Source organism: Kitasatospora sp. NPDC093679 (assembly GCF_040683455.1).
Taxonomy (GTDB): domain Bacteria; phylum Actinomycetota; class Actinomycetes; order Streptomycetales; family Streptomycetaceae; genus Kitasatospora; species Kitasatospora arboriphila.
In genome coordinates this window covers 1-57219 of the sequence record NZ_JBFBDW010000015.1, presented here as the reverse complement: position 1 = coordinate 57219, position 57219 = coordinate 1, and the positions used below count along the sequence as shown (strand labels likewise).

Below are 57219 nucleotides of genomic sequence, written 5' to 3'. Positions count from 1 at the left end.
TGCTGTCCGGTGCCTGCCCGCTGGGCGGCCGTGTCGAGGAGCTGTACGCGGCCTTCGACCGGGTGCCCGCCGAGTGGCGGCCGCTGATGCTGACACCGGTCTGCCGGAAGGGATTCCCCGCGGCGGCCCTGGCCCACGGGCTGGGCCCCGAGCGCTTCGCCCGGTTGCCCGGCTGGTTCGGTGACTTCTTCCTCGACGCCGGGCGGGTGCGGGCGGCCCTGCCGGAGGTGCTCGCCGCGCTGGACCTGCCGGAGAGCGAGCGTCCGGCCGTCGAGCGCCGCACCGTGCAATGGCTGTCGGACCACGGCGGCGGCCGGCCGGAGGAGGCGGCCGCACTGCTGGACGGCATCGGCCCGCTGTGGCAGACCGCCGCCGACGCGGGCGCGGGCCTGCTGGGGTGCATGTTCGTGCCGGGCTGAGCCCGGCCGCGGCCGAGGCCAGTGCCCACGGCGTGCCGGGCAGGGGCGCGGCGGACGCCCTGGTGCCGTCGAGGTCGCCGTACACGCACCGGACGTGCTCCGTCAGGGTGCGATGCCCGGCGGGCGGCCTACCTGCCGGTGGCTTCCCGGCTGCGGGAGCGGGTGTTGCCGGCGGGGCCCGGTCGGGCGGGGCCGACCGGGCCGGGGCCGGTCAGAGGGCCCGGGTGACCGGTCGGAGCAGGGCACGCGCAGGTCCGGAGGGGTCCTCGTCGCCCGGCAGGGCGTCCTCCGCGGTGCGCTGGCAGGCCGAGCAGAGCTCGTGCCGGCCGGAATCGGTGATGACGCTGCCCCATCCACGGCATTCCGTACAGCCTCGGGCGAGGGCGACGTCGGCACGGGGGGCAGGAGCGGGAGCGGGGTGGGCTCCGTGATGCATGGGTGATGTCCTCGGTAGAGCGGTATCACTTCGACCCAGCTTGTCATGATTTTCGACCGAACGACTGTGACTCATCTCTCCCGGTGTTCGAGATGCGCACGGACGGCCGGTGTGGCAGCCCGGCGTGGGCGGACGCGTCCGGCGCGGGGTGCCGCTCCCGATGGTCCTACCGGCGGCTCCGCCCCGCCGGAAGTTGACGACACATCGGATCCGCCGCCGAGGGCCCGGGCCGGCACCGGTCGGCGGGCCGTGTCCGGCCCTGCGGTGCGTGACAGAATCGCCGCGAAGCGGACCGGCGAGCAGGACAGGCGAGGGGCCATGGCGGTGGAGGTACTGCGGGCGGCGGACCGGGCGGCGGTGCCGTGGCTCAACGGGGGCGGCGTGACCCGCGAGGTCGCGGCCGGGCCGGCCGGTGCGGGGATGACCGACTTCGCCTGGCGGGTCAGCCTGGCGGACGTCGCCCGGGGCGGGCCGTTCTCCGTCTTCGCGGACACCGACCGGGTGATCACCCTGGTCGAGGGCGCCGGGATGACGCTGACGGTTGCCGGTGCCGAGCAGGCGCTCACCGAGCCGTTCCGGCCCTTCGTCTTCCCCGGGGACGCGGCCACCGACTGCCGGCTGGAGGGCGGGCCGGTGGTCGACTTCAACGTGATGACCCGGCGCGGCCGCGCGAGCGCGCAGGTCGAGATCGCGGACGCCCCGCGCCCCGTCCGGGCCCCCGAGGGCGGCGTCCTGCTGGTCGTCTGCCTCGCCGGCACCGCCGCCCTGGCCTCGGCCGGGTACGACCTCGACCGGTACGACGCGGTGCTGCTGCACCACGGCGGAGACCTGCTCCAGGTCGACGGCGCCGCCGCCGTCGTGACGATCCGCCAGTAGCGGTTCGGCCCGGGAGGGGGACGGCGGGCGTGCGAATGCGGATCGAGGACGTGGTGGCCGGTACCGGGCCGCGGCGTCGCCGTCACCGGCCGGCTCGCCGCCGGGACGGCCGTTCCGGACCGGGCCCTGCTGCTCGGCCCGGACGGGCAGGCAGCAGGACGGGCGGGCGGCGGCCGGTGACGGTCACGGTCGCGGGCGTGGAGCGGTTCCGCAGCTGCTTCGCCGGGGACGGGGCGGCGGACGAGGCCGTGGGCCTGCTGCTGACCGGTGCGGCCGCGGACGAGGTCGGTCGCGGCATGCTGCTCTGCACGGAGGACCGACCGTCCCGGCCCGGGCGTGGGAGGCCGCCGGGCCCCCCCGGCCGCGCCTACGCTCGCCGCAGGCGCGGCCGGGTTCCCGTACCCGGCCGGCGAACCGGAGAGGGGCCATGCCGTGCCGCGTGAGATCGCGCTGCTGGGAGTGCCGTCCTGCGCAGGGACGCACGGACCCGGTCAGGAGAAGGCGCCCGCCGCCGTCCGGGCGGCCGGGCTGGCCGAGGGGCTGCGCAGCGCGGGTCTCGCCGTCCGGGACCACGGCGACCTACCGGCGGTGCCCTTCCGCACCGACCCGGAGCACCGCAACCGGCAGAACCTCGCCCTGGTCACCGACGTCGCCCGGTCCGTCGCCGACCGGGTCGGCGCCCTCCTCGACGACGGCGCGCTGCCGCTGGTGATCGGCGGGGACTGCACCATCACCCTCGGCGTCACCGCCGCCCTGGTCGCGCGGCGGCCCGACACCGGCCTGATCTACTTCGACGGCGACGTGGACCTGTCGGTGCCCGACAGCACCGTCTCCGGCGTCCTCGACACCATGGTCCTCGCCCATCTGCTCGGCGAGGGCGCCCCCGAGCTCGCCGGCCTCGGACCGCGGACCCCGCTGCTGACCGCCGACGCCGTCACCGCCTTCGGCCACGACCCGGTGGAGGTGAACGCGGCCGAGCGGGACCGGCTCGCCCGGTACGGCCTGCGGACCCACCCGTGCACCGGGCTGACCGCCCCCGGGGCCGACCCCGTCGCCGCGGCCCGCGCCGTCCGCGGCGACCTCGCCGAGCGGTACGCGCACCTGCTGCTGCACTTCGACGTCGACGTGATCGACTCGACCGAGCTGCCGCTGGCGGACTTCCCGCACTTCAACCAGGGCCTGCCGCTGGCCGTCGCACTGGACTGCCTCGCCGAGTTCGCCCGCGCCCCGCAGCTGGCCGCCGTGGTCGTCACGGAGATCAACCCCCTCCGCGACCAGGACGGCAGCCTGGTGCGGACCCTCACCGACGGCCTGGTCCGGGCCCTCGCCGGAGCAGCGGAGTAGCAGGCGGTTTCCGGTGCCCTTCGGCGGTCAGCCCGCGGTGAGGGCCCGGTCGCAGTCGAGGCAGTGGCGGGTGGTCTGGGACGGCGGGTACCAGCTGTCGCCGGGGGCGGCGCGACGGTAGGGCTCGGGTTCGAGGTCGCCGGTGGGCAGGCCGCAGAACGTGGCGGCGGCGGGCCGCTCCGGGTCCTGCGGGTCGGCGGGGGCGGCATGGACCCAGCGGATGCGCGCGCCGACGTCGACCTCGCCGCTGTCCAGGACCTCCGTGGAGGGTTCCAGTTCGAGGAGTACGAGGACATCGGTCATGCCTCGACCTTGCCCCGTTCGGCCCAGCGCCGCATCCCGGCCCGCACCGCGCCCGAGGTACCCGTCGTCGTCCCGCGCCGGTCGCGCCGCGCCCCGGCGTCCGGTGCTCCGCGGATCTGTCGTACCCCGGGGATAGATTCGGTCGGAACGGGTGCGGCGGGGCCGCGCCGGATTGCCGACTGCCGGAGGTCCTCGCGTGTCGCTGGTACGGGTCCACAACTTCTCGGTCTCGCTCGACGGTTTCGGCACCGGAGAGGGGCAGACCCTCGACGCGCCGTTCGGCCACGCCGGCCACCGGCTGCACGGCTGGTTCTTCAACACCAGGGCGTTCCGGTCGATGCAGAGCAAGCAGGGCGGCGACTTCGGCGTGGACGACGCCATGGCCGCGACCTGGGCCGACGGGATCGGCGCGGAGATCATGGGCCGCAACAAGTTCGGTCCGCAGCGCGGCCCCTGGGAGGACCACGACTGGAACGGCTGGTGGGGCGAGGAGCCGCCGTTCCACACGCCGGTCTTCGTGATGACCCACCACCCCCGCCCCTCGGTGGAGATGAAGGGCGGCACCACCTTCCACTTCGTGGACGGGGCGCCGCAGGAGGTGCTGAAGCAGGCCAAGGAGGCCGCGGGCGGCCTCGACGTCCGGCTCGGCGGCGGGCCGAGCACCGTGCGGGCCTTCCTCGCCGAGGACCTGGTCGACCACCTGCACGTCGTCGTGGTGCCGATCCTGCTCGGCCGCGGCGAGCGCCTCTGGGACGGGCTCGAAGGGATCGAGGAGCGCTTCCGCATCGAGACGGTGGCGAGCCCCAGCGGGGTCACCCATGTGACGTTCAACCGTGCCTGACCGGGTGTCACCGATCGGCGCACGGGGCGCCCTCTAGGCTGACCGGGTGACCGCACCGGACCTCGCACACTCCGCCCGCCCCTCCGCCCGCCCTTCCACCGACCCTGCCGCCGAACCCTCCACCGGTTCTTCCGCCGGCCCGGCCGCCGCGCTGATCGCCGACCCGTACGCCGGGTACGCCCGACTGCGGGCGGCCGGCCCCGTGCACCGGATCACCGGCCCGGACGGGCTGCCCGTCTGGCTGGTCACCCGGTACGCGGACGTGCGCCGGGCGCTCGCCGACCCCCGGCTCGCCCTGGACAAGCAGCACGCCGCGCCCGGCAACTACCGCGGCTTCGCCCTGCCGCCCGCCCTGGACGCCAACCTGCTCAACATGGACCCGCCGGACCATACCCGGATCCGGCGGCTCGTCTCCCAGGCGTTCACCCCGCGGCGGATCGCCGCACTGCGCGGATCGGTCGAGCAGGTCGCCGACGCCCTGCTCGACGCGATGGCCCCGCACGGCCGGGCCGACCTGATCACCGCCTACGCCGCACCCCTGCCGATCACCGTGATCTGCGACCTGCTCGGCGTGCCCACCGAGGACCGCCACGACTTCCGGGCCTGGACGGACGCCCTGGTCACCCCCGACCCGGCCCGCCCGCAGGACGCCCGGGCGGCCGTCGCCGCGATGCTCGCCTTCTTCACCGCGCTGATCGACCGCAAGCGCGCCGTACCCGGCGACGACCTGCTCTCCGACCTGATCGCCGTCCGCGACGAGGGGGACCGGCTCGGCGAGGACGAGCTCACCTCGCTCGCCTTCCTGATCCTCTTCGCCGGGTACGAGAACACCGTCCACCTGATCGGCAACGCCGTCCTCGCGCTGCTGCGCCACCCCGGCCAACTGGCCGCGCTGCGCGCCGACGAGAGCCTCGTCCCGGCCGCCGTGGAGGAGTTCGCCCGCTACGACGGGCCGGCGCCGCTGGCGATCCGCCGCTTCCCGCGGGAGGACGTCGTCATCGGCGGCGTCACCGTCCCGGCGGGGGAGACGGTGCTGTGCGTCCTCGCCTCGGCCAACCGCGACCCGGAGCAGTTCCCGGAGCCGGACCGGCTCGACGTGCACCGGCGGGAGACCGGTCACCTCGCCCTCGGCCACGGCATCCACTACTGCCTGGGTGCCCCGCTCGCCCGGCTGGAGACCTCGGTCGCGCTGACCGCCCTGCTGCGCCGCTTCCCCGAACTGGCGCTGGACGTGCCGGAGTCGGAGCTGCGGCACCGTCCCTCGTTGCGGGCCCGCGGCCTGCTGGAGCTGCCGGTGCGGTTCTGAGCGCCTCTGGGCATCTCTGAGCACCTCTGAGCACCGAGGAGGCTGACGGCCGGGGCCGGCGCGGATCGTCCGCGCCGGCCCCGGCCGTCGTGCGAGGTCCTGCCCCGTCCGGTGGCGGCTCCGGCCCCTGCGTGCACACGGCTCGCGCGTGCATGCGCGAAACTGCGCGAACATCGGCCGGTTCGAGCAATTGACGTCACATCAGGGCTCTGCTCTGATGTGAAGCGCCCTGACGGCCCCGACCGCCGGGACAGCCCCGACTGCCCCTGCCCGCGGCCGAGTCGAGCGTGCCGCGGCGCCGTTTCCGGGTCACCGGACCCCCGCAGACCTCCGAGGAGGCACCCTCGTGCGATCCGCTCCGCCCACCGTCCGACCGCGGCCGGGAAGTCCCGGCGCCAGGCCCGTCGCGCTCCCGCTCGCCCTGCTGCTCGTCGCCGTCCTCGCCGCCGTCCTCGGCCCGGCCCACCCCGCCGGTGCCGCAACTCCCGGAAACGCCACCGGGATCACCCGCTCGGGCAACACCTTCACGGTGACCGCCTCCGGCGGCGCCGCCGCCCGGATCGTCCTCGCCCGGGCCGACATCCTGCGGATCTGGCTCTCCCCGGACGGCAGCTTCACCGACGACCCGGCCGGCCACGACCTCGCGACCACCACCGACTTCGGCGCCGTCGACGCCACCCAGACCGACGCCGGCGCCTACTGGCGGATCGCCACCCCGGCCGTCTCGCTGCGGATCAACAAGTCGCCGCTCACCTTCGCCCTGTACCGGGCCGACAACACCACCCTGCTCTGGGCCGAGTCCCAGCCCACCAGCTGGACCGCCGACCGGACGACCCAGTACCTCACCCGCGGCGCCGACGAGCAGTTCTACGGCACCGGCCTGCGCCTCGGCGAGTGGGCGCTGCGCGACAGGACCGTGCCCGTCGCCGTCAGCAACTCCTGGACAGAGAACAGCAACGCCAGCCCCGCGCCGTTCTACATGTCCACCAACGGCTACGGCGTGATGCGCAACACCTGGGCCCCCGGCTCCTACGGCTTCGGCTCGCCGACCACGCTCGCGCACGACGAGAAGCGCTTCGACGCCTGGTACTTCGCCGGCGACTCGCTCAAGGACGTGCTCGGCGGCTACACCGACGTCACCGGCAAGCCCTTCCTCGCCCCGGTCTGGGGCCTCGAACTCGGCAACGCCGACTGCTTCAACGCCTCCAACCCCGCCTACCAGGGCGACCACGGCAGGCTCCGCCACCAGACCACCCCGGACGCGGTCGGCTACGCCGCCGACGCCCGCGCCGCCGACATGCCCTCCGGCTGGTTCCTGCCCAACGACGGCTACGGCTGCGGCTACACCGACCTGCCGAGCACCGTCTCCGGTCTCGCCGCCAAGGGCGTGCACACCGGACTGTGGACCTCCACCGGACTGTCGAACATCGACTGGGAGGTCGGTACGGCCGGCTCCCGGGCGGTGAAGACGGACGTGGCCTGGATCGGCGGCGGCTACAAGACCGCCTTCACCGGCGTGCAGCAGGCCGTCGCCGGGATCGAGGACCACTCCGACGCCCGCCGCTTCGTCTGGACGGTCGACGGCTGGGCCGGCACCCAGCGCAACGCCGTCGTCTGGACGGGCGACACCAGCGGCACCTGGGACGCCATGCGCTGGCACGTCCCGGCGATCGCCGGTGCGGGTCTGTCCGGCCTCAACTACGCCTCCGGCGACGTCGACGGCATCTTCGGCGGCAGCCCGAAGACCTACGTCCGCGACCTGCAGTGGAAGGCCTTCACCCCGGCCTTCATGACGATGTCCGGCTGGGGCGCGACCAACCCGTCCGCGGGTTACCAGGACAAGCAGCCCTGGCGGTTCGCCGAGCCCTACCTGTCGATCAACCGCAAGTACCTGCAGCTGAAGATGCGGCTCACCCCCTACCTCTACACGATGAGCCGCAACGCCACCGACACCGGCGTCCCGTCCACCCGGGCGATGGTGCTGGAGTACCCGGACGACCCGGTGGCGCGCGGCAACGCGACCAGCGGCCAGTTCATGGCCGGCGACTCCTTCCTGGTCGCCCCGGTCGTCTCCGACACCGCCGTCCGCGACGGCATCTACCTGCCCGCCGGCACCTGGACGGACTACTGGACGGGCAAGGCGTACACCGGGCCCGGCTGGCTCAACGGCTACAGCGCGCCGCTCGACATCCTGCCGCTCTTCGTCAAGTCCGGTGCCGTCGTGCCGATGTGGCCGCAGATGAACTACGCCGGCGAGAAGCCCGTCTCCCGGCTGACCTACGACGTCTACCCGCGCGGCAGCTCCACCTTCAGCCTGTACGAGGACGACGGCACCACCCGCGCCTACCGGTCCGGGGCGTACGCCCGTCAGCGGGTCGACGTCACCGCACCGCAGTCCGGCACCGGCGACGTCAGCATCGCCGTCGGGGCGGCCACCGGCAGCTACACCGGCAAACCCGCCTCCCGCGACTACGAGTTCACCGTGCACGCCGCCGCCGCACCCGGCAGCGTCACCGTCGCCGGCACCGCGCTGCCCGCACTGGCCAGCCGCAGCGCCTACGACGCGGCCGCCAGCGGCTGGTACTTCGACCCGGCGGACCGCTCCGGCGTGCTCCTGGTCAAGACCGGCTCCCGATCCGCCGCCTTCACCGTGACGGCCACCGGCCTCACCCTGCCCACCGGCAGCGCGATCCCCGGCGCCACCCCCATCCCCACCGGCGGCTGGACGGTCGCCTACGCCGACAGCCAGGAGACCTCGGCCGAGAACGGCGCGGCCGCGAACGCCATCGACGGCAACAGCGCCACCCTCTGGCACAGCAAGTGGTCGGGCACCGCCGCACCACTGCCGCACGAGCTGCAGATCGACCTCGGCGCCCGCTACGCCGTCGACGGCCTGAGCTACCTGCCCCGGCAGGACGGCGGCGTCAACGGCCGGATCGGCGGCTACGAGGTGTACGTCTCCGACACCACCGCCGACTGGGGCAGCCCCGTCGCCACCGGAAGCCTCCCGGACGGCGCGGCGCAGCAACGGATCTCCTTCGGCGCCAAGAACGGCCGCTACCTGCGACTGAAGGCCCTGAGCGAGGCGGGCGACCGCGGCCCGTGGACGAGTGCCGCCGAGATCGGCGCGACCGGACGCGCCCTGCCGCCACCGACCGACACCACCCTGGTCAACGGCGCCTCCGGCAGCTGCGTCGACCTGCCCGGCTCGGCGACCTCCCCCGGCACCCGGCCGACCCTCTACACCTGCCACGGCGGCGGCAACCAGCGCTGGACCCTGCACGCCGACGGGTCGCTCACCGGACTCGCCGGGGTCTGCCTCGACGGCACGGCCGGCACCGTCGCCGTGCAGCCCTGCAACGGCTCCACCGGACAGCGCTGGCAACAAGGGCCGCAACTCGCCCTGGTCAGCGGCGGGAAGTGCCTCGCACCGGAGAAGTCCGGCACTGCGAACGGCACCGGACTGCTGCTCGCCGCCTGCACCGGCAGCGCCGCGCAGCGCTGGGCGACCACCCCCTGACCGGTCGGCCGCGGGGGCCCCGGGCAGCGCGCCCCGGGACCCCCGCGGCCCCGGGGTGCCGGGTCACCGCGCGCTCGCGGCGATCTGCGCGTACTCCTGGGCGGCGGCCCACAGCTCACCGGCGGTTGGCCGCATCCCGGGCGCGGTGTTCATCGCGGCCTCGGCGTTCATCGCGGCGAAGCCCCACAGCTCGCGCAGTTCGCCGTGCGCCGTCCGCTCGGCCTCGCGGAGCGCCGAGAGCAGCGCCCGACCGGTGAGCGGCGGTGGTACGGGCAGGAACGACCAGGGCCCCGGCGGGTCCTGGTCGAGCAAAACGGTCGGCTGTGCTCCGCCACGCGGAGTGGTGTCGTTCATGCGGCACACGATCGCACCTGGAACTGACACGCCGTCGGTGGCCCGTGGACGGCGGCTGCGGTTCCGTCCCGCTCGGCCCGCTCGGCCCGCTCGGCCCGCCCAGCCCGGTCAGTTCGCTCGGCCCGCGAGACGGTCCACGGCGGCGAGCACCGGGGCCACGCCGTCCTCGTCCCGCAGACGGGCGGCCAGGGCTCGGGCGCGGCGGGCGTGCTCCGGGTCGGCGGTGGCCGCGCGCAGCGCCGCGGCGAGGGCGCCGGCCGTCAGACGGCGCAGCGGCACGGCCGCCGGGGCCACCCCCAGACCGGTCAGGCGGCCGGCCCAGAACGCGGCGTCGAACTGGATCGGGACGGGGACGGCCGGGACCCCGGCCCGCAGGCCCGCCGCGGTGGTGCCGGCCCCGGCGTGGTGCACGACCGCGGCCGTCCGCGGGAAGAGCAGGTGGTGCGGGACGTCGTCGACGGTGATCACGTCCGGGCCCTCGGCGTGCAGCTCGCTCCAGCCGCGCTGGACCACGCCGCGCAGCCCGGCCGCGCGCAGCGCCGCCACGACCGTGCGGGAGACCCCCTCAGGGTCGGGCACCGCCGCGCTGCCCAGGCCGACGAAGACCGGGGGGTCGCCCGCGTCCAGGAAGTCGCGGAGCTCCGGCGGGAGCTCGGCCTCGGGTGGGTCCCCGGGCCACCAGTAGCCGGCCACCCGCAGACCCGGACGCCAGTCGCGGGGGCGTGGCACCACCAGTTCGCTGAAGCCGTGGAAGACCGGCCAGTCGGCCTGCTCACGCGCCCGGCGGGCGGAGCGGAGGCTGCGCCGGGGCAGCCCGAGGCGCGAGCGGGTACGGCGGACGGCCTCGGTGAAGATGCCGTCCACGGCCGCGTTCACGGCATGCCCGGCCAGCCGGTTCGGGCCCGCGCCCCAGGACCTCGCGCCGATCACCGGCGGGGCGAACTCGGCGGTCGAGGCGAGCGGTTGCAGATGGAGGCCGATGCTCGGCAGGGCCATCCCCTCCGCGATCGCGTGCCCCAGCGGCGCCAGGGCGGCCGACAGCAGCAGGACGTCCTGACCGTGGGCGGCGACCAGCAGCTCGTCCGCCATCCTGCCCACCAGCGAGCGCGCCATCGCGACCAGCCGGGTCAGCTTGCCGATCCCGCTGGAACTGCGGTGCAGGCCCTGCCCGGCGGCGGACTCAAGAGCCTCGCGCGGGTCCACCGGCAGCGGGTGGAAGCCGATCCCGGCGCCCTGTGCGAGCGGTGCGAACCGTGCGTGGGTGACCAGGGTGACCTGGTGGCCGGCCCGGGCCAGCCCGGACCCGAGTCCGGTGAACGGGGCGACGTCGCCGCGGGAACCGGCCGTCATGAGCGCGACACGCATGGTCAGCAGTATCGCGCCGGATCCCCTACCGGCGTCCCCGCGGCGCGCCGTTTCGGCCACCGCGGGGAGCGGTCGTCAGCGGTCGGATCCGGCGGGCGGACAGCGCCCGCTCCAGGGGCGCTCGGCGGCGAGGCCGGCTCCGGCCACGTGGATCCGCCGGTGCCGCAGGTCCATGGAGGTGACTCACGACCCGTCCGGCATTGCGTCGTGGTGACCGGCCGATCGGGGCCTACGCTGCGGAAGGACGGAGAAGGGACCGGAGAGCAGCCGCCCGGCGCGCGGGCGGGCCCCGGCGCGGACCAGGAGAGCGCTCATGCCCGAGCCACCGTTGCCCGAGAAGGCCGTCGCGCTGCTGCGCAGGGCGAACCCGGCCGTCATCGCCACCCTCCGCCCGGACGGCCAGCCCGTCTCCACCGCCACCTGGTACCTCTGGGAGGAGGACGGCCGCGTCCTGGTCAACATGGACGAGGGCCGCACCCGCCTGCACCACCTGCGCGCCGACCCCCGGGTCAGCCTCACCGTGCTCGACGAGCACTCCTGGTACACCCACATCACCCTGATCGGCCGGGTCGCCGAGCTGTACGAGGACCGGCGGCTCGCCGACATCGACCGGCTCTCCCGGCACTACCGGGGCCGCGACTACCCCGTGCGGGACCGCGGCCGGGTCACCGCCCTGATCGAGGTCGACCGCTGGCACGGCTGGGGCACCGTCACCGGCCGGTTCCGCTGACCGGACCGGCCGGCCGCGCCGACGTGTCCGGCCCGTCCGACGCGTCCGGCGCCTGAAGGAGTGACAGGCGCTCGGCGGACGGGCCGCCCGGCACGGCCCGGTACACCACCGGCTGCCGGCCGGGGGCGCTGTTCGGTCGTGTGCGTCTCGTATGCCGGTTCCAGGTCGCCGGCCCGCGGGTGGTGCAGCAGCTCGGCACCGGCGGACTTGCCGTGCACCTCGTGGCGGACCCACAGGACGCGGAACCCGTGGCTCTGCAGCGAGAGTTCGCCGACCAGAGCGGCCAGCCGCGGATCGCGGCCGTCCCGGTCGGCGGCGAGGCGCGCGCAGAGGGCGGCGGGCCAGGGGAGCATCGTCGTCCCGCCTGCGAGCAGGACGGGTGGCACGTTGTGGTCACCGAACGACTCGATGCCCAGGGCGATCCCGTTGGCGTCGACCGTGGTCATCGGATCACCGGAGGTCGTCCTGCCCGAGATCGCGGTCGGGCGCGCTCATGTCGCCCGTCCCGGGCGTGCCGTCGGGCGAGCTCGTAGTGCAGGTACACGGTGCCCTGTGGACCGGCCACCGGCGGCCGGACTCCACATCGCGGGCGTCTTCCTCCGGTCAGCCCGATGATCCAAACCCAATTGCCTAGTCACCGTGGTCGTCGTGCAGCGCTCTGCGACGTTCCTGTTCGCGCTTGGAGTAGGCGGCTGCCCGGATCGCCTCATCGCTCTCCAAGCCCGATCCAAGGGCGCCGCCCACGGTGGCGACCGAAGCGACGAACCAGGACAACGTCCAGTACTCCGCGCCGTCAAGAGGGGTTCCTGTCACGGAAGCGAACACAGGGCCGTTGAGGATGAACAGCGCCCACACCCAGTTGATGACCATCAAACCCACGTAGCAGACGAGCACCCCGATCCCCACGGTCACGACGGTCGAGGCGTTGTAGAGAGTCGCCCTCTGCCTCGCCTCCGGCGAGCTCTCCGGTGGTCGATGCCACAGGTTCGCATCCACGATCAGCCAGCCGATCATGATCGCGACAGACCCGACCGTGGCGATCACGAGGCGTGGCGTGCTCAGGGACGCGGCCAGGCTCCAGACGGTGGAGTTCACGGTGGCGACTGCTCCCGTGGCGAGTGCGGCCGCCAGGGCTTTCGACAAGCCCGGCACCAACCGCCACGGCCGGTTGGCGCGGACCATACCGGCGAGCACTCGAAGGTAACCGCGCGGCCCGCTGACGACGTACCGAACATCGTCGGTCTCCTTCTCACCGGATCGGCCCGGATGAACAGGCGCCGGACGATCGACGAAGGGGCCCGGAAGCGGCTGACTCCGCAGAGGTCCTTCAGCCCCGGTGGTTTGCGGACCCGCCAAGCCGAGCACGGCTTCTTCAACGGCCCGCCGGGCCCTCGTCTGCAGCCGCAGGCCCCCCAGTGAAGGAAGGGAGAGCAGCACCAAGCCGTCTTCGTGATTCAGGTACACGGCGAGCTTGCGTCCGTGCGAGTGCAGCGGAAGGTCGGTGAGGGCCACGACGATGTCCCAGTCCTCCGCATTCCCGCGGTCCATGATCCGGCGCATCAAGGTGGGCGGGTCCTCGGTCCCCGAGGTGAAGGGCTCACTGACCACCTCGACGTCGAACCGTCGCCCCTGGCCTGACTTGTCGGCGAGCCGGTCAGGAAGTGTCAGGGCCATGCGCTGAGCGATCTCCGTCGGCGTGTACGGGTCCGCGAGGAGCGCCACGACCGTTACGTCCTGCGACGACACCGGCATCGCTGGACCTTTCTCGTCGGCTGTTCCCGCGATCGCAAGTACCCACAGGATGGCCCCGGGGTGGCGTCGGCGCCATGTGACACGCTGGCTCCCGCAGGCCGGTGCAGGCGGTACGGGTTGAAAGTCCAGCACGGGAATCACTGGTCCGAACCTGACCTGCCTGGTCCTGATCGTTCCATCAGGCTACGAGCCGGGCCCACCCAGCACGATCTTCCACACCCGGGTGGCCACTTGCAGGTTCAGCCGGTCCTCGACGTTCGCGAGGTCGTTCCCGCTGATGTCGCGGATCCGCTGGAGCCGATAGCGCAGCGTGCTGCGGTGGATCGCGAGCGATTCGGCGGTCTCGTCGTAGTTGCCGCCGCAGTCGAAGTACCGGGACAGGGTCTCCACCATGGCCGCGTGGTGCCGGGAGTCGTAGTCGATGAGCTGCCCGAGCCACTCGTGGACGAACGTCTCCAGTTCCCGGTAGTCGTTGCCGGGTCCCAGGATGCGGTAGAGGCCGAGCTCGTCGAAGAACGTCGTGCCGTAGGGCTCGCGGGAGTGACGGCGCACTTCCAGGGCGCGCTGCGCCTCCTGGTAGCGGTGGGGGATGTCGTCCGGGGAGCCGCAACGGGCGCTCACCCCGATCGTCGCGGACCGTGTCCCGGTCTCCCGGGCGAGCGCCTCGTACAGCGCGCGGGCGTGCGGCCTGTCGTCGGCGATAAGGACGATGTGGTCGGACCGTCGGGCCAGCAGCGAGCGCATGCCCACGCCGGAGGCCGCCCGGCCCACGGTCTGCGCGAAGGACTCGTCCGCAGTCCGGTCCGACCGCTGCACCACGACGACGTAGTGAGCGCGGTGCAGGTCGTGTCCGACTGCCTCGGCCCGGGCGTAGGCGCTCGCCTCGTCCGCTCCTGCCAGGAGGTCCTCGACCAGCTCGCGGTGCAGCCTCAGCTCCACTTCTGCCAGAGTGCGTAGGTGCGCCAGCTCCAGGGCGAGTGACGTGGCGGCGTGCTCCAGCGCGAGCACGGTGTGCTCGTCGGCCTCGCTCCGGGCATCGACCAGGGCCAGCACGCCCAGGATCTCGCCGTGCGGGCGGATCAGGGTGATCAGCCGGTCCTTTATCCGCACCGGCCCGACCTCCCGGGCGACGGCGTGCAGCATTTCGTCCTGGCGTACGGGGTCCGGTTCGGGATAGGGATCGGGGCGGCTGGGGCCGGTCCAGGACCTCAGTCGACCGAAGCGGTCCTCGACCAGCGCAGGGAGCCCGGTGAGCCCGTGCAGTGCGCGGGTGATGGCTTCCTCGCCGCCGCCCGAGGCGGCGACGTCGGCCATGAGTGCGTGAACGGCCCGCTGGTACCCCAGCTCAGCCGCGACGGAGATCAGCTGCTGCTGGAGGACCGTGCGTTCCTCCCGTAGCCGGTGCAGTTCCAGCGCGTCCTCGCGTTGGCGGCGGTGTGCGAAGGCGACCGACAGTGCAGCGGCAGTGTGCCGGACGAGCGTGTCGAGCAGGGAGTACTCGGTCTCGGTGGGCCGGGAGCGGGACGTCACCACGAGGTAGCCGTGGAGTCTCTCGAGCCCGCGCAGCCCCAGGGCCCGGCCCCAGGGGCTGCCGGGTACGGTCACGGGGCCGTCCTGCCCGGCCAGCTCCCGCACCCTCCGGTCCACGGCCGAGGCGTGGATCCGCCCGCTCGGGCTGGGAGCCAGGTCGCCGTCCACCTTGAGGTATCCCGCCTCGGCGCTGTACGGCCCTGCAGCGGCCACGTGGTCCATGGCCAGGCGCAGGATCTCGCCTTCGTCCGGGGTGTCGAACAGGGTGCTGGCGAACGCAACCAGTTCGTGGAGGGCACGGTCGGCCGGCGACGGAGCAGGTGGGCGGGGTCGTTCCCGCACAGCCGTGGAGCGCCGCCCGCCGCCCCGCGGAAGGCCGCCCTCCCGGTCGGAGTCGCGGCCGTGCGCCCGGCTGGTGGCCATGCGAACACTCCGTTCTTGGAGCCTTCGGCGGCGTCTACCCGCTCGCAGGTCGGCTTATCCAAGATGTCCGGACCTTTCCTTTCGTACTCGCGGGGTAACCGGACCCGTGCATTTCTGACTCGCGGGGCGCAGGCGTGGAGCCACTCGGCTCGCCACCCTGAGAGTGTTCGAGCCCCCCGTGCGCAACGGGAAGAAGGGCCCCCGTCGTCTCCGCCCTGCTCCTCGCCCCGTGCGGGGCGATCTTCGGAGCGGGGGCGGTCGCCGACGAGGCTGTACGGCTGAGCGGCGCGCCGCAGACCACCGGCAGAGGCCCGATTCGTACTAGAAGCGTGATCCGGAAAGTCGGCGCAGGCGCCGGACCGGGAGGAGTTCCTCATGGCGAAGGCAGTGGGCATCGACCTGGGCACCACCAACTCGGTGATCGCCGTGTGGGAGGGCGGCGAGCCGTCCGTCGTGCCCAACAGCGAGGGCAACCGCACGACACCGTCCGTGGTGGCCTTCACCGACACGGGCGAGCGCCTGGTGGGCCAGTTGGCCCGGCGCCAGGCGATCCTCAACCCGAAGGGCACCATCTACTCGGCCAAGCGGTTCATCGGCCGGCACTTCGACGAGATCTCCGACGAGGCCAGGGCGGTGGCGTACGACGTCGTCGAGGGCGACGGCGGGGCGGCCCGCTTCAAGGTGCGCGACAAGCTGTACGCGCCCGAGGAGATCAGCGCCCAGGTGCTGAGGAAACTCGCCGACGACGCCTCCAAGCAGCTGGGGGAGCGGGTCACGGAGGCGGTCATCACGGTGCCCGCCTACTTCAACGACGCCCAGCGCACCGCCACCAAGGACGCCGGACGGATCGCCGGACTGGAGGTGCTGCGGATCATCAACGAGCCGACCGCGGCCGCCCTCGCGTACGGCATGGACAAGAAGCAGCACGAGACGATCCTCGTCTTCGACCTGGGCGGCGGCACCTTCGACGTGAGCATCCTCGACGTCGGCGACGGCGTGGTGGAGGTGCGCTCCACCGCCGGCGACAGCCACCTGGGCGGCGACGACTTCGACCGGCGTCTGGTGGATCACCTCGCGGACGACTTCCAGAAGGAGAACGGCATCGACCTGCGGCAGGACCCGCAGGCGCTGCAACGGCTGTTCGAGGCGGCGGAGAAGGCGAAGACCGAGCTCAGTTCGGTGACGCAGACGCAGGTGAGCCTGCCGTTCATCACCGCCGACGCCTCGGGCCCCAAGCATCTCACCGACTCGATCATGCGGTCCACGTTCGAGCAGATCACCGGCGACCTGGTGGAGCGGTGCCTGGGGCCGGTCCAGCAGGCCATGGCCGACGCCAAGGTCGGCGAGAGCGACATCGACGAGGTCATCCTCGTCGGCGGTTCCACCCGTATCCCGGCGGTTCAGGCGCTGGTGCGTCGGCTGACCGGCGGCAAGGACCCCAACATGAGCGTCAACCCCGACGAGGTCGTGGCGATGGGGGCCGCGATCCAGGCCGGGGTGCTCAAGGGCGAGGTCAAGGACGTCCTGCTGCTCGACGTCACACCCCTGTCGCTGGGTGTCGAGACACGCGGCGGCGTGATGACGAAGATCATCGAGCGGAACACCACCATCCCCGTCCGCCGCGCCGAGACCTTCTCCACCGCCGAGGACAACCAGCCCGCCGTCGACATCGTCGTCCTCCAGGGCGAGCGTGAACGGGCCGCCGACAACCGGGTCCTCGGCCGGTTCCAGCTCACCGACATCCGCCCGGCGCCACGGGGCGAACCGCAGATCGAGGTCACCTTCGACATCGACGCCAACGGCATCCTCAACGTCAAGGCACGTGACCGGGACACCGGCAAGGAACAGGGCATCACCATCAGCGAGAGCTCCAACCTGGACCGCAGCGAGGTCGAACGCATGGTCCAGGAGGCCGAGCGCAACCAGGGCCAGGACCGGGCACTCCGCGAGGCCGTCGACGCCCGCAACGAGCTCGACGCCGTCGCCTACCAGGTCGAGAAGCGCCTCGCCGAACTGGGCGACGCAGCGCCCGCCCACGAGAAGGCGCGCGCCGAGATGCTCGTGTCCGACGCCCGGGCGGCGGTCAAGGAAGAGGCGGGTGCGGAGCGCGTGCGGCCCCTGACCTCCGAACTCCAGCAGGTGCTCGCCGGGCTGGCGGCCCACCAGGGCGCCGCCACCACGGGCGGTCCCGGCCAGGACACCGCCGGGGGCGGCGCGACCGGTGGCCCGGGCAGTGGTGGCGGGGACGACGACGTCATCGATGCCGAGTTCGACAAGGATTGAGGCGCGCCATGCCCGCCCGTCCCCAGGAACCCGACCGGGCCGCGTCGGAGCCGGTCCCGGGTGCCGTACGCCCTCCTCGTGGGGATCCGCCGCAACCGGGCCCGCCGCCCCGTCCGGAAGCAGCGAACGACGAACCGGGACCCGACGCCGCCGGCCCCACGGCTGCCGAGGACGAGTACACGACCGCCATCCATGAACTGGAGGACCGCTGGCGGCGCGCGCTCGCCGACCTCGACAACCTTCGCAAGCGCCACGCCAGGGAACTGGAGCGGGAGCGGACGGTCGAGCGGTCCCGCACGGCGGCCGCCTTCCTGCCCGTCCTGGACAACCTCGAGCTCGCCCTGACCCATGCCGGCGCCGATCCGGGCGCGATCGTGGAAGGCGTCCGGGCCGTACGCGACCAGGCGGTGAACGTCCTCGAACTGCTCGGCTACCCGCGGCACGCGGAGACCGGCGTCGCCTTCGACCCGGCCCGGCACGAGGTGGTCGGCGTCGTCCAGGACCCCGACGCCCCACCGGGAACCGTCGTCGAGGTGCTGCGCCCCGGATACGGGGACGGCGAACGGCAGATCAGGCCCGCCGCCGTGACGGTCGCGAAGCGGGAGTGACCGGTCATGGCACGGAGCTTCTACGAGGTGCTGGGCGTGCCGCGGACCGCGAGCCAGGACGAGATCCAGCAGGCGTATCGCAAGCTCGCCCGCAAGTACCACCCCGACGTCAACAAGGACCCGCAGGCGGAGGAACGCTTCAAGGACCTCAACGAGGCCTACGGCGTCCTGTCGGACCCGAAGACCCGGGCCCGTTACGACCGCTTCGGCGACGACTTCCGCAAGATCCCCGAGGACTTCGACGAACGGGTCGCGGCCGGAGCGGGCGACGGCTTCCGCACACGGGGGACCGCCGGCGCGGGCGGCCCCCGTGTCCGGTACACCACCGGCTTCGGCGACGACTTCGGAGCGGAGGGCATCGACATCGAGGACCTGCTCGGCTCCATGTTCGGAGCCGGCGCCACCCGGGGCGGCGTTCCCGGAGCGGACCAGGAGGCCGAACTGCCGCTCACCGTCGAGGAGGCCTACCGAGGCGGCCGTCGCACCGTCACGCTCGCCGGTCCCACCGGGCAGCCGCGGCGGTACGAGGTCGACGTGCCACCGGGTGTCACCGACGGGCAGCGCATCCGGCTGTCGGGCGAGGGCGGCCGGAGCAGCGGCGACGCCCCCGCGGGCGACCTGTACCTGCGGGTACGCATCCGGCCCCACCCCCGGTTCCGGCTGGACGGCCGCGACGTGCACGTCCAGGTCCCGGTCGCCCCCTGGGAAGCGGCTCTGGGCGCGATCGTGCCGGTGCCCACCCCCGGCGGCGGCACGGCCAAGGTCACGGTGCCCGCGGGCTCGTCCAGCGGTCGGCGGCTGCGGCTGCGCGGCGAGGGCATGCCGAACCCGCGAGGCGCGAACGGCGACCTGTACGTCGAACTCCGCGTCATGGTGCCGCCCGTCCTCGGCGACCGGGAGCGCGAACTGTTCGAGGAGCTCGCCGCCACATCCTCGTTCGATCCCAGGAGGACGCGATGAACGACCGACCCGCGGGAGCGACGGGCATCGGCCGGGCCGGCACGGGCGCCCGTCCGGTCCGGACGGGCGCCGACCTCACCGCCTCGGCGGCTGTCCGGTACGCGCTCGTGCCCGTCCCCAAGCTCTCGCTGGACGCCGTGGCCCGTCGCTCGGGCCTCCACCCCGATCTGATCCGCCGGTTCGTCGCCCTCGGCCTGGTCGACGCCGAGCGCGATGCCGCGAAGCACCTGGTGTTCGACCCCACGGCCCCGGCGGTCCTCGCCCGCATCCAGCGGCTGCGCTCCGGACTCTGCCTCAACTACGCGTCCATCGGCCTGGTGCTGGACCTGCTGGACCGCATCAGCCTGCTCGAAGCCGCCCTGCGCCGCGCCGGTACAAGGAGTGAAACACCCCCATGGACATGAACAGTCTCACCCAGAAATCCCAGGATGCGCTGCAGGAGGCCCAGGCCACGGCCGTCCGCATGGGGCAGACCGAGGTCGACGGGGAACACCTGCTGCTCGCGCTCCTCGATCAGGAGGACGGTCTGATCCCGCGGTTGCTGCAACAGGCCGGCGCCGAGCCGGAGGATCTGCGTGCTGCCGTGCGCGAGGAACTCTCCCGCCGTCCGAAGGTCACCGGCCCCGGCGCGGCACCCGGCCAGGTCTTCGTCACCCAGCGCCTCGCCCGCCTGCTCGATGCCGCCGAACGGGAGGCCAAACGCCTCAAGGACGAGTACGTGTCCGTGGAGCACCTCCTGCTCGCCCTGGTCGAGGAGGGCTCGTCAACCGCCTCCGGGCGCCTGCTCAAACAGGCCGGCATCACCAAGGACTCGTTCCTGAGCGCGCTCACCCGGGTCCGCGGCAACCAGCGCGTCACCTCCGCCAACCCCGAAGCGGCCTACGAGGCCCTGGAGAAGTACGGCCGGGATCTCGTCGCCGAGGCCAGGGCCGGCAGGCTCGACCCGGTCATCGGCCGGGACGCCGAGATCCGCCGCGTCACCCAGATCCTCAGCCGCAAGACCAAGAACAACCCCGTTCTCATCGGTGACCCCGGCGTCGGCAAGACCGCCATCGTCGAGGGCCTCGCCCAGCGCGTCGTGCGCGGCGACGTGCCCGAAGGACTCCGCGACAAGACGGTGTTCGCCCTCGACATGGGCTCCCTGGTCGCCGGCGCCAAGTACCGCGGCGAGTTCGAGGAACGCCTCAAGGCCGTACTCGGCGAGGTCAAGGCCGCCCAAGGGCGCATCCTGCTCTTCGTCGACGAACTGCACACCGTCGTCGGCGCGGGCGCCGCCGAAGGAGCCATGGACGCGGGCAACATGCTCAAGCCGATGCTCGCCCGCGGCGAACTCCACATGATCGGCGCCACCACCCTCGACGAGTACCGCAAGCACATCGAGAAGGACGCCGCCCTGGAACGCCGCTTCCAGCAGGTCCTGGTCGACGAGCCGAACGTGGAGGACACCATCTCCATCCTGCGCGGACTGCGCGAACGCCTGGAGGTCTTCCACGGCGTGAAGATCCAGGACACCGCCCTGGTCTCCGCGGCCACCCTCAGCCACCGCTACATCACCGACCGGTTCCTGCCCGACAAGGCCATCGACCTCGTCGACGAGGCGTGCGCCCGGCTGCGCACCGAGATCGACTCGATGCCCGCCGAACTCGACGAGATCACCCGCCGCGTCACCCGCCTGGAGATCGAGGAGGCGGCCCTGTCCAAGGAGACCGACCCCGCCAGCAGAGCCCGCCTGGAGGAACTGCGCAGGGAACTGGCCGACCTGCGCGGCGAGGCCGACGCCAAACACGCCCAGTGGGAGGCCGAACGGCAGGCCATCCGCCGCGTGCAGGAACTGCGCCAGGAACTGGAGCAGGTCCGCCACGAAGCCGAGGAGGCCGAGCGCACCTACGACCTCAACCGGGCCGCCGAACTCCGCTACGGCAAACTCCGGGAACTGGAGCGCCGGCTGAAGGCCGAGGAGGAGCAACTGGCCGCGAAGCAGGGCAAGAACCGGCTGCTGCGGGAGGTCGTCACCGAGGAGGAGATCGCCGAGATCGTCGCCGCCTGGACCGGCGTCCCCGTCGCCCGCCTCCAGGAGGGCGAACGCGAGAAGCTGCTGCGCCTCGACGAGATCCTGCGCGAGCGGGTCATCGGCCAGGACGAGGCCGTCAAGCTCGTCGCCGACGCCATCATCCGCGCCCGCTCCGGCATCCGCGACCCACGCCGCCCCATCGGCTCGTTCATCTTCCTCGGCCCCACCGGCGTCGGGAAGACCGAGCTGGCCAAGACCCTCGCCCGGGCCCTGTTCGACTCCGAGGAGAACATGGTCCGCCTCGACATGAGCGAGTACCAGGAGCGTCACACCGTCAGCCGGCTCATGGGCGCACCGCCCGGATACGTCGGCTACGAGGAAGGCGGCCAGCTCACCGAGGCCGTACGCCGCAAGCCGTACTCGGTCGTGCTGTTCGACGAGATCGAGAAGGCGCACACCGACGTCTTCAACACCCTGCTCCAGGTCCTCGACGACGGCCGCATCACCGATGCTCAGGGCCGCACGGTCGACTTCCGCAACACCGTGATCATCATGACGTCCAACATCGGCTCCGAGCACCTCCTCGACGGCGCCACCGCAGAGGGTGAGATCAAGCCCGACGCCCGCGCCCTGGTGATGGGCGAGCTGCGCGGGCACTTCCGCCCGGAGTTCCTCAACCGCGTCGACGACATCGTGCTGTTCAAGCCGCTCGGCGAGCGGCAGATCGAGCGCATCGTGGAGCTGCAGTTCGACGAACTGCGCCGCCGCCTCGCCGAACGCCGCATCACCGTCGAACTCACCGACGAGGCCAGGCAGGTGATCGCCCACCAGGGCTACGACCCGGTGTACGGCGCGCGACCGCTGCGCCGCTACATCTCCCACGAGGTCGAAACCCTCGTCGGACGGGCCCTGCTGCGCGGCGACGTCCAGGACGGCGCCACGATCCGGGTCGACGCCCGGGCGGGAGAACTGGTGGTCACCTACGACCGGCCCGAGGACGTGAAGGGAACGAGGACGGCATGAGCACCGTGCAAGCCACCAACGTCACCTGCCCGCACTGCGGGCGCACCAACCGGGTGCCGGCGGCCGCCGAGGGCCGCCCGAGGTGCGGCAACTGCAAGCAGTGGCTGCCGTGGACGGCCGACGCGGGCGACGACGACTTCACCGACGTCGTCGAGCAGGCCACCGTGCCCGTCGTCGTGGACCTGTGGGCCACCTGGTGCGGCCCCTGCCGCATGGTGAGCCCCGCGCTGGAGGAAGTCGCCGCCGATCTCGCAGGAACGATCAAGCTGGTCAAGGTCGACATCGACAAGAACCCGCGCCTGGCGCGGCGGTTCGAGGTCCAGGCGGTACCGACGCTGCTGGTCCTCGACAAAGGACGGACCATCGCCCGGCAGGCGGGTGCCGCACCGGCCCCTGCCTTGCGGCGGTGGGTGGAGCAGTCGATCGCGGGCCACGCATCGGCTGGGAAAGGATGATCGACCGTGACCGTAAGGACCGACCCCCACCTCGCCCTCGTACGCCCGGTCACCCCGCTCACCCCGGGGTGCGAGGAGTGCCTGGCCACGCACTCCCCCTGGGTCCACCTCAGGCTCTGCCTGACCTGCGGCCACGTCGGCTGCTGCGATTCGTCGCCGAACCGGCACGCCCGCCGTCACGCCGTCGCCGACGGCCATCCGATCGTGGCGTCGCTGGAGCCCGGCGAGGACTGGCGCTGGTGCTTCGTCGATGAGGCGTTCGTGTGATGCCCGGCGACGAGACCCGACCCGGCGCAACGCCCCTGCCGGACGAGGCGCAGGAGCGCGTCCCCTTCGAGACCCCTGACATCTACGGCGCCTACCCCCGCCTGTCGGACGACCAGACGGCCCGCCTGGCCCAGCACGGCCGGCGGCACGCGGTTGACGCCGGTGACGTGCTGATCCGGGAGGGGGACCGGTGCGAGACGTTCTACGTCGTCCTCAGTGGTTCGGTCGCCATCGTCGAGGGCTACGGCACCTCCGACGAACACCTGCTGCGCGTGCACGGCCCCGGCCGCTTCATCGGCGAACTCGGCCTCCTGAACGGACAGGTGGCCTTCTACACCGCCGTGATCAGGGACCCCGGCGAGATTCTCGCCCTGTCCATGGACCAGCTGCGCGACCTGGTGACCCGGGACTCCGTCCTTGGCGACGTGGTGCTGCGCGCCTGCCTGGGCCGCCGTGCTCTGCTCGTCCGGCAGGGCGCCGGTTTCCGCATCATCGGCTCACGGTATTCGCCCGACACCCGGCGGCTGCGCGAGTTCGCCGCCCGCAACCGGCTGCCGCACCGCTGGATCGACCTGGAGACGGACGAGGAGGCCGAGGCACTGCTGCGCCGCTTCGGGGTCGGTCCGGAGCAGACGCCGCTGGTGATCTGGCGGGACACGACCTTGCTGCGCAATCCGAGCAACGCCGAACTGGCCCGGTTCATCGGCCTGTCGCCCCTGCCGTCGAGCGACGGCCGCGGCGATCTCCTGATCGTCGGCTCCGGCCCGGCCGGTCTCGCCGCCGCGGTGAACGCCGCCTCGGAGGGCCTCGGCACGACCGTGGTCGAGGTGATGGCCACCGGTGGCCAGGCCGGGACGTCCTCCCGCATCGACAACTGCTTCGGCTTCCCCTCCGGCATCTCCGGGGCCGAACTCACCGAGCGCGCTGTGCTCCAGGCGGAGAAGTTCGGCGCCCGGATCAGCGTCCCGGCGGAGGCGGCCCGGCTCGAACCGCGGGGCGACCACTACGCCGTCGGGTTCGCCGACGGCAGCGAGATCACCGCCCGTGCCGTCGTCCTGGCCACCGGCGCCCGCTACCGCCGTCTCCATGTGCCCGGCATCGAACCGTTGGAAGGTGCGAGCGTCCACTACTCGGCGACCGTCTACGAGGCCCAGCAGTGCCGTACCGACCCGGTGGCGGTGGTCGGCGGCGGCAACTCCGCCGGCCAGGCCGTGCTCTTCCTGGCCGGGTACGCACCGCAGGTGTATCTGCTCGTCCGCGGACCGAGCCTCGAGGCGCACATGTCCCGCTACCTGATCGATCAGGTCGAGCGCCACCCGCGGGTGCGCGTGCTGCTGCGCACCGAGGTGACCGAGGTGCTCGGCGACAGGACACTGGAGGCGGTCGCCGTGGTCGACCACCGTACGGGCGAGCACCGCCACCTCGCGGTGCGGGCCCTGTTCGTCTTCACCGGCGCAGACCCCCACACCGAGTGGCTGTCCGGCGCGCTCGCCCTCGACGCGCGCGGCTACGTGCTCACCGGCGCCGAGGCGCAGGCGAGCTCCCTTCCCGAACTGTGGCAGAGCCAGGGCCGCGACTGCCTGACGTTGGAGACCAGCCTGCCTGGCGTCTTCGCCGCCGGCGACGTCCGCAGCGGCTCGGTGAAGCGTGTGGCCTCCGCGGTCGGCGAAGGCGCGATGAGCATCCACTTCGTGCACCGCTACCTGGGCCGCACGGCCGCGCCCGGCGGCACCGACAGCTCCCCGGACACCCGTCCGAAGGAGTCCGCCTGGCTCGCGTGACGCCCAGCCCGCGGCCGGCCGTCGGCCCGGCAACCTTCCGACGGCGCGCCGTGGTTGGCTTCGTGACACCGCCCGGTGGTGGGTGAGGTGTCGAGCAGCCGGGGCGCGCAGCCGGGACCGAGCGGCTCCGGTGCAGCCTTGCCGTCCTCCCGGCGCGGTTGCGCCCCGGCGCACAGGCGCAGCAGGTCGTGGAGGGCCCGGGAGCGGACACTCAGAAGTGTTCCCACCGCACCTGGTCCGTCCAGGCCGGTCCGCCCCGGCGGCGCACCGGGGGAGGCTGCTGCGGCGACGGGTGGCCGAGGCAGACGATCAGCTCGGGCCGCACCCCGTCCGGCGCCCCGAGCAGCACGGCAACCGCCGCCCGGCTGAACGAGGTCACCGGCCCGGCGCCCAGCCCCAGGCCGTGCGCCGCCAGCAGCATGGTCGCCGCCGCCGTCCCCACGTCGACGTACGGGCCGGGGTTGCTCTCCGGGAAGCCGTACGCGCGCACCCCGGCCCAGTCGACGCAGACGACGATCGCGGCCGCCGGGCGCTGGAGCATCCCGGGGGAGACCATCCGGATCGCCCGCAGCATTCCGGGCCGGGTGACGACCACGTACCGGTGGAGGCGCCGGTTGCCGGCGTGCGGCGCGTACCGGGCGCCGTCCAGGACGGCCCGTAGCTGCTCGGGCTCGACCGGCGCGTCGGCGAGCGCCCGGACCACGCGGCGGGTACGGATCGCCCGCAGGACGGCGTCCCCGCCGGCGGTGTCGCCAGCTGTGCGCTCCTCGCCGCTCACGACGCCCCGCCGGTTGCCGTTCCGTCGTTCGCCGCCTCGCCGGGGTCGAGCGAATCGAGAAGGTACGCGGCCAGGGTCCGGGAGAGCGCGTCCAGCCGGTCGACGTAGCCCTGCGGATCGCCGGCCCGGACCGAGGTCTCGGCGTGCCCGCGGCGCACCTCGTGCAGGAGGGCCCGCAGGCGGTCGCCCGCCTGCGGCTCGATCATCTCCGCAAGCCGTCCCGCCGCGGTGAGCAGCCGCAGCGGGGCGTACTCGGCGGCCTCGTCCACCTGGGTGCGGGCGGAGCAGAGCAGGTAGGCCAGGAGTTCGACCGCGTCGTCCTCGTCCAGCACCCGTCCGGTCCGGTCCGCGATGTCGGGGCCGCCCATGGGCTCACTCCGTCCGTCGTCGCCGCGCGACGGCGGACGGCCCGCAGTCGCGCGGACCGGCCGGCCGTCCCTGCCCCAAGCCTCCGCCGCGCGCGGACGATCCGCACACCGGTCGGGCCTCCGCCCGGGGACCGCGGACGGCTCCGCGGTGCCGCGGACGCGCCCGGTTCGAAGGCGTCACGGTCGCCCGGGGTCAGGACCGCGGCCACGGTGGAGCGGGTCGCGGGATGCGGCTGATGACCGAGCCGATCAGTGTGCCGATGGAGACGCCGAACACCGCGGACACGGCGGTGAGGACGGCCTGCGCGCCGTTGCCGACCTCGATCTGGGCGGTGTTGAGCAGGCCGAACGAGCCGGGTACCACGACCCAGAACGCGGGGAGGTAGAGCACCTGCCAGGACGAGCCGCGACGCAGCCAGTGCGCGACGGTGGCGGCGGTGGCGGCGGTGACCGCGCCGGCCAGACCGCCGATCGCCGGGCCGTTGGTGGTGGTGACCGTGATCTGGACGGCGGCGGTCACCGCGATCACCGCGACGATCCACGGGATCGCGGGCGGCGGGGTGTTGACGTTGATCACGACTCCGGCCACGGCAAGTGCCAAGCCCAGGCAGACGACCCACCAACTCGGCGCGGCGACCTGGGTGTTGGCCAGCACGGAGGTGGGCACGCCGGTGGCGGTGGCGGCGGCCACCACACCGGCGAGGAAGAGTGACAGCTGCACGGAGCCGGACACCAGCCTGGCCGTCCCGGCGCTGGCCGCACCCGCGGCGATCTCCGACAGCCCGGTCACCAGGAGGCCGCCGGGCAGCAGGATCGCCAGGGTGGCGACGATCGTGCGCAGCGGTCCGTCGAGCAGGGAGGCCCGGGCGGCCCCGAGCACGAGGACGGAGACGAGGAAGCCCGCGGTGACCGGCAGCAGCGGCCGCAGCAGCGGCAGTCGGCGGGCCGTCATGGTCAGGCCCACCACGATGAGCGAGCCGAGCGCGGCGGCGAGGACGTTCGCCGCCACCGGCTGCAGGTAGAGGCAGAGCCCGACCCCGACCGGCAGCACCCCGAGATCCGCGACCCAGACCGGCCAGCGGGCCGGGGCCCGGCGGACCGCGTCCAGGTCGCGCAGCGCCTGGTGCCCGTCGAGGGCGCCCGCGCGTAGCCGGTGCACCACGTCGAGGACGTCGGCGGTCTGCTCGAACCGCAGGGCGGGGCCGACGGGCTCGAACACGGCGGGGTCGTCCGCGTGGAGCGCCACGAACAGGCCGGTGGTCAGGGCGGCGACCCGCACGTCGGGTGCATCGAGCGTCCGCCCGAGCCCGCGCAGTTCCTCCTCCACGTCGTGGACGGGCAGGCCGCCGCCCAACATGCCCGCACCGAGTTCGAGCAGGAGACGGCGCCGGGGGTCGGCCGGTGCACCGGGGCCCCGGTCCGGAGGAAACGTGCTGGACATGGCGCGTATGGTCGCATACCTGCCGATTTCCCCGGTGCTCGGGCATCGGGCCCGTGTCGGGTGGTGCGCGGGGATCCCGCCGGCACGGCGTGGGCCGCCCGTGCTCCGGCGGCGAGGGCGGTGCTCGGCTCTCCCGCCGTTCGGCCCGGGGCTCTCCGGCCGGTGCGGCTCCGCGGGGGATCAGTGACGGTGGTGGTTGTCGGGCTGCGCCGGGTCGCCGGGATGTTCGAGACCGGGGACGAGGGTGAGGCGGTGGGCGCGGGCGTGGTCGAGCCAGCGGACGAAGGCGAGGCGGCGGGCCGGGGGGAGCGGGTCGGGGGCCGCGTCCGGGCCGGGGACGGTACGGGTGCGGGTCGACACGAGCGCCGCCGTCCAGCCGGCCGCGGTCACCCGGTGGCCGGGCGGGGCGGCGCGCAGGGCGGTGGCGAGCGCGACGGGGAGGGTCTCCGGGTCAGCCTCGAAGTCGCCGTCAGGGGTGGCGAGTTCCCACACGGTGGCGAGCACGGGCACGGGCCGGTGGAGGCCGGGCTGCGGTACGGCGACGTCGGCGGTGACGGCGGCGAAGACCGCGCGGACAGCCGCGCAGCCCTCGAACGCCGCGGCGGTGATCGAGCCCAACTCGACGGCGGCCCGCTGGTCGAGGCGGACCGGCGGGGCGGCCGCGCGGTCGAGGCCGCGGGCGGCGGCCTCGGCGGTGCAGAGCGCCTCGGTGAGCAGGACCTGGGCGACCCAGCGGGTGAGCTGGCGGTCCTCCGCGCTGCCGGGGGCGGGCAGTGCGGAGGACCTCGGGCCGGCACGGAGCGCGGCCAGCCGTCGGTCCAGCTCGGCGCGGGGGAGCGGGTGGCCGTCGAGCAGTCCGAGCAGGGCGGGTCCGGCGGTCACGGCTCGATCACCAGCTCCACCGTCGGCGCGTACTGGCAGCGGCCGAACCACATCACCTTCGCCAGCGCCCAGTAGGCGCCGGGCTCGGCGTCGGCCGGGACGGCGACGTCGAAGGTGACGGTGTGCCGGGCGCCGGCCGGCACGGTGAAGCCGCGGACGGGGTCGGGGAGCGCGTCCCAGCAGCCGAAGGGGGCGACCACCTGCAGCTCGCCGCGGATCTCGCCACGGGTGCGGTTGCCGAGGACGACGCCGAGCGTGCCGCGCCGGCCCGGCGACAGCCGGACCGAGGGGGTGGTGACGGAGACGGACAGGCCGGTGTCGCGTCCGTCGGCGGCCCGGGTGCCCTGGGCGGCCGTCCAGTCCTCGGGCGCCCCGCCGTCGGCGGGCAGCAGCGCGGGCAGGTCGCCGACGGCGACGGTGGCGACGTCCTCGACGAGCTGGCCGCCGTACTCGGTGCGGACGGCGACGAAGTACAGGCCGGGCCCGGTGCCGGCCGGCGGGTCGAGCGTCAGCGGGAAGCGCACGTGCCCGGAGGGGACGAGCCGGTACGGGCGGCGGCGGACGGAGACCTGCCAGCCGTCGGGGGCGAGGACCTCGGCGGCGCCCTCCACCTCGGCGTCCACCAGGTGCGAGGCGAGGACGGCGGACAGCTCGACCGGACCGCCGGCCGTGCGGACCAGGCCGGGGGAGAGACCGACCGACACCGGCAGGTACCCCATCGGCGCGGGGCCCCGGTTGTGCAGCCAGTACCGGGCGTGGACGGGCTGCGCAGCCTCGGCCGTCGGCCCCAGTGCGGCGGTCACCGGACCGGGGGCCGTGGCCTTCGGTACCGCCGTCACCGTGACCACCTCCGATCCGGCCAGCACCAGATCGGCCGGCACCGGATCGGCCGGCACCGGATCGGCCGGTGTCCCGCCCGGCTGCTCCAGCAGGTCGGCGACGCGCAGCGCGGAGAGCCGCAGCGAGCCGTCCAGCCGGGCCGTCCGCCCGAGACCGGTGGACTCGATCAGTCGCAGGGTGACCGACGACCCGGGGGAGACGGCCGCCGCGGAACCGTGCGCGATCGGGTTGCCGGTCGGCTTCAGCGCGGACAGCAGCACCTCCCGCTCCGGTTCGACCCGCAGCCAGGAGCAGGTCCGGGGTACTCCGCCGGCCCGGCCGGGCGGGAGCAGCCGGGCGTGCAGCGGGTGGTTGAACTCCTGGCCCTGCGCCGGCAGGTGCCGGGCCCGCCAGTCGCCGTCGCCGCCGGCCAGGGCGTACCGGAACTCGTGCGTCCAGTGCTGGAGTTGGAACGACGCACCGTCCGGCAGCGTGCGCCTCGGCGGGTCGATCCAGACGCCGGACGGCCAGCCGGTGCAGGAGCGCATCAGCGACAGGTGGAGGGCGCCGGACGGGTCGACGGCGAACCCGGGCAGTCCGCGGGTGAGCAGGGCCACGGTGCGGTCGGCGAGCCGTTCACCGTCGGGGAGGCGGCCCGGGCAGACGGCGCGGATCACGGCGTCGGCGAGGTCGGCGGCGAGCGCGGCCGGGTCGGTGGCGATCAGTGCGGGCAGGGCCCCCAGGTCGCGCAGGTCGGCGTTGGGCTGCCAGACCTCGTGCAGCGGCTTGTCGGCGGGCACCCAGACCGCGCCGTGCTCGGCGAGGACGGCCGCGTGCTCGGCGCCGGCCCGTTCAAGCAGCGCCGCCGCAGCCGGATTGGTGCCGGGACCGCCGAGGACGATCCGGACATCGGGCAGGTTGGAGTCCACGTCGAGCCAGCCGTACCGGGCCCGGTCGGCACCTGTGGTGGTCGCGGTCACCCCGACCCGGGCCAGGGCGACCACCAGCTCCCGTGCGCCGTGGGCATCGTCGGCGCTGGGAACGATCACCTCGGCCACGCCGATCGCCCGTTCCCCGAGCGGGGCGCCGTCCGGGTCGGTGAGCGAGACGCGGGCGGTCGATCCCAGGCCGAACCAGGTGTTGGCCGGGTTGTCGAGCGTCCAGGGCGCCTCGGCGGCGTCCACGTCCGGCAGCGCGAAGCCGCGCCCGACCACCGCTCCCGCCACCTCGCTCACCGGGAGGCCGCCCGGCAGATCGGCCGGGAAGCGCACCCGCAGCAGCCGGTCGGCGCCGGCGAAGTCGGCCAGCGCCGTCCGGAAGTCGACGTGGTCCAGGCCGTCCCAGAGGGTCACCGTCTGCCGGTAGGCGATGCCGTCGACGGTGCCGTCGACCACCAGCCGTTCGCCCAGCGGGCCGCTCTCGCGCCGCACGGTGGCGGCCCCGGCGGACGAACCGACGACCGGGCCCTTCGGGACCAGGTGCCACGGCCCCTCGCCGAAGTCCGGGTGCTGCGGGTACTCCTCGTACACCCGCAGCTCGTTGCCGACCTCGCCCTCGCGCAGCAACTCCCTTCCGCGCAGCAGGTCGTGGACGGAGCCGAGCGCGCCGCCGCGTGCCGGGTCCGCGGTCACCCGGTAGCGGGCGTTGGCGGCGGTGAGGCCCTCCGCGGCCTGCCACAGGGGGGCGGCCGGGCCGTCGGCCAGCGTGTAGGTGCGCCAGCCGAGTGCCGGAACCGCGTCGGCACGGAAGTGCAGCGTGCCCCGGTCGACCGCGCAGGGCATCGGCAGTCCGTCCTGGTCGAGCACCCGCACGCCGTCGAGGCCGTCCGGCAGCCGGAGCGACACCACGCCGGAGCGCCGGAAGGACAGGGAGTTGGCGACCACCACCGCTCGGTCGTCGCCGGTGCCGATCCCGCCGGTCAGCGCTTCGAGGGAGGAGTCCCGGACGGCGGCGGCCAGGTCGTGGGCCTCGCGCCAGCCGCCCAGCAGGTCCAGGTAGACCTGGTCGGACTCGGAGCCGGTGATCGCGTCGTGGTGCGCGCCGTAGGCGAGGTGGCGCCACACCTTGTCGAGCGCCTCCTCCGGGTACCGGCCGAGACCCTGCACCGCGGCCAGGGTGGCGAACCGCTCCGCGTCCAGCGCCGCCGTCTCGGCCGCCCGCTGGGCCTGCTTGGTGTCGATGTAGGAGACGTCCTTGCCGGTGTACACCGGGTTCATGTCCCGGGTCTGAGGGCTCAACCTGCGCCCCGAAAGATCGAGTTCGGCCCGGACGGCGGTCAGGAAGTCCCGCGGGGTGCCGCAGACGAACCGCGGCCACACGTACTTGGCCGCCCACGACCGGTGGATCTCGGTGACCCACTTGTTCGGCGGGGTGTAGTCGGTGCCGACCGGCAGCAGCAGGTTCCTCGTCGCGCCGACCGGCTTCAGCTTGCGGTACAGCTCGTACACCGCCTGCTCGGCGGCGGCCAGGTCGGGGGAGGAGTCCATCCACCAGCCCGCCGAGTAGTGGTGCGGCATGTAGTGGGTGAGCACCCCGCGCCCGGACGGCGAGATCCACTCGAACTCGCTCGGGAACTGCATCACCGTCGCGTCGTCCTTGGCCTCCCGGAAGTTCTTCTGGATCGGCCCCCACTGGTGGAACGGCCCGCGCGCCCAGGCACTGCCGGTCAGCCCGGCGGCGGCCAGATGGCCCGGGAACTGGGGATCGTGGCCGAAGACGTCCAACTGCCAGGCGGTCCGCGGATCCCCGCCGAGGATGTCGCGCTGGTAGCCGATGCCGTACAGCAGGTTGCGGATGGTGGTCTCGGCGCCGGTCAGGTTGGTGTTCGGCTCGTTGTAGGTGCCGCCCACCAGCTCCACCCGCCCGCTCGCCAGCAGCTCCCGCAGCTGCGCCCGGCGCTCGGGGTGCTGGTCGAAGTACGGCTTGAGGTAGTCGACCTCGGCGAGCACGAACGTGTAGACCGGGTCGCGCTGCGCCAGTTCCAGGTGCGCGTCGACCAGGGCGAAGCCGTTGCGCTCCCAGAGCGGGCGGGTGGTGGCGTCGCCGGACAGCAGCTCCCAGGGCGAGGTGTACGCGGCCTGGGTGTTCCACCAGACCGGGTCGTAGTGGAAGTGCGGGACCATGAACATCGTCCAGCCGGGCTCGGCGACCTCCAGCTCGCCGGGGGCTTCGGCGTCGCCGGCGGTCACGGTGACCCGGCGGCGCTCGCCGGGGACCGGGTCGTCGACCTCCAGCGGGACCTCGACGGGGCCCGTGCCGGTCGCACTGCCGCGGACGCCCGGGCCGGTCACGTCGATGCGGCACGGCGGGCCGTCCACCGTCATCCGCAGGACCTGGCGCGGCGCGGCCTCGGTGCCCGTGAACAGGTCGGTGGAGGTGACACGGGTGATGCGGACGACCGGCACGGGGTGTCCTTCCTCGGGGCGGACCCTGGTACGAGGTTAGGCCCGAGCGGGCGGGCCGCGTCGCACGCCACGGCGGCGCGGCCCGTCCGCTGCGGGCGGAGGGGTGCGGTGGTGGGGGCGCTGCTACGTGCCCCAGGCCTCGAACTCGTAGATGCGGGCGGCCGGATCGGTGGTCCGGGTCGGGGTGGTGATCACCAGCCGGACGTAGCGGGCGGTGAGGGAGACCGGGTGGGTGGTGGTCGCGGCGGTGTTGCCGGTGACGGTGACGGCGGTGGTCCACGGGTCGGTGGTGGTGTTACGGACCTGGACGGTGAAGTCGCGGGTGTTCCACGACGGGCTCTCACCGCCCGCCTGGGCGTGCTCGACCACGAAGGAGGTCAGGCTGCGGGCCGATCCGAGGTCCACCTCCAGCCACTTGCTGCCGGTCAGCGTGCACCACTTGTCGCCGTTGCCGCCGGACACCGAGCCGTTGACGGCCTTCGCCGCGGTCTCGTCGCCGTTGCACCGGCCGGACGCGGTGGCCGGGCGGTTCAGCGCCAGGTTGCTGCTCGCCGCCGCGGACCAGGTGACGGTGGTGCTCGCGACGGCCGAGCGGCCGTACTCGGTGGAGACCGCCTCGACGTCCAGCACGGTCGACGTCTCGGTGCCGGCCCGGTCGAGCTGCGGGACGAACCAGGCGGTGTTCGGCGTCGCGCCGAGGAAGGTGCGGCTGCCGTCCGGGTTGCGCCGGTACACCTCGTAGTGGTGGACCGCGCCGGTGGCGGAGGGCGTCCAGGCGAGCCGCACGGACTTGCGGGTCGGGCCGACGTCGGTGGAGCCGAGGACGGTGAGCCCGCTCGGGGCGGCGGCCGTGTCCACCGTGCCGTCACGGACGGCGAGTTGGCCGACCTTGATGTCGAGGGAGGGCGTGGTGCCGGTGGTCCGCAACCCCAGCTGGGCGATGGTGCGTCCGGCGTACGGCGACAGGTCGAGCGTCCGGCGTTCCCAGTCCGCCGTGGTGGTGGAGCCGAGGTCGAGGGTGGTGAAGACGGTCGGCGAGTCCGTGAAGGCGACCGCCGCCCGGAGGTGGGTGGCCCCGGCGGCCGGGGTCTTCAGGACGACGTCGAGGCGGGTGTCCGCGGCCACCGGCAGCCGGGTCTGGTACAGCCGCACCGTGTTGTCGGAGTCGAGGACGCCGGTGAGACGAAGCGCGGAGCCGCCCTCGTAGGCGTCGGTGAAGTCGATCGACGGGGTGATCCTGGTGCCGGCGGAGGAGACCAGCCAGCGGTAGGTCGGCGGGACGTCCTGGACGGAGAGGTTGTTCCAGCCGGTGGAGGAGACCCGTACGCCGCCGGAGTTCCAGAAGTCGCCCTGACCGGCGTCGAAGGAGGTGACGAACGGTTTGGCGGTGATCGGCGAGGACTCGGGGACGTAGCCGGCGATGCCCTTCCAGGACGAGGAGGTCGCGGTGTTCGACGGGTCGCCGTTGGCGCCGTCCCAGTAACGTGCCTCGCGGGCGTAGGAGTCGGCGCGGCCGGTGGCCGAGGTGTGCGTCCACTCCGGGCGGTAGAGGCCCAGCGAGGTGGTGTGCGGCTTGTTCGCGGGGAAGAGCGCGTTCCAGTTCACCGAGGTGTTGTAGCCGTCGGCCTCGGTGTCGACGCCGGAGTACAGCTCGTACTCGCTGCGGCCGAGCGAGCGGGCCAGTGTCCGGGAGGAGTCGAGGCCGGCGGCGGACCAGCCGAAGTTGAGGAACATCGAGTCCGAGGTCCGCTGCCCGGACTCCTGGAGGAACGCGTCGTCGGCGGAGGTGAGGGCGTTCTGCCAGCTCACCGAGCCGGACTCGGTCATCGCGTCGTACCACATGAACCCGACCGGCCCGAGCGAGCGGGCGTAGCGCATCTCGTCGCGCAGCGCGGTGGCGAGCGCCGGATCGCCGCCGTCCGTCTCCTGGTTGACGAACCAGCCGTCGAAGCCGTAGTACTGCGCGGCCTGCACCAGTTTGTCGGCGACCGGGTAGCGGCTGCCGGACTTCCGGGCGAAGTCGCGCACCCACTGGAGCCGGCCGCCGTACGCGGTGGGCGGGAAGAAGACCGTGCCGTACACCTTCACGCCGTTGCGGTGGGCGGCGTCGATCACGGTCGGGTTCGGGGCGAGGATCAGGCCCTCGCCCGCCGAGCCGCCCCAGAACACCAGCGTGTCGACGTACTGCCAGTGGCCGAAGGCGTAGTAGTCCGGGTCGGTGGAGCCCTGCGAGGGGTTGTTCGACGTCGGCCCGAAGGACACCAGCGAGACCACCTTGCCCTCGCCGGGGCGGGCGTCGGCGTTGGCCTTGAGCGCCGGGTCCGACGTGCGGGGGCGGAGCGGGACGGTGGCCCGGTTGAACCGGGCGTCGGGGTCCGTGGCGGGATCCCAGTCGAGGATCGTGTTCGGGTACCAGTAGGAGGCGTACGGCTGGCTTCCGCCGGTGCTGGCGGTGGCGCCGGCGGTGGCCTGCGGGGCGGGGGCGAGGAGGACGGCCGATAACGCGACGAGGGTGGTGCTCAGCAGCACGGCGAGACGTCGTTTCATCCGGGACTCCGGTCCAGCGGGGGCGGTTGCTGGTGCAGTGGTGGTGCGGATGACGTGGAGCGGCGAGCGTCCCGCAGGCTAAAGAGCTTTAGTTCGCGGTGTCAAGAGGCCGCGCGGGCGGTGGACTCGCGGACGGTCAGCCGGGGCGTCGGGTTCTGCACGTCACGGGCGGCGGACGGATCGGCGATCACGGCCAGCAGTTCCCGGGCGACCTGCTCGCCGAGCGCGAAGGTGTCGCGGGAGAGCGCCGTCAGCGACGGGTGGACGATCCGGGCCAGCGCCGAGTCGTCGAAGGAGACGACCGACAGGTCGTCGGGGACGGCGACGCCCATCTCGGCAGCCACGCGGAGTCCGGCCACGGCCATCACGTCGCTGTCGTAGATGATCGCGGTCGGCCGCTGACGGCGGGCCAGCAGCGCCCGGGTGGCGGCGGCGCCCTCGGCGTCGGAGAAATCGGTCGGCAGCGACACCGCCTCGGCGAGCCCGAGCCGCCGTGCGCAGTCGCGCACCGCCCGGATCCGGCGCCGGGTGTGCTGGAAGGCGGGCAGCCCGGCCAGATGGGCGATCCGGCGGTGCCCGAGCGCCGCCAGGTAGTCGACGATCGACACCATCGCCTCCCGGTCGTCGGCCCAGACGCTGGGCAACGAGCCGTGCCGGCCCGGCCCGCCCATCACCAGCGCGGGCACCGCCAGCTCCTCCAGCACCGGCACGCGCGGGTCGTGGACCTGCAGGTCGACCACGACGAAGCCGTCCACGCGGTGCTCGGACGCCCAGCGCCGGTACACCTCGATCTCGGCCGCGGTGTCCTCGACGACCAACAGCTGGAGGGCGGTGCCGTCGCCGGACAACCCGGCCTGCAAGCCGGACAGCAACTGCCCGAAGAAGGGTTCCAGTCCGATGGTCCGCGCCGGGCGGGCCAGCACCAGCCCGACCGCCCGCGCCCGGGCCCCGCCCAGGGCGCGGGCCGCGCTGTGCGGCCGCCAGTTCATGCGCTCGGCGACCTGCAGGATCCGGGTCCTGGTCGCCTCGCTGACCCCCGGCCGGCCGTTCAGCGCGAACGACACCGCGCCGCTGGAGACCCCGGCCTCGCGGGCGATGTCGGCGATCGTCGGTCTGGGCATCGGTCGGGCCCTCCTCGGAGATTTCTGGTGCGCGCTCCCTTGACGGCGAGTGTAGCCAGGGAGATGCTGCCGAAGCGCTAAAGGGCTTTAGTGGAGCTTCAGGGGCCCTGCTCGACGAATGCCTGCTCGACGGGATCGGGAGACGCCGCATGTTAGGAAGCCACTGGGCACGGCTGGCACTGGCCGCGGTCGCGGCCGCGACACTCGCGGGCTGCGGCCTGAGCGACCCGGACACCGGCCCGGACGGCCCGGCGGTGACCGCGGGCGCCGAGGTCACGGGCAAGGTCTCGATCCAGACCTGGGCCCTCAAACCGAAGTTCACCGACTACATGCAGGGCGTCCTGGACGCCTTCCAGCAGCAGCACCCCGGCGTCCGGGTGGAGTGGCTCGACCAACCCGGCGACGGCTACTCGGACAAGGTGCTCAGCCAGGCCTCCGGCGGCACCCTGCCCGACGTGGTCAACCTCCCGCCCGACTTCGCGCTGCCGCTCGCCGCACGGGGCATGCTGCTCGACGTCGCCGCTGCCGACCCGGAACTGGCCGACGACTACGTCAAGGGCGGCATCGACGCCTACCGCTTCGCCGGCCGGGACGGCGCCTACGGCTATCCCTGGTACCTCAACACCGACGTCAACTACTGGAACTCCGAACTCCTCGCCAAGTACGGGCTGGACGCGAAGAAGCCCCCGGCCACCCTCGACGAACTGATGACCCGGGCCAGGACCGTCAAGGAGAAGTCCGGCGGCTCGACCTACCTGATGAGCCGCAAGCCGGGCCTCGGCGACCTCGCCGACGCCGGCGTGAAGCTCATGGCCGACGACGGCAGGAGCTTCACCTTCAACACCCCCGAGGCCGCCGCCCTGCTCGACAAGTACCGCGACGCCTACAAGGACGGCCTGCTGCCGAAGGACGTGCTCACCGAGACGTACGCCGGCAACGCCAAGCTCTTCAACGCCGGCACCGTCGCCTGGACGACCGGCGGCGGCAACTACATCACCGGCCTCGCCACCGACAACCCCACCCTCGCGCCCAAGGTCGTCCCGTCCCCGGCGATCGGCACCCCGCCGCTGTACGTGCAGGGCCTGTCCGTCGCACGCAGCAGCAAGAACCGGGCCGCCGCCCTGGCACTCGCCCGCTGGGTGACCAACGCGCAGAACCAGGCCGCCTTCGCCCACCTCACCAGCATCTTCCCCTCCACCAAGGCCTCCGCCGACGACCCGTTCTTCAGCAGGAGCGACGGCAGCAACGCCTCCGACGCCAAGGTGATCGCCTTCACCTCGCTGGGGAAGGCCCGGATGCTCCAGCCCGTCCAGGTCAACGACGCGATGAGCACGGTCGTCAACCAGCAGATCGCGCTGGCGATCAGCGGCGAGATCGGCTCCAGGCAGGCGCTGGACACCGCCGTCAGCCGCTGCAACAAGCTGCTCGGCGGCTGAACAGCGCCCCACGGGCGGCGACCGCCCCCCACCCGGCCGCCGCCCGCAGGGAGCCGCCCGGTCCTGACCGCAGGGACTGTCAGGGTCCGCCCGCCCCTCTCCAGGAAGGCACCCCGATGACCCACCGGCGCTGGTTCACCCCCTGGCTGCTGACCGGCCCGGCCGTGCTCTGGCTCGCCGTCTTCAACCTGTGGCCGGCCGTCAACACGGTGATCCTCTCGTTCACCAACGCCCGCCCGCTCGGCGGCGGCCGCTTCACCGGCCTCGCCAACTACCGGCGCGCCCTGGAGGACGACCAGTTGGTGGACGCGCTGATCAACAGCATCGTCTACCTGCTGATCTGCCTCCCGCTGCTCACCCTGCTGCCGCTGCTGCTCGCCCTGCTGGTGGAGCGGAGGCTCCCCGGCATCACCTTCTTCCGCACCGCCTTCTACACCCCGGTCATCGCCTCCGCCGTGGTGGTCGCGCTGATCTGGGGATGGGTGCTGGACGACCGTGGCCTGCTCAACGGCCTGCTCGGCCAACTCGGCCTGGCCGCGCGGCCGGTCTCCTTCCTCACCGACCGCTGGTTGCTGCTCCTCAGCGCGATCGGCCTGACGGTGTGGAAGGGGCTCGGCTACTACATGGTGATCTACCTGTCGGCGCTCGGCAACGTCGGCCGCGAACTCCACGAGGCCGCCGCAGTCGACGGAGCGTCGGCCGCCCGGCGCTTGTGGCACGTCACCCTCCCCGGGGTGCGCCCCACCATGCTGCTGGTCTCGGTGCTCATCTCGGTCTCCGCCCTGCGGGTCTTCTCCGAGTTGTACGTGCTCTCCCACGGCACCGGCGGCCCGGGCGGCCGCGACATGTCGGTGGTGATGCTCATCCAGTTGTACAGCCGCGGCTTCACCGGGCACATCGGCTACGCCTCGGCGCTCAGCCTGCTGCTGTTCGCGATCACCGTCGGACCGATGCTGCTGCTCGCCCGGCTCGGCAGGAAGGCGGCCTGACCGGTGGCCCGAGGATTCAGCACCCCGTCTCCGGCCGAGAAGGCCGCCCGCTACCTGCTGCTGGCGCTCGTCCTGCTGCTCACCGTCGGCCCGTTCCTGTGGCAGCTGTCCACCTCGCTCAAGGGGCCCGGCGAGGACGTCTGGTCCCGCACCCCCGGCTTCCTGCCGCAGGAGCCGACCCTCGCCAACTACGCCGAGGTCGCGGACACCGTCCCGGTCTGGACGTACGCCGCCAACTCCCTGGTGGTGGCGGCGATCGCGGTGATCGGCAACGCGGCCGGCGCGACCCTGGCGGGCTTCGCGCTGGCCCGGCTGCGCTTCCGCGGCGCGCGCCTCGTCCTCGGCCTGTTCCTGGCCACCCTCGTCCTGCCGGGCGAGGTCACCGTCGTCTCCCAGTACGTCACGGTGCGCAGCCTCGGCCTGACCGACACCCTGGCCGGGGTGGCCCTGCCCGGCGCGATCGCGATGCTGAACGTGCTGCTGATGCGCACCGCCTTCCGGGCCGTCCCGCCCGACCTGGACGCCGCCGCCCTGGTCGACGGCGCCGACGTGTGGCAGCGGCTGGTCCACGTCGGCCTGCCGAACGTGCGCGGCATGCTCAGCGTGGTCGTCGTCTTCACCTTCATCGGCGCCTGGGACGACTTCCTGTGGCCGCTGATCGTCCTCAACGACCCGGGCAAGTACACGCTCACCGTCGGCCTGCAGTACCTGAACGGCACCTTCAGTGCCAACCCCCGGCTGATCGCCGCCGGCACGATGATCGCCTTCCTGCCGATCGTCGTCGTCTTCGCCTCGTTGCAGCGGTTCTTCTTCCGGGGCGTCGAGGAAGGGGCCGTCAAGGGATGACCGCGACTCACGAAGGAACCCGCCGCCGCATGACCGAGACCGTCCGGCCCCCGCGCTTCGGCGTCAACTACACGCCCAGCCGGGGCTGGTTCCACCACTGGCTGGACTTCGAGCCGGACGAGGTGCGCGCCGACCTGGACTCGATCGCCGCACTCGGCCTGGACCACCTGCGGGTCTTCCCGCTGTGGCCGCTCTTCCAGCCCAACCGCACGCTGATCCGCCCCCGGGCCGTCGAGCAGCTGGTCGCCCTCGCCGACGCCGCAGCCGAACGCGGCCTGGACGTGGCCGTCGACGGCCTCCAGGGACACCTGTCCAGCTTCGACTTCCTGCCCGCCTGGACGACCACCTGGCACCGCCGGAACCTCTTCACCGACCCCGAGGTGATCGACGGCCAGCGCGCCTACCTGCGCACGCTCGCCGCCGCCCTCGCCGACCGGCCCAACTTCATCGGCATGACCGTCGGCAACGAGATCGACCAGTTCTCCGGCCACCCGCACCCCGACCCGGACCGGATCACCCCGGCCCAGGCCGAGGCCTGGCTGCACCGGATGCTCACCGCCTGCGAGGAGGGCGCACCCGGCCGCCTCCACCTGCACGCCGCGTACGACGCCGCCTGGTACCGGGACGGCCACCCGTTCACCCCCTCGCACGCCGCCCGGATCGGCACGGCCACCGCCGTCCACTCCTGGGTGTTCAACGGCACCGCACAGCGGCACGGCCCCGAGGCCGCCGCCACCGGGCAGCACGCCGCCTACCTGGTCGAACTGTCCAAGGCCTGGGCGGACGACCCGCACCGCCCGGTCTGGCTCCAGGAGGTCGGCGCGCCCGCCCCGCACATCCCGGCCGGGCGGGCCGCGGCGTTCGCCCGGACGACCGTCGCCAACGCCCTGGACTGCCCGGACCTGTGGGGCATCACCTGGTGGTGCTCGCACGACGTCGACCGCGCCCTCGCCGACTTCCCCGAACTCGAGTACGGCCTCGGCCTGCTGACCAACGCGCGGGAGACCAAGCCGGCGGGCGCGGCGGTCGCCGCCCTGGCGGCGGAGGTCCGCGTCGAGTGGGACCCGCCGCCGGTGCGGACCACCGGACTCGTCCTCGACCTGCCGGACGACGCCCCGGACCGCTCGGTCTGCGCGCCCGGCGGGCCCTACTTCGAGGCGTTCATGCGGATGGCGGCCACCGGCGCCCGGCCGGCCGCCGTCCTCGCCGGACGCGCCACGGACGCGGCCCACCTGTCCGCCCGGGGTGTCACCGAACTCGTCACCGTCGACCAGGTCCGCTGACCTTCCGCCGACCGTCCGTCACCTCTGGGAGCAGCCCGCATGCACGATGACCGCAACCTCGTCGAGTCCCGGCTCAAGCGCGTCCTGGAGGAGCGCATCCGGCCGGCCGTGTACCCCGAGTCGGTCCCGCTGGAGGTGTCGATCTGGACGGCTCCCGACGAGCCGGTGCCCGTGGCGGAGGGCCTGGCCGCGCCGCGCACCCCGATCGCGACCGGTGCGCGGTGGGGCGCGCCCTGGGGAACGAGCTGGCTGACCGTCTCCGGCACCGTCCCCGACGCCTGGGCGGGCCGGACGGTCGAGGCGCTGATCGACCTCGGGTTCGACGCCAACATGCCGGGCTTCCAGTGCGAGGGCCTGGTCTACCGGCCCGACGGCACCCCGGTGAAGGGCCTCAACCCGCGCAACCAGTGGGTGCGGATCGCCGCGCCCGCGGTGGGCGGGGAGGAGGTGCTGCTGCACGTCGAGGCCGCCTCCAACCCCGTGATCCTGGACTACCACCCCTTCCTGCCCACCGGGCTCGGCGACAAGGAGACCGCCGGGGAGCGGCCGCAGTACCGGCTGGAGCGGATCGACCTCGCGGTCTTCGACGAGGCGGTGTGGCAGCTGGTCGTCGACCTGGAGGTGCTCGGCGAACTGATGGCGGAACTCCCGGTCGAGGGCGCCCGCCGCTGGGAGATCCTCCGCGCGGTCGAACGGGCGCTCGACGCGGTCGACCTGCAGGACGTCAACGGCACCGCGGCCGTCGCCCGGCGCGAGCTGGAGGCGGTGCTCGCCTCGCCCGCCGAGCCGTCCGCGCACCTGATCAGCGCCGTCGGCCACGCCCACATCGACTCCGCCTGGCTGTGGCCGCTGCGCGAGACCGTCCGCAAGGTCGCCCGGACCACCGCCAACATGACCGCGCTGCTGGAGGACGAGCCCGACTTCGTCTTCACCATGTCCCAGGCCCAGCAGTACGCCTGGATCAAGGAGCACCGGCCCGAGGTCTACGCCCGGGTCAAGAAGGCGGTCGCACAGGGGCGGTTCGTCCCGGCCGGCGGCATGTGGGTGGAGTCCGACACCAACATGCCCGGATCCGAGGCGATGGCCCGTCAGTTCGTCCACGGCAAGCGCTTCTTCCTGGAGGAGTTCGGCATCGAGAACGAGGAGGCCTGGCTGCCCGACACCTTCGGCTTCGCCGGCGGGCTGCCGCAGATCATCAAGGCGGCCGGGTCCACACGGCTGCTGACCCAGAAGATCTCGTGGAGCCGGGTCAACACCTTCCCGCACCACACCTTCCTCTGGGAGGGCATCGACGGCACCCGGATCTTCACCCACTTCCCGCCCGTCGACACCTACAACTGCTCCATGCAGGGCGAGGAGATCGCCCACGCCGCCCGCAACTTCAAGGAGAAGGGCCGGGCCCGGCGCTCCCTCGCCCCGACCGGCTGGGGCGACGGCGGCGGCGGAACCACCCGCGAGATGGTCGCCAAGGCGGCACGCCTGCGGAACCTGGAGGGATCGGCCCGGGTGCGGTGGGAGCGGCCCGCCGAGTTCTTCGCGAAGGCGGAGCGCGAATACCCCGACCCGCCCGTCTGGACGGGCGAGCTCTACCTCGAACTGCACCGCGCCACGCTCACCAGCCAGGCCAGGACCAAGCAGGGCAACCGGGCGAGCGAGAACCTGCTGCGCGAGGCCGAACTGTGGTGCGCCACCGCGGCGGTACGGGCCCGGCTCCCGTACCCGTACGAGGAACTGGACCGGATCTGGAAGACCGTGCTGCTGCACCAGTTCCACGACATCCTGCCCGGCTCCTCGATCGCCTGGGTGCACCGGGAGGCCGAACGGACGTACGCCGCAGTGACGGAGGAACTGGCCGCGATCACCGCCCGGGCGCAGCGGGCGCTGGCCGGCGAGGGGGACGGCACCGTCGTCTTCAACGCCGCCCCGCACGAACGCGGGGGAGTGCCGGCCGGTGGCGCCCGGCCCGCGGCCCCCGCCGCCGGCGGCTGTACGGTCGAAGCCCGGCCGGACGGCGGCCACCTGCTGGACAACGGTCTGCTGCAGGTCGCCGTCGACGCGCGCGGGCTGGTGGTGTCGGTGCTGGACCGCGCCTCCGGCCGGGAGGCCCTCGCCCCCGGTGCGGCCGCCAACATGCTGCAGATCCACCCGGACTTCCCCACCATGTGGGACGCCTGGGACGTCGACTCCTTCTACCGCAACACCGTCACCGACCTGACCGCCCTGGACTCGCTGGAGGTCGCCGCCTCCGGGCCCGAGGCCGTCGCCGTCCGGGCGACCCGTACCTTCGGGTCCTCCCGGGCCGTCCAGACCGTCACCCTCACCGCCGGGTCCGGGCGGCTCGACCTCGACACCGAGGTCGACTGGCACGAGACCGAGAAGTTCCTCAAGGCCGCCTTCCCGCTCGACGTGCGCACCGACCGGTACGCCGCCGAGACCCAGTTCGGCCACCTGTACCGGCCGACCCACACCAACACCAGCTGGGAGGCGGCCAAGTTCGAGGCCTGCAACCACCGTTTCGTCCACCTGGAGGAGCCCGGCTGGGGCGTCGCCCTGGTCACCGCCTCCACCTACGGCCACGACGTGACCCGCACGGTACGCCCGGAGGACGGCGGCACCACGACCACCGCCCGGGTCTCCCTGCTGCGCGCCCCGCGCTTCCCCGACCCGCACACCGACCAGGGGCTGCACCGCTTCCGGCACGCGCTCGTCCCCGGTGCGGACGTCGGCGCGGCGGTCCGCGAGGGTTACCGGATCGGCCTGCCCGAACGGCGGGTTCCCGGGGCCGCGGAGGTCGCTCCGCTGATCACTCTCGACGACGACGCCGTGGTCGTCAGTGCGGTGAAGCTCGCCGACGACCGCAGCGGCGACGTCGTCGTCCGGCTGTACGAGTCCTGCGGCGGCCGGGCCCGCGTCCGCGTCGCGCCGGGCTTCGAGTACGCCCGGGTGGACCGCTGCGACCTCCTGGAGCGCCCGACGGGCGAGGGCGCGACAGAACTACGGCTCCGGCCCTTCGAGTTGGTCACCCTGCGGTTCGCGGTCGAGGGCGGCGGGGGTGAACCGGGCTGACGGGGACCGGCGTTCGCCGGCCGCGGCCGGGACCTCCGCGCGATCGGATCACGGGATCGACGGTTTGCAGGATGCCCGGGCCGTCGGCGGAACCGATCCGACGAAGCGTCAACCATGGCGGAAACAGCCGTGATCCTTCGAAAGATCGCCTCGGGTGCAACCGCCCTCGGCCTGGCCGCCGCAGGCCTCGTCCTGAGCGCGCCGGGCGCCTCCGCGGGCGCCTACGGCAGCGTCGGGGGCGTCCACTGCTGCTGACCGCTGACCGCTGACCGCTGACCGACCCGCTCCGCCGCTCGCTCGGACATGCCGGCCGGGGCGGTGTTTCCCGATTCAGAACCCGAGGGAAGTCGGTCCGCTCGGGTCCGGGTCGGGAACGTCGGCGACGGAGCGACCGGCGGGCCAGGTCCGGCGTGACGTCGATCTCGTTGTCCCAGGAGCAGACCTCCAGCCACGACAGGCGGCCGGACGTGGCGAAGAGGAGGACTTCTCCGGGGCAGCTGCCGTCCTCGGTGCGGATGAGCGCCTCGACGGCCACTCCCGTGCCGGGTTCGGTGGGCGCCGGCCGGACCGCGGCCTCGTCGAGGTCGACAACAGATTGTTCGTCATCTGGCACACTGAGCCCGCCAATTGACGATCTGTTGGCGAAGGGTCGGGGGACGAGGGGATCGGCATGTGGGGTCGGGGGACCGTGCTCGGTGGGCGCTACACGCTCACCGACCGGGTCGGGGTCGGCGGGATGGGCGAGGTCTGGCGCGCCGACGACGGAGTGCTGAAGCGGCGGGTCGCCGTCAAGATCATGCAGCCGGGGCTGCTGGCGGACCGCAGCTTCACCGAGCGGTTCAGGCGCGAGGCGCGAATCCTCGCCACTCTCCGGCACCCGGGCATCGTCCACGTGCACGACTACGCCGAGCCGGCCGACGGCTCGGACGAGCAGATCGCCTACATCGTCATGGAGTTCATCGACGGGAGGCCGCTGAACTCCGTCCTGGCCGACGAAGGCCCCATGGTGCCCGCTCGGGCGCTCGGCATCCTGGCCGACGCGCTGGACGCGCTGCACGCCGCGCACCAGCAGGACATCGTGCACCGCGACCTGAAGCCGTCCAACCTGATGGTGCGCAGCGACGGCGGCGTGACGGTGACCGACTTCGGCATCGCCCACGCGATGGCCGGGACGAAGATCACCACCACCAACTCGGTGCTCGGCACCGCCCTCTACATCGCTCCCGAGCAGGCCGACGGCAAGCCCACCACCCCCCTCTGCGACCTGTACTCGATCGGGGTGGTCTGCTTCGAACTGCTCACCGGCCGAGTGCCGTTCACCGGAGAGACGGTGCTGGAGATCGTGCTCAAGCACATCCAGCAGCCTCCGCCCCGACTGTCCGAGGAGTTCCCGCGGGCCGTGCGCGACTTCGTCGCCACCGCTCTCGCCAAGGATCCGGCGCAGCGCTTCCCCGACGCTGGCGCGATGGCTGCCGCCGCCCGTGCGGCGGCCGCCCGGCCGGGTGCCGGGCAGGCGGTCCGCGAACCCACCGTGTTCGCCACCGTGCCCGAGCCCCTCCCGCGGGATGCGTCGCAGGCCGATACTCCCCGCCCCGCTGCCGCCGAGCCCCCGCAGCGGCGGCGCAGCCGACTGATCGTCCCGATCGTCATCCCGGTGGTGATCTCGGTCGGGGTCGGCAGTGTGGTTCTGATCGAGCAGGCCCCGTGGCAGTCCCGCGCACAGGGGGCCGGGCCGCAGCCCACGGCGGCGGCGCCGTTCAGCCCGGGCGCCGCGTCGGCGGGGACGGGCGGCCCGGGCGGTACCGGCGAGGCGCCGCCGTCGGGCAGCGCCACCGGCACGCGGACCGCGCCGGGCCAGCAGCCGGGCGATCCGGCGCCGGACCAGGGCGGCGTCGGCGCGGACGGTGCCGCGGGCGGTGGTGCCGCGGGCGGTGCCGGCGCGGGCACCGGTACGGGCGGGGGTGCCACCAACACCGGGGGAGCCGTCCCGCCGCCGGCCAGGACCCCGGCCACCACGGCACCCGCGGCCACCCCGGCGCAGACCGGGCCGCCCCAGGGCTGCGGCGGCACCGGCTGGGGCCACATCACCGGGGTCGGCAGCGGCCAGCGGCTGGGGCTCGCCGCCCCGGGCCTGGCCGGCGGGACGAGCGCGGTGGTGGGCCGCAACACGTCCTACGGCTGGATCCGTTCGGCCCCCGACCCCGGCGGCTGGTACAGCCTCTACCCCTGCAACATGAGCAAGCCGGGACTCGTCCAGAACGGCAGCAACGTCGAACTCTCCTCGGGCTTCAGCGTCACGTACCGCTGGACGGTGAGCAGTGCCCCCACCCAGGGCGCCGTCTACCTCAAGGACTACAGCAGCTCCACCTGCCTGACCGACAACGGCGCGGGCAGCGCCGCCACCATGCAGACCTGCACGCCGGGCAACCGGTCGCAGCAGTGGTTCATCCCTCCGTCGGGCTGAGCAACGTGCCGCTCGCCGGGCCGGGGCGTCGCTGCCGCTGCCCGGGTGGCGGCCGGTGCTGCCGCCCCGGGCGCCCGCCGGGGTGCCGGTGGTGGTCGGCGGGGGCCACGGAACCGGTGCCCGGCTTCGGACCCCTGGCTTGCGGGTGCGGCCGGGGGACGGTTCTCCTGGGTGGGGGACGTGTTCCCGTCCGGCGCGGGGTGGACGTGAGCGAGGTGTTCCACGACGTCCCGGGCGTCTTCCACCGCGCCGGGACGCGGGAACGTGCTGACGGACCGGCACCCGAGCACGCGGACCACGGTTCCTTCGCGTCGTTCGGCGACCCGGACGGCAACGGCCGGTTGCTCCAGGAGATCAAGACACGCCTGCCCGGCCGCTGACGAGGACCGGCCGGCGTCCGTGACCTGCGACGGCGCGCGGACCCGAACGGCCGCCCGTGTGCGGGAGGCCGAGGAGGAGTGCGGACGTGACAACCCCGATGCGCGAGCCCGAACTGCTCGGCCGGACCGTCGTCGTCATCGGCGGCAGCGCCGGCATCGGGCTGGAGACGGCCAGGCGCGCCCGGACCGAGGGCGCCGAGATCGTCCTCGTCGGCCGCGATCCCGGCCGACTGGAGCGCGCCGCCGGAGAGCTCGGCGCGCAGCGCACCGCGGCGTTCGACGCCACCGATCCCGCGGCCCTGGCGGCGTTCTTCCAGGACCTGCCGGCCCCGATCGACCATGTGATGGTGACGGCCGGCGGCCCGAGCTACGGGCCCCTGCTCGACATGAGCGCCACCGAGGTGCGGGACGCGATCAGTGATCACGCGGTGCTGCAGCTCGAGGTCGCGCGCAACGCCGTGGGCCGGACGAGACCCGGGGGCAGCCTGGTGTTCATGGGCGGTACCGGAGCACGGCGGGTCGGCCGGGGCCTCGGGGTCGCCTCCGCCGCCACCAACGCGCTGCCCCCGTTCACCGCGGCCCTCGCACTCGAACTCGCACCGGTGCGCGTCAACCTCATCGCCGCAGGCTTCGTCGACACCCCGCTCTCGGCCTCGCTGCTGGGCGACCGGATCGAGGAACGGCGCGCCGAGCTGCGTGCGACGCTGCCGATCGGCCGCGTCGTCGGACCCGCGGACGTCGCGGCGCTGGCCGTCCACCTCATGGTCAACACGGCACTGACCGGCGGGACCTACGACATCGACGGCGGGCAGCAGTTCGTCTCGTGACGAACACGCCGACAGCAACGGAGGCGACATGACTGCGGAACAGTTCCACGTCGCCGAAGTCTCCCCTCCTACTGGCGGGTGACCTTCGACAACGGCCCGGTCGGCCATGGACCCGGACACGCTCGACCAGCTCGACCAGCTCGGCGCGCTCGTCGGGCGCATCGGTCAGTTCGAGGTCGGTGTCGGTGCCGTCCCCGGTGGCGGGCCCATGGCACGGCTCGGACGGCTGGTCGGCCGGGGCCGCGCCCTGGAGGTCCTGCTCGGCGGCGACGACGTACCCGCCGACCTGGCCGCCCAGTACGGCTACGTCAACCGCCTCGTCCCGGATGCCGAGATCGAGGAGTTCACCGACACGTTCGCGCGCCGCATCGCGGCCTTCGACAAGGTGGCCGTCACCGGGACCGAGGAACTGGTCGACGTGGCCACCCTGCCCGAGGACGGCGAATTCGCTCCCGGTCCCAGGGCGTACTTCGCCACGGCCGGGCGCCCGGAACACCGGCCGTTCGTCCGGCGTCTGCCGGAGAACGGCCTGCAGCAGCCCGACGGCATCGAGGAGGACCTCGGCGCCGCCGTCGGACGGCTGCGACAGCAGCCGTGAACACGGCCACGCGGGGTGTCCCCCCGTGCGGGGCCGCCGGAGTTCCGGTCTGATGGATCTGCCGGGTCAGGACACCCGTGCACACCCCGGTAGGGAGGCACCAGCTGTGACCACGCCGACAGGAGACAGCGCCGCGGACACCGACTCGGACCTGGCCGGACAGACCGTCGTGGTCACCGGAGCCGGGCGCGGCATCGGACTCGCGATCACCGAGGCCTTCCTCGCCGCGGGCAGCCAGGTCGTCGCGGGATCGCGCCACCGCACCGACGCCCTCGACGCGCACCTGGAGCGGGGCGCGGACCTCACCGTCGTGGAGGTCGACCTGGCGACGCCGGACGGACCGGCCGCGCTGGTCGCCGAGGCCGCCGCGCTCCACGGCGGCGTCGACGTGCTGGTGAACAACGTCGGGGCTGTGCGCCCGCGGGTGGACGGCTTCCTGAGCGTGACGGACGAGGACTGGGACTGGGCCCTGACCGTCAACCTGATGGCCGCCGTCCGCGCCACCCGGGCCGCGCTGCCGCACCTGCTCGCCTCCGGCGCGGGCCGGATCGTCACCGTCTCCTCGGTCAACGCCCGGCTGCCGGACCCGCTGGTCATCGACTACGGCGCCGCCAAGGCCGCGCTGACCAACTTCTGCAAGGCCCTGTCCAAGGAGGTCGGGCCGCGCGGTGTCCGGGTGAACACGGTCGGTCCCGGCCCGGTCGAGACGGCGCTGTGGCAGGGCACCGACGGCGTGGCCGCCACGGTCGGGCAGGCGCGCGGCGTCGACCCCGGCGACGTGGCCCGTGCCGCCGCGGCCCAGTCGCCCACCGGCCGCTTCACCCGTCCGTCGGAGGTCGCGGACCTGGTGGTGTTCCTCGCCGGCCCCGGCGCGGCGAACATCACGGGCGCCGACTTCGTCGTCGACGGCGGCCTCGTCGACTCCCTCTGAGCTCCGACTTCCGAGCTCCGACTTCCAAGCTCTGAGTCCCTCCGGCTGCGGTCCGGTGCGACGGGGCTCACGCATCGTCGCGCGCACTCGGGTGCTTGGGCCACCGTCCACCCGCACACCACCGGGCTGCGGCGGTGCCGGCCCCCCGGCCGCGTCCCGGACGTCGACCTGCCCGCGCTGCGCGCCGAGGCGGCGGCCTCGCGCGACCGCATCCTGCGCGCGGCGACCGGCTGACGCCGGACGACGTCCGCCGGTGGGGTCCCGCACGCGACCGGGCGCCCTCAGGGCAGCCGGCCGGAGGCGTGCAGCAGGTCGAACACCATCCGGTCCACGGCCGAGACCCGCGCACGGTCGTCGTACCCGAACCAGTCCAACTCCGCGATCTCGCCGGAGGCGACCAGCGCACCGGTGTGCTCGGCGGTGTAGCAGATCATCCGGAACCCGGTGCTGCCGTCGGAATCCCTCCGCGTCTCGAAGGTGGCGGCGTGCACCATGGTGGCGGTGTCGATCCGGGCCCGTAACTCCTCGTCGACCTCGCGCGCCAGGGTCTCGGCATCGGACTCACCCGGCTCCCGCTTCCCGCCGGGGAAGTAGAAGACGTCCACACCCCGGTCGCGCGTCACCAGCACCCGGCCGCCGCGCACCAGAACCCAGGCCACCTTCTCCGGAACGACCTCGACCGTCTCCACGCCCGGACCCCACCCATCCGCAGCGACGCGACAACCGGGCCGATGCGCCCGTCGCACCCTTCGCGTCCGCAGAGGCTGCTGACGGTATGACGGTTGTCATGCCGTCAGCAGGGCAGGGGACACTGCCGAGCGGGCGTCGCGGCCCCGTACGGTGGTGCCCATGACGAAGAACGAAGGGCGCGATGCCCGGCGGACGGACTTCCGGGTCAGCATCATCGGCGGCCACCGCCTGGGCGGTGCGGTGATCCAGGAGCGGACGTTGACCGCGTCCCTGGTCGGCGGCGCCGACATCGACCTGACCGATGTGGACATCCCGGACGGTGCGGAGATCCGGATCACCAAGCTGAGCCTGGTCGGGGGCGTGCGGCTGCGGGTCCGCCCCGACGTGCGGGTGAAGGTCGGCGGCCTCCGCCTCGGCGGGGTGAGCGACGACGGTCCGAGCGAGCCCGGTGGCCCGACCGTCCGGGTCGACGCCTGGGGGCTGGTCGGCGGCGTGCGCGTCGAGCGGGACTGAGACGGCCGGACGAGGCCCCGGTGCCGGTGGGCGTCTCCCCGCCGGGCCGGGCGCCCGGTGTCCAGGGGCGGTCCGGCCGGGGCGCGACCGCAGCGCAGGACCGGTCAGGATCGGAGAAGCCCCGGCGGTCGCCCACCCCCTAGCGTGGTGGTCATGGCAACCACCACTTCTCCTGCAACCGACACGGCCCTCGCGACCGTCACCGTCGAGGTGACCGACCTGGAGGCCGCCCACCGCTTCTACAGCGCCTTCGGCGTGGACACCCTGGTCCGCCTCCGGGCGTCCGAGGCTCCCTCGACCGGATTCCGCGGCTTCACCCTGGCGCTCACCGTCTCCGGGCCCGCCACCGTCGACGGCTTCGTCAGCGCCGCCGTGGACGCCGGTGCCACGGTGCTGAAGCCCGCCACGAAGTCCCTGTGGGGCTACGGCGGCGTCGTCCGGGCCCCGGACGGGACGATCTGGAAGATCGCGACCTCGGCGAAGAAGGACACCGGCCCCGCCACCCGCGAGATCGACGAGTTCGTCCTGCTGATCGGCGTCGAGGACGTGAAGGCCACCAAGCAGTTCTACGTCGACCGGGGCCTCACCGTGGCCAAGAGCTTCGGCGGCAAGTACGCCGAGTTCGCCCCCGGCGGGGCCGGCCCCGTGAAGCTGGCGCTGTACAAGCGCCGCGCCCTCGCCAAGGACCTCGGCGTCCCCGCCGACGGCACCGGCTCGCACCGCATCGCACTCGGCGGCACCACCGCCGACACCTTCACCGACCCGGACGGGTTCGCCTGGGAGGCCGCCGTGCCGTCCGCCCCGACGTCGTCCTGACGTCCTGCCCGGCCCTGCCCGGCCCGGGGGCGCACCTGCCCCCGGGGCCGTCCTCCGGCCCGTTCCCCGGCCCTTTCCCACCGGCAGCGACCGGCGGCGTCGAGGACGGAGTGCCCCGCATGCGGCTCCTCCGCCCGGCCGGACCGCCGGGACGTGCCGGTGGTCAGCAGCGGCCGGCGGGTTCGGAGATCGCGCAGTGGTTGCGGTCGAAGAGGTTCGTGCTGTCGCCCTCGCGGTCGACCAGGTCGGCGGGGGAGTTGCCGACGGCGTGGTTGGTCACGACGGAGTTCCGGGTGTTGTCCACGCCGACCAGGCTGTGGAAGAACACGATGCCACCGGACATCGGTGAGTCGCCCACGTTGTCGCTGACCTGGTTGTCCGTCACCGACACCTCCTCGGCACCGGTGAGGAGGATGCCCGTCCCCTGGATGTGGGGGAGCCGCCCGGCGGCCGGGCAGTACTTGTTGTTGGCGACGACCCGGTTGCGGGCGACGCTCAGCCGGCCCGCCCGGGGCACCGTCTCGTCACCGACGACGAAGACGCCGCCGCAGTTGCCCCGGACGTCGTTCTGTTCGACGTTGAGGTTGCGCAGACGGCGGACGGCGACGCCGATCCGGTTGTCGGTGAGCCGGTTGCCGCTGACCACGGTGCCGGCGGTGTCGATCGCGCCGCCGCTGCTGTCGCCCTCGGGGTCCACGATGTTGGCGAGGAAGATGCCGTACTGGCCGTTGCCGGTCGCCTCGTTGCCGAAGATCACGGCCCGGGTCGACTTCTCCTGGCTGATGCCGTGCTGGCCGTTGCCGCGGAGGTGGGCGGCGCGCACGGTCATGCCGTCGGTCGCGGTGGCGTCGATGCCGTTCTTCCGGAAGCCGGCGACGGCGAGGTCTTCGACGGTGACACCGCCGAGCGGGTTCCGGTCGGTGCCGACGACGCAGATGCCGTGCCCGGCAGCGGCGCAGACGGTGTCGCCGGCGGTGCCGTCGGCGGCGTCACCCGGGGTGATGACGCTGTTCGGACCGGCGCCGCGAAGGGTGAGACCGGCGGTGGTGATCCGGACGCTGCCGCGGTAGGTGCCCGGCAGCAGTTGGACGGTGTCGCCGGGGCCGGCCGCGTCGACGGCCTGCTGGATCGACTGGCCCGGCTGGACCACGTGCAGGCCGCCGGCCGCATGGGCCGACGGCGCCGCACCCAGAGTGGCCAGGACGGTGGTGAGGGTGGTGGCGGCGGCAGTGGCCGCGGCGAGGTGATGGACCCGTCGCGTGGGCATCTGTGTGACCTGCTTTCTTGCCGCGCTCTCGGGGATGCCGGCGCGGTGACACGGTGCGCGGAATGGGTTGCGGCCGCTGCGGCGGCCAGCCGGATCGACGCTATGGGCGCCGCCCGGGGCCCGCCACCAGGGCTGGACCGTGGGGCTGACGATGTGTCGGCCGACGGTGTGAGCGCGGTCGCCGGGCAGGCCGGGCGGATGCGGTTCACGGGGGGCTCCACCCGGTCCGGGCGGCCTGCGGCGGGCCACTTTCGGCGTAGTCGGGAGTACGGGCGGGTCGTTCGACGGTCACGCTGGGAAGGCCCACGTCGGGAGACGACCGGCGCACGGCCGCCACCCGCTCGTGTCGCGCCGCCACATCCGGTGAGGCATCCCCGCGGCCACCGTCCGGAGATTCCGCCGGCTCAAGCCGGGTGCGTCCGCTCGCGCTGACCGGCACGGCGGCAGGACCGGGAACCGCTCATCGGGACCGCACCGCAATCGTGGCGGCCCCGTGATCGCCCTGGTGTCGGACCGTTACTGCCGGTGACCACCCGTGTGATCCGTCATCGAACAACTCGGATGCGCCGCGCCCGAGGCACGAGCAGCCGCTGTTCACACCAAGGAGAAGCCAAGTGCAGAACCGTGAGGTCCAAGAAGAGCGTGTCCTTCCGGACGCCCGCGAGGGCGCGGCCGAGCGCCCGCAGCAGAGGATGATGGATCTGCTGCACGGCGCCCTCGTCGCCCAACTTCTCGTGGTGGCAGCCGAGTTCGACATAGCGGAGCTCCTGGCGGACGGGCCGGTGCCGGTGTCGGAGCTCGCCCGCCGGTGCGGGGCGCACCCGCAGGCACTGCGCCGGGTGTTACGGGCGCTGGCCGCCCAGAAGATCTTTCGAGAGGTGGAGCCCGAGATGTTCGCCCTGACCCCGTTGGCCGAGACACTGCGCGCGGAGGTGCCCGGGTCGGTGCGGAACTGGGTCAGGTTCTGGGGTCTGCCCGAGAAGCTTCAGGCCATCAACTCGCTGTCGTACTCGGTGCGCACGGGCCGTCCGACGTTCCCGCACGTGCACGGTACGGACTGGTGGTCACACCTGGCCGCCCACCCGGAGCAGGCCGAACTCTTCAACGACGCGATGGGCGACATGGCCCGGCGGACCCACGCCGCGGCCGTGGAGAACTGCGACCTGACCGGCGTGGCGCAGGTGGTCGATGTCGGCGGCGGACAGGGGCACCTGCTCGCCACGATCCTGCCGCGCTACCCGGAGCTGCGGGCCACCCTGCTGGACCAGCCGGCCGTGGTCCGGGGCGCGAAGGCGGTGCTGGAGGCGGCGGGCGTCGCCGACCGGGTCGACGTGGTCGGCGGGGACTTCTTCGACAGCGTGCCGCACGGCGCGGACGCCTACCTCCTGTCGATGATCCTGCACGACTGGGACGACCGGCAGTGCGTGGCGGTGCTCGGCAGCATCCGGCGGGCGATGGCACCGGATGCCCGGGTCATCGTCATCGACGCCATCATGCCGGAGGACGACGCACCGCACGACGGCAGGCTGCGGGACACCGTCATGATGGCGCTGCACCCCGGCCGGGAGCGGACCGAGGCGGAGTTCACCGCGCTGTTCGCCGCCGCGGGCCTGCGGCACGTCGCGACCACCGGGCTGGCCTCCTCGACAGGCCTGCTGGTCGCCCGGTCCTGACGGAGCCCGTGGCCGGTGCGCTGCGGCAGGCCCTGCCTCGCCGGTCGGTGACGGGAAGCGCCGTAGGAGGACGCCGTCCTCAGGACCGGCGGCTACGGGGTACTGCCGCCCTGCAGCACCCGGGCCCGGTCCTGCCCGGGCAGGTCTTCGAGGCCTGACCGCCGGAGCAGCTCGGCCCGGGCCGCACCGATCGCTTCGAACCGTGCGGCGAACGCGCCGGGGTGCCGTGCGCCGAGTCGGGAGAAGACCGCCTCCGATTCGGAGAGCAGCTCCAGGGCGCCCTCGGCGTCGTCCTCCTCGCGGTAACAGGCGGCCATCGAGCCGGTCCTCGCCCACGTCGTTCGAGTCGCCCATGGACGTCCCCTCCCCGGCTCGCGCCGTTCGCAGGCGCGGTGGCAGCACTGCGGGCGGTCCGCGACACGGAATCGGCGGGGCACCGGACCGTGACGACGCCATCGCGCGCCACGCGCGGTGTCCGCCGGATCACGACACCGGAGATCATGCCGGCGACCCCGCCGGAGTCCGTACCGATCCACCCGCGACGGCGGCCTCCGCCGGGGTTGAGCAGGTGTACTCATGCAGGGCGGTTCGGGTGGCGGGCAAGGTGGTTGCGTCGGGCAGGCGCCCGGCGCCGGCCCGGTCGTCCGACCCGAGGGGATGACGTGAACGTTCCGCCCGCGTAAGGTCCACCGCCGCCCGTGTACCGTCCCGTGTCGCGCCGGCCGGCCGAGATCGCCTTCGGCGTCGTCTCCGGGCTGCTCCTGCTCGGCGGCACGACGGTGACTGCGGGGTCGTCGTTCGTGATGCTCTTCGTTCCCGACGGCTGCGGATCCTCGCCCGTGTCGGGCCGGCGCGTCTGCGACGGGACGGGCTACCTGGAGGTCGTGGCGGCGCCCCGGGTCTCGCTGGTCGCGGCCGTACTGCCGGCCGGACCCGGCAGCGCACGGGCGCGGCGCCGCGGCCGGACACCGTGGCCCGCCCTGTTCCCGGCGGTGCTCGTCCACCCGGCCGGCCTCGGCTTCGTCCACACCTCCGTCCGGGGACAGGCCGCTCCCGGACCGATGCCGATGCCGAATCCTTTTTCAGGGACCGCCCCTCTTATGCACGTACGGAGGAACGTCGGAGAGGACCGGGAGGTCGCCGTGATCATCGGAATCGCTGCTGTCGCCGCACTGGTGGTGCTGTGCACCTGCATGCTCGTGCTGCGCAGGCGGAGGAACGGACGTGGCTGACCGGACCGGCCACTGGCCGGGTGAGCAGCTGATCGTCTCGGCACAGGGCGGTGACCTCGACTCGCTCACCGCCCTGGTGTCGGGCGCGCACCCGAACGTGCGGCGGTTCGCGCACTCCCTGTGCGCCACGCCCGAGGACGCCGAGGACGCGGCCCAGGAGGCACTGATCATCCTGTACCGCAAGATCGGTACGCTCCGGGCCTCCGGCGCACTGGCCTCGTGGATGTTCCGCATCGTGCGCAACGAGTGCCTCCGGCACGCACGGGCGGTGCTGCGCGATCCGGTGCCTCCGCGGGACGGCTCCGTGCTGTCGGCCGAGGACGAGGTCCTGCAGCGGCTGGAGGCCGGCCGGGTGGCGGCGGCGATCGCCGCCCTCCCCGCCGATCAGCGCCGACTGCTCGTCATGCGCGACATCCAGGGCCTCAGCGGACAGACGGTCGCCGAGGCGCTCGGCCTGAGCACTCCGGCGATGAAGTCGCGGCTGCACCGGGCCCGCGCAGCACTGCGGCAGACGCTGCAGGCCTCACCCGACCTGACATCCGGGAGGACGCGATGACCGCAGTCACCGACGGCACCGGTTACGCGAGCCGGTCCCTGCCCCGGCACCTGGTGCGCGGCGTGGTCGGATTCGGCTCGCTGATCGGCGCGTTCGCCCTCGTGCCGCTGATCGGGCCGGTCGGCCTGGTCCTCCTGCCGGTCGGCGTCGTCGCCCTGCGCGGATGCCCGATGTGCTGGACCGTCGGACTGGTGCAGACCGTCTCGCAGGGCCGCCTGCGGCGTTCCTGCACCGACGGCCGGTGCACCCTGGCCGTCGCCGCGCCCGACGGCACCCGGGGTGCCGCCAGGTCCGCCGGGCCGCGGAAGCACGGGGAGGGGGTGTAGCCGATCGAGGGGGCGGAGGCCCCTGTCCGTCGAACGGGGTGCCGGGGCCGGGTCGGCCCCGGCCCCGCGCGCCCGAGCCCGTCAGCGGCCGCGTACGTGCAGCCCGAAACCCGTGCGGCCCTCGGGCTCCAGTCCCTCCTTCAGGTGCAGTGAGGGGATCTCGTAGTCACCGAAGTTCTGCCGCCGGAACGCGATCGGCTCGGTCGACTCCAGGGTCAGCAGGCGCTGCCTCCAGTCCTCGGCGACCTGCGGGTAGTCCTCCGCGCGCATCCGGTCGGTGCCGTACAGCACGAACGGCGGCAGCACCTCGATGCCCGGGTAGTAGAGGATGCCGTGCTGGATCGGGAACAGCAGGTCGTCGATGGGCCCGTTGATCCCGCGAGCGGCGTAGTGCGACTCCGGGCCGCCGGTGGTGACGGACAGCAGCGCCCTCCGGCCCGCGAGGGTGCCCTCGCCGAAGCGATCGCCGTACCGGGTGTCACCGTGCTCGCCGACGCCGTACGCGAAGCGGTAGGTGAAGACCCGGTCCACCCAGCCCTTGAGGATCGCGGGGACGGTGTACCACCACAGCGGGAACTGGAAGATGATCGTGTCGGCCCACAGCAGCTTCTCCTGCTCGGCGAGGACGTCCGGGGTGAGCGCCCCGGCGTCGAAGGCCCGGCCCGAGTCCAGGGCGACCTTCAGCGGACGTGAGGCGTGGGAGCCGTAGTCCGAGGCGTCCACGACCGCCTTCCACTTCATCGCGTACAGGTCGCTCACCCGCACCTCGTGGCCGGCGCCCTCCAGGGTGGACACCGCGAGGTCCTTCAGCGAGCCGTTGAGCGACTCCGGCTCGGGGTGGGCATGGACGATCAGCGTCTTCACGGGAACTCCTTCGGATCGGATGCCCCAGATCCTGGGCGCTGCGGCGCCCGGCGTTCAGGGACGGCTCTTCCGTCGGACGGGACTTCCTGGTAGTCGCAGGGCCACCCTCGCGGGCGACGCCGGAGGCCATACTGGGCCCATGGACGATCTTGCGGGCTTTCTGCGGACCCGGCGGTCACGGGTCGACCCGGCCGCCGCCGGCATCCCCACCGACAGCCGCCGCCGCGTCGAAGGGCTGCGCCGCGAAGAGGTCGCGCACCTGTCCGGGGTCAGCGTCGACTACTACGTCCGCCTGGAGCAGGGCCGTGCGACCCAGCCCTCCGAGCAGGTCCTCGACGCGCTCGCCCGCGTCCTCAACCTCGACGGGACCGAACGCGAGCACCTCGACCGGCTCGCCCGGCAGCGCCGCCGCCGCGCTAAGTGTTCTGACCCGTGAGGTTGGGGACGCGGCTGGCGGGTGGCTTGCCTGCGAGTGCGGTGTGTCCGCGGTGGTGATTGTAGGTGTGGAGCCAGTC

The 57219-nt window shown here is 73.4% G+C and carries 49 protein-coding genes and 2 pseudogenes (1 of these 51 only partly in view); 33 read left to right on the top strand and 18 right to left on the bottom strand.

Going from position 1 to position 57219, the window contains the following annotated elements; translation table 11 throughout:
• The 3 genes from AB0O09_RS15445 to AB0O09_RS15435 all read left to right on the top strand — a co-directional run.
• On the top strand, positions 1-419 hold the 3' portion of the coding sequence (locus AB0O09_RS15445; RefSeq protein ID WP_363542167.1) for a hypothetical protein. Its footprint begins 196 nt before the window's first position; the window shows 419 of its 615 coding nt (coding positions 197-615); its start codon lies off the left edge, out of view; its stop codon occupies positions 417-419.
• Positions 420-1173: 754 nt separating this feature from the next.
• The gene (locus AB0O09_RS15440; protein WP_363542165.1) at positions 1174-1731 is read left to right on the top strand and encodes a HutD family protein; all 558 of its coding nucleotides are present in this window, start codon (positions 1174-1176) and stop codon (positions 1729-1731) included.
• Between the two features lie 432 nt (positions 1732-2163).
• Positions 2164-3075 (top strand): arginase family protein, encoded by a 912-nt coding sequence (locus AB0O09_RS15435; protein ID WP_363542164.1) that lies wholly within the window; start codon positions 2164-2166, stop codon positions 3073-3075.
• A gap of 27 nt (positions 3076-3102) precedes the next feature.
• Here the strand turns inward: AB0O09_RS15435 and AB0O09_RS15430 are convergent, their stop codons facing one another.
• Positions 3103-3378, bottom strand: coding sequence for a hypothetical protein (locus AB0O09_RS15430; protein WP_344623508.1), 276 nt, complete (start codon positions 3376-3378; stop codon positions 3103-3105).
• A gap of 196 nt (positions 3379-3574) precedes the next feature.
• On the opposite strand from AB0O09_RS15430, the gene AB0O09_RS15425 reads away from it, so the two are divergent.
• The 3 genes from AB0O09_RS15425 (at position 3575) to AB0O09_RS15415 (ending at position 9045) form a co-directional block, all read left to right on the top strand.
• Complete coding sequence (locus AB0O09_RS15425; protein WP_363542163.1) at positions 3575-4219, top strand: dihydrofolate reductase family protein; 645 nt, start codon at positions 3575-3577, stop codon at positions 4217-4219.
• Between the two features lie 151 nt (positions 4220-4370).
• The gene (locus tag AB0O09_RS15420) at positions 4371-5525 is read left to right on the top strand and encodes a cytochrome P450 (protein WP_363542273.1); all 1155 of its coding nucleotides are present in this window, start codon (positions 4371-4373) and stop codon (positions 5523-5525) included.
• 346 nt (positions 5526-5871) lie between these two features.
• On the top strand, positions 5872-9045 hold the full coding sequence (locus tag AB0O09_RS15415) for a TIM-barrel domain-containing protein (RefSeq protein ID WP_363542162.1): 3174 nt from the start codon (positions 5872-5874) through the stop codon (positions 9043-9045).
• A gap of 63 nt (positions 9046-9108) precedes the next feature.
• On the opposite strand, the gene AB0O09_RS15410 is transcribed toward AB0O09_RS15415, so the two are convergent.
• Together AB0O09_RS15410 and AB0O09_RS15405 are read right to left on the bottom strand one after the other, a co-directional pair.
• Complete coding sequence (locus AB0O09_RS15410) at positions 9109-9399, bottom strand: hypothetical protein (RefSeq protein WP_363542161.1); 291 nt, start codon at positions 9397-9399, stop codon at positions 9109-9111.
• A gap of 108 nt (positions 9400-9507) precedes the next feature.
• The gene (locus AB0O09_RS15405; protein ID WP_363542160.1) at positions 9508-10764 is read right to left on the bottom strand and encodes a glycosyltransferase; all 1257 of its coding nucleotides are present in this window, start codon (positions 10762-10764) and stop codon (positions 9508-9510) included.
• A gap of 313 nt (positions 10765-11077) precedes the next feature.
• Here AB0O09_RS15405 and AB0O09_RS15400 point away from each other — a divergent pair, with 313 nt between their 5' ends.
• Complete coding sequence (locus tag AB0O09_RS15400) at positions 11078-11494, top strand: PPOX class F420-dependent oxidoreductase (RefSeq protein ID WP_363542159.1); 417 nt, start codon at positions 11078-11080, stop codon at positions 11492-11494.
• On the opposite strand, the gene AB0O09_RS15395 is transcribed toward AB0O09_RS15400, so the two are convergent.
• The 3 genes from AB0O09_RS15395 to AB0O09_RS15385 all read right to left on the bottom strand — a co-directional run bounded on the left by AB0O09_RS15395 (position 11404) and on the right by AB0O09_RS15385 (position 15199).
• Entirely contained in the window at positions 11404-11847 is a 444-nt protein-coding gene (locus AB0O09_RS15395; protein WP_363542272.1) for a hypothetical protein, read from the bottom strand. The genes AB0O09_RS15400 and AB0O09_RS15395 overlap by 91 nt on opposite strands.
• A gap of 277 nt (positions 11848-12124) precedes the next feature.
• Positions 12125-13246 carry a hypothetical protein gene (locus AB0O09_RS15390; RefSeq protein ID WP_363542158.1) on the bottom strand — a complete coding sequence of 374 codons (1122 nt, stop codon included), beginning with the start codon at positions 13244-13246 and terminating at the stop codon, positions 12125-12127.
• Positions 13247-13429: 183 nt separating this feature from the next.
• The gene (locus AB0O09_RS15385; protein WP_363542157.1) at positions 13430-15199 is read right to left on the bottom strand and encodes a helix-turn-helix domain-containing protein; all 1770 of its coding nucleotides are present in this window, start codon (positions 15197-15199) and stop codon (positions 13430-13432) included.
• A gap of 375 nt (positions 15200-15574) precedes the next feature.
• On the opposite strand from AB0O09_RS15385, the gene dnaK reads away from it, so the two are divergent.
• The 8 genes from dnaK to AB0O09_RS15345 are packed head-to-tail and all read left to right on the top strand — an operon-like array spanning position 15575 to position 24587.
• Positions 15575-17482 carry a molecular chaperone DnaK gene (dnaK, locus tag AB0O09_RS15380; RefSeq protein WP_363542155.1) on the top strand — a complete coding sequence of 636 codons (1908 nt, stop codon included), beginning with the start codon at positions 15575-15577 and terminating at the stop codon, positions 17480-17482.
• Positions 17483-17490: 8 nt separating this feature from the next.
• Positions 17491-18090 (top strand): nucleotide exchange factor GrpE, encoded by a 600-nt coding sequence (locus tag AB0O09_RS15375; RefSeq protein ID WP_363542154.1) that lies wholly within the window; start codon positions 17491-17493, stop codon positions 18088-18090.
• A 6-nt stretch (positions 18091-18096) separates the two neighbouring features.
• Positions 18097-19050, top strand: coding sequence for a J domain-containing protein (locus tag AB0O09_RS15370; protein ID WP_363542153.1), 954 nt, complete (start codon positions 18097-18099; stop codon positions 19048-19050).
• The gene (locus AB0O09_RS15365) at positions 19047-19454 is read left to right on the top strand and encodes a chaperone modulator CbpM (protein ID WP_363542152.1); all 408 of its coding nucleotides are present in this window, start codon (positions 19047-19049) and stop codon (positions 19452-19454) included. Before AB0O09_RS15370 ends, AB0O09_RS15365 begins: the two co-directional genes overlap by 4 nt.
• Positions 19445-22084 (top strand): ATP-dependent chaperone ClpB, encoded by a 2640-nt coding sequence (gene clpB, locus AB0O09_RS15360; protein WP_363542151.1) that lies wholly within the window; start codon positions 19445-19447, stop codon positions 22082-22084. Before AB0O09_RS15365 ends, clpB begins: the two co-directional genes overlap by 10 nt.
• A complete protein-coding gene (trxA, locus tag AB0O09_RS15355) occupies positions 22081-22539 on the top strand; it encodes a thioredoxin (RefSeq protein ID WP_363542150.1) in 459 nt (152 codons plus the stop codon). The genes clpB and trxA overlap by 4 nt, the downstream gene beginning before the upstream one ends.
• 6 nt (positions 22540-22545) lie before the next feature.
• Positions 22546-22806 carry a UBP-type zinc finger domain-containing protein gene (locus tag AB0O09_RS15350; protein WP_363542149.1) on the top strand — a complete coding sequence of 87 codons (261 nt, stop codon included), beginning with the start codon at positions 22546-22548 and terminating at the stop codon, positions 22804-22806.
• Positions 22806-24587 (top strand): FAD-dependent oxidoreductase, encoded by a 1782-nt coding sequence (locus AB0O09_RS15345; RefSeq protein ID WP_363542148.1) that lies wholly within the window; start codon positions 22806-22808, stop codon positions 24585-24587. Before AB0O09_RS15350 ends, AB0O09_RS15345 begins: the two co-directional genes overlap by 1 nt.
• A 211-nt stretch (positions 24588-24798) precedes the next feature.
• Here AB0O09_RS15345 and AB0O09_RS15340 read toward each other — a convergent pair whose 3' ends face one another.
• The 7 genes from AB0O09_RS15340 to AB0O09_RS15310 all read right to left on the bottom strand — a co-directional run bounded on the left by AB0O09_RS15340 (position 24799) and on the right by AB0O09_RS15310 (position 35947).
• Positions 24799-25365 (bottom strand): nitroreductase family protein, encoded by a 567-nt coding sequence (locus AB0O09_RS15340; RefSeq protein WP_363542147.1) that lies wholly within the window; start codon positions 25363-25365, stop codon positions 24799-24801.
• The gene (locus AB0O09_RS15335; protein WP_363542146.1) at positions 25362-25733 is read right to left on the bottom strand and encodes a DUF6092 family protein; all 372 of its coding nucleotides are present in this window, start codon (positions 25731-25733) and stop codon (positions 25362-25364) included. Before AB0O09_RS15335 ends, AB0O09_RS15340 begins: the two co-directional genes overlap by 4 nt.
• Positions 25734-25926: 193 nt before the next feature.
• Positions 25927-27174: a threonine/serine exporter family protein gene (locus AB0O09_RS15330; RefSeq protein ID WP_363542145.1), complete on the bottom strand. Its 1248-nt coding sequence runs from the start codon at positions 27172-27174 to the stop codon at positions 25927-25929.
• Positions 27175-27354: 180 nt separating this feature from the next.
• The gene (locus tag AB0O09_RS15325; protein ID WP_363542144.1) at positions 27355-28056 is read right to left on the bottom strand and encodes a hypothetical protein; all 702 of its coding nucleotides are present in this window, start codon (positions 28054-28056) and stop codon (positions 27355-27357) included.
• Positions 28053-32279, bottom strand: coding sequence for an NEW3 domain-containing protein (locus tag AB0O09_RS15320; RefSeq protein ID WP_363542143.1), 4227 nt, complete (start codon positions 32277-32279; stop codon positions 28053-28055). The genes AB0O09_RS15325 and AB0O09_RS15320 overlap by 4 nt, the downstream gene beginning before the upstream one ends.
• A gap of 123 nt (positions 32280-32402) precedes the next feature.
• A complete protein-coding gene (locus AB0O09_RS15315; protein WP_363542142.1) occupies positions 32403-34826 on the bottom strand; it encodes a discoidin domain-containing protein in 2424 nt (807 codons plus the stop codon).
• A gap of 101 nt (positions 34827-34927) precedes the next feature.
• Positions 34928-35947, bottom strand: a complete 1020-nt coding sequence (locus tag AB0O09_RS15310) for a LacI family DNA-binding transcriptional regulator (RefSeq protein ID WP_363542141.1) — start codon at positions 35945-35947, stop codon at positions 34928-34930.
• A 149-nt stretch (positions 35948-36096) separates the two neighbouring features.
• Between AB0O09_RS15310 and AB0O09_RS15305 the strand changes: the two genes are divergently transcribed.
• From AB0O09_RS15305 to AB0O09_RS15255, 11 genes are all read left to right on the top strand, one after another.
• Positions 36097-37383 (top strand): extracellular solute-binding protein, encoded by a 1287-nt coding sequence (locus AB0O09_RS15305; RefSeq protein WP_363542140.1) that lies wholly within the window; start codon positions 36097-36099, stop codon positions 37381-37383.
• A gap of 116 nt (positions 37384-37499) precedes the next feature.
• A complete protein-coding gene (locus tag AB0O09_RS15300) occupies positions 37500-38372 on the top strand; it encodes a sugar ABC transporter permease (protein WP_363542139.1) in 873 nt (290 codons plus the stop codon).
• 3 nt (positions 38373-38375) lie between these two features.
• Positions 38376-39218: a carbohydrate ABC transporter permease gene (locus AB0O09_RS15295; protein ID WP_363542137.1), complete on the top strand. Its 843-nt coding sequence runs from the start codon at positions 38376-38378 to the stop codon at positions 39216-39218.
• Positions 39219-39247: 29 nt separating this feature from the next.
• Entirely contained in the window at positions 39248-40501 is a 1254-nt protein-coding gene (locus AB0O09_RS15290) for a glycosyl hydrolase (protein WP_363542136.1), read from the top strand.
• A 39-nt stretch (positions 40502-40540) separates the two neighbouring features.
• A complete protein-coding gene (locus tag AB0O09_RS15285) occupies positions 40541-43567 on the top strand; it encodes a glycoside hydrolase family 38 C-terminal domain-containing protein (protein WP_363542134.1) in 3027 nt (1008 codons plus the stop codon).
• Positions 43568-43696: 129 nt separating this feature from the next.
• Positions 43697-43822 carry a hypothetical protein gene (locus AB0O09_RS15280; protein WP_363542133.1) on the top strand — a complete coding sequence of 42 codons (126 nt, stop codon included), beginning with the start codon at positions 43697-43699 and terminating at the stop codon, positions 43820-43822.
• A 415-nt stretch (positions 43823-44237) separates the two neighbouring features.
• The gene (locus AB0O09_RS15275; protein WP_363542132.1) at positions 44238-46031 is read left to right on the top strand and encodes a protein kinase; all 1794 of its coding nucleotides are present in this window, start codon (positions 44238-44240) and stop codon (positions 46029-46031) included.
• A gap of 206 nt (positions 46032-46237) precedes the next feature.
• Positions 46238-46411, top strand: coding sequence for a hypothetical protein (locus AB0O09_RS15270; RefSeq protein WP_363542130.1), 174 nt, complete (start codon positions 46238-46240; stop codon positions 46409-46411).
• Between the two features lie 86 nt (positions 46412-46497).
• Positions 46498-47238: an SDR family oxidoreductase gene (locus AB0O09_RS15265; RefSeq protein WP_363542129.1), complete on the top strand. Its 741-nt coding sequence runs from the start codon at positions 46498-46500 to the stop codon at positions 47236-47238.
• Positions 47239-47344: 106 nt separating this feature from the next.
• Entirely contained in the window at positions 47345-47836 is a 492-nt protein-coding gene (locus AB0O09_RS15260) for an enoyl-CoA hydratase-related protein (RefSeq protein WP_363542128.1), read from the top strand.
• A 106-nt stretch (positions 47837-47942) separates the two neighbouring features.
• Positions 47943-48767 carry an SDR family oxidoreductase gene (locus AB0O09_RS15255; RefSeq protein WP_363542127.1) on the top strand — a complete coding sequence of 275 codons (825 nt, stop codon included), beginning with the start codon at positions 47943-47945 and terminating at the stop codon, positions 48765-48767.
• Positions 48768-49048: 281 nt separating this feature from the next.
• On the opposite strand, the gene AB0O09_RS15250 is transcribed toward AB0O09_RS15255, so the two are convergent.
• Positions 49049-49456 carry an NUDIX domain-containing protein gene (locus AB0O09_RS15250; RefSeq protein WP_363542126.1) on the bottom strand — a complete coding sequence of 136 codons (408 nt, stop codon included), beginning with the start codon at positions 49454-49456 and terminating at the stop codon, positions 49049-49051.
• A gap of 160 nt (positions 49457-49616) precedes the next feature.
• Between AB0O09_RS15250 and AB0O09_RS15245 the strand changes: the two genes are divergently transcribed.
• Both AB0O09_RS15245 and AB0O09_RS15240 read left to right on the top strand, forming a co-directional pair.
• Positions 49617-49970, top strand: a complete 354-nt coding sequence (locus tag AB0O09_RS15245) for a hypothetical protein (protein ID WP_344623480.1) — start codon at positions 49617-49619, stop codon at positions 49968-49970.
• Positions 49971-50123: 153 nt separating this feature from the next.
• On the top strand, positions 50124-50786 hold the full coding sequence (locus tag AB0O09_RS15240) for a glyoxalase (protein WP_363542125.1): 663 nt from the start codon (positions 50124-50126) through the stop codon (positions 50784-50786).
• A 163-nt stretch (positions 50787-50949) separates the two neighbouring features.
• Here AB0O09_RS15240 and AB0O09_RS15235 read toward each other — a convergent pair whose 3' ends face one another.
• Entirely contained in the window at positions 50950-52053 is a 1104-nt protein-coding gene (locus AB0O09_RS15235; RefSeq protein WP_363542124.1) for a right-handed parallel beta-helix repeat-containing protein, read from the bottom strand.
• A gap of 614 nt (positions 52054-52667) precedes the next feature.
• On the opposite strand from AB0O09_RS15235, the gene AB0O09_RS15230 reads away from it, so the two are divergent.
• Positions 52668-53726 (top strand): methyltransferase, encoded by a 1059-nt coding sequence (locus AB0O09_RS15230; RefSeq protein WP_363542123.1) that lies wholly within the window; start codon positions 52668-52670, stop codon positions 53724-53726.
• Between the two features lie 92 nt (positions 53727-53818).
• Here the strand turns inward: AB0O09_RS15230 and AB0O09_RS15225 are convergent, their stop codons facing one another.
• Positions 53819-54043, bottom strand: coding sequence for a hypothetical protein (locus AB0O09_RS15225; protein ID WP_363542122.1), 225 nt, complete (start codon positions 54041-54043; stop codon positions 53819-53821).
• Between the two features lie 381 nt (positions 54044-54424).
• Here AB0O09_RS15225 and AB0O09_RS15220 point away from each other — a divergent pair, with 381 nt between their 5' ends.
• Genes AB0O09_RS15220 through AB0O09_RS15210 form a run of 3 tightly spaced genes read left to right on the top strand, consistent with a single transcriptional unit; the run spans position 54425 to position 55840 of the window.
• Positions 54425-54958, top strand: coding sequence for a hypothetical protein (locus tag AB0O09_RS15220; RefSeq protein WP_363542121.1), 534 nt, complete (start codon positions 54425-54427; stop codon positions 54956-54958).
• Positions 54951-55514, top strand: coding sequence for a sigma-70 family RNA polymerase sigma factor (locus AB0O09_RS15215; protein ID WP_363542120.1), 564 nt, complete (start codon positions 54951-54953; stop codon positions 55512-55514). Before AB0O09_RS15220 ends, AB0O09_RS15215 begins: the two co-directional genes overlap by 8 nt.
• The gene (locus AB0O09_RS15210) at positions 55511-55840 is read left to right on the top strand and encodes a hypothetical protein (RefSeq protein ID WP_363542119.1); all 330 of its coding nucleotides are present in this window, start codon (positions 55511-55513) and stop codon (positions 55838-55840) included. Before AB0O09_RS15215 ends, AB0O09_RS15210 begins: the two co-directional genes overlap by 4 nt.
• An 81-nt stretch (positions 55841-55921) precedes the next feature.
• Here AB0O09_RS15210 and AB0O09_RS15205 read toward each other — a convergent pair whose 3' ends face one another.
• Positions 55922-56704: an NAD(P)H-dependent oxidoreductase gene (locus tag AB0O09_RS15205; RefSeq protein WP_363542118.1), complete on the bottom strand. Its 783-nt coding sequence runs from the start codon at positions 56702-56704 to the stop codon at positions 55922-55924.
• A gap of 139 nt (positions 56705-56843) precedes the next feature.
• Between AB0O09_RS15205 and AB0O09_RS15200 the strand changes: the two are divergent.
• A pseudogene (locus AB0O09_RS15200) lies at positions 56844-57125 on the top strand (helix-turn-helix transcriptional regulator); the annotation flags it as partial.
• Here the strand turns inward: AB0O09_RS15200 and AB0O09_RS15195 are convergent.
• Positions 57121-57219, bottom strand: a pseudogene (locus tag AB0O09_RS15195) (IS481 family transposase); the annotation flags it as partial. The pseudogenes AB0O09_RS15200 and AB0O09_RS15195 overlap by 5 nt on opposite strands.

What these genes read in the sequence shown, in the direction of transcription:
- AB0O09_RS15330 (WP_363542145.1), bottom strand. Translation starts at nt 27,174, where the DNA reads ATGTCCAGCACGTTTCCTCCGGACCGGGGCCCCGGTGCACCGGCCGAC.
- AB0O09_RS15395 (WP_363542272.1), bottom strand. Translation starts at nt 11,847, where the DNA reads ATGCTCCCCTGGCCCGCCGCCCTCTGCGCGCGCCTCGCCGCCGACCGG.
- AB0O09_RS15370 (WP_363542153.1), top strand. Translation starts at nt 18,097, where the DNA reads ATGGCACGGAGCTTCTACGAGGTGCTGGGCGTGCCGCGGACCGCGAGC.
- AB0O09_RS15400 (WP_363542159.1), top strand. Translation starts at nt 11,078, where the DNA reads ATGCCCGAGCCACCGTTGCCCGAGAAGGCCGTCGCGCTGCTGCGCAGG.
- AB0O09_RS15300 (WP_363542139.1), top strand. Translation starts at nt 37,500, where the DNA reads ATGACCCACCGGCGCTGGTTCACCCCCTGGCTGCTGACCGGCCCGGCC.
- AB0O09_RS15225 (WP_363542122.1), bottom strand. Translation starts at nt 54,043, where the DNA reads ATGGCCGCCTGTTACCGCGAGGAGGACGACGCCGAGGGCGCCCTGGAG.
- AB0O09_RS15305 (WP_363542140.1), top strand. Translation starts at nt 36,097, where the DNA reads ATGTTAGGAAGCCACTGGGCACGGCTGGCACTGGCCGCGGTCGCGGCC.
- AB0O09_RS15365 (WP_363542152.1), top strand. Translation starts at nt 19,047, where the DNA reads ATGAACGACCGACCCGCGGGAGCGACGGGCATCGGCCGGGCCGGCACG.
- clpB (WP_363542151.1), top strand. Translation starts at nt 19,445, where the DNA reads ATGGACATGAACAGTCTCACCCAGAAATCCCAGGATGCGCTGCAGGAG.
- AB0O09_RS15405 (WP_363542160.1), bottom strand. Translation starts at nt 10,764, where the DNA reads ATGCGTGTCGCGCTCATGACGGCCGGTTCCCGCGGCGACGTCGCCCCG.
- AB0O09_RS15430 (WP_344623508.1), bottom strand. Translation starts at nt 3,378, where the DNA reads ATGACCGATGTCCTCGTACTCCTCGAACTGGAACCCTCCACGGAGGTC.
- AB0O09_RS15375 (WP_363542154.1), top strand. Translation starts at nt 17,491, where the DNA reads ATGCCCGCCCGTCCCCAGGAACCCGACCGGGCCGCGTCGGAGCCGGTC.
- AB0O09_RS15335 (WP_363542146.1), bottom strand. Translation starts at nt 25,733, where the DNA reads ATGGGCGGCCCCGACATCGCGGACCGGACCGGACGGGTGCTGGACGAG.
- dnaK (WP_363542155.1), top strand. Translation starts at nt 15,575, where the DNA reads ATGGCGAAGGCAGTGGGCATCGACCTGGGCACCACCAACTCGGTGATC.
- AB0O09_RS15440 (WP_363542165.1), top strand. Translation starts at nt 1,174, where the DNA reads ATGGCGGTGGAGGTACTGCGGGCGGCGGACCGGGCGGCGGTGCCGTGG.
- AB0O09_RS15285 (WP_363542134.1), top strand. Translation starts at nt 40,541, where the DNA reads ATGCACGATGACCGCAACCTCGTCGAGTCCCGGCTCAAGCGCGTCCTG.
- AB0O09_RS15245 (WP_344623480.1), top strand. Translation starts at nt 49,617, where the DNA reads ATGACGAAGAACGAAGGGCGCGATGCCCGGCGGACGGACTTCCGGGTC.
- trxA (WP_363542150.1), top strand. Translation starts at nt 22,081, where the DNA reads ATGAGCACCGTGCAAGCCACCAACGTCACCTGCCCGCACTGCGGGCGC.
- AB0O09_RS15345 (WP_363542148.1), top strand. Translation starts at nt 22,806, where the DNA reads ATGCCCGGCGACGAGACCCGACCCGGCGCAACGCCCCTGCCGGACGAG.
- AB0O09_RS15275 (WP_363542132.1), top strand. Translation starts at nt 44,238, where the DNA reads ATGTGGGGTCGGGGGACCGTGCTCGGTGGGCGCTACACGCTCACCGAC.
- AB0O09_RS15410 (WP_363542161.1), bottom strand. Translation starts at nt 9,399, where the DNA reads ATGAACGACACCACTCCGCGTGGCGGAGCACAGCCGACCGTTTTGCTC.
- AB0O09_RS15390 (WP_363542158.1), bottom strand. Translation starts at nt 13,246, where the DNA reads ATGCCGGTGTCGTCGCAGGACGTAACGGTCGTGGCGCTCCTCGCGGAC.
- AB0O09_RS15310 (WP_363542141.1), bottom strand. Translation starts at nt 35,947, where the DNA reads ATGCCCAGACCGACGATCGCCGACATCGCCCGCGAGGCCGGGGTCTCC.
- AB0O09_RS15385 (WP_363542157.1), bottom strand. Translation starts at nt 15,199, where the DNA reads ATGGCCACCAGCCGGGCGCACGGCCGCGACTCCGACCGGGAGGGCGGC.
- AB0O09_RS15210 (WP_363542119.1), top strand. Translation starts at nt 55,511, where the DNA reads ATGACCGCAGTCACCGACGGCACCGGTTACGCGAGCCGGTCCCTGCCC.
- AB0O09_RS15315 (WP_363542142.1), bottom strand. Translation starts at nt 34,826, where the DNA reads ATGAAACGACGTCTCGCCGTGCTGCTGAGCACCACCCTCGTCGCGTTA.
- AB0O09_RS15240 (WP_363542125.1), top strand. Translation starts at nt 50,124, where the DNA reads ATGGCAACCACCACTTCTCCTGCAACCGACACGGCCCTCGCGACCGTC.
- AB0O09_RS15235 (WP_363542124.1), bottom strand. Translation starts at nt 52,053, where the DNA reads ATGCCCACGCGACGGGTCCATCACCTCGCCGCGGCCACTGCCGCCGCC.
- AB0O09_RS15260 (WP_363542128.1), top strand. Translation starts at nt 47,345, where the DNA reads ATGGACCCGGACACGCTCGACCAGCTCGACCAGCTCGGCGCGCTCGTC.
- AB0O09_RS15290 (WP_363542136.1), top strand. Translation starts at nt 39,248, where the DNA reads ATGACCGAGACCGTCCGGCCCCCGCGCTTCGGCGTCAACTACACGCCC.